Below are 57,671 nucleotides of genomic sequence, written 5' to 3' on the forward strand. Positions count from 1 at the left end.
TAGCTTGCAAAATATTGAAAATAATCTTATCATAATCTTGTGGGTGTGCTTTTCTAAGCATATTAGCAGGAGAAAGAGTGTTAAGTGGCCAAGCAAAACTGACTCTTTCTCTTTTTATATTATGATAATATACTTTTGGGATTTGGCAATAGATCAGATGGTATTTTGATGTATTTTTCAGCAGATTATTTTCTTGATTTATAGGTAAAAGTAATTTTAATTTGACGCTTTAGCAATCTAACAGGGAAAAACAATTTGTCGCTCTACATTTACCGATTAATATTCTTCTGTATTACTTAGTCAACAACAATACCTATAGGAATACGATACTCATAGTATCATCCCTTATTTTTTATGCTTGGGGAGAGCCGATATGGATTGTTGTTTTGCTTTTCAACGCATTGTTCAACTATTTTGGCGGACTACTTCTGGACAAGCATCGGGACAGTTTGAAGGGCAAAGGGATAATGGCCATATCCATTGCGGTAAACCTTCTTATTCTTGGATTTTTTAAGTACTTTGGATTTGTTGCTGAGAACCTGAATGATTTGCTAGGGGTCAATATACCAATCATAAACATAGGTCTTCCGATTGGTATATCCTTTTATACCTTCAAGACAATATCTTACTTAGTGGATATCTACCGGGGAGAGGTGGCAGCACAAAAGTCTCCCTTCAAGTTTTTATTGTATGTATCATTGTTCCATCATCTGGTAGCAGGCCCTATTGTAAGGTATAAAGATATTGAGCAGGATATTGAGAAACGGAAACTATCCATGGAATCCTTTAACAGTGGTGTAAGCCGCTTTATTATTGGCCTTGGCAAGAAAGTCATCATTGCAAACCAGGCAAGCGAATTCTCTAAAGCCTTCCTGGACATGGATTATTCAAGCCTTCCGGTAATAGGTGCATGGGCTGGAATTCTATTGTTTGCTATACAAATATACTTTGATTTTTCAGGTTATTCAGATATGGCAATCGGGCTGGGCAAAATGTACGGCTTCAATTATAAGGAAAACTTTAATTATCCCTATATTGCAAAATCCGCTACTGAGTTTTGGCGAAGATGGCATATATCATTATCCTCATTTTTTAGGGATTATGTATACATTCCTCTTGGAGGAAACAGAAAGCATCAAATAAGAAATATACTGGTGGTGTGGTTCCTTACAGGACTCTGGCATGGTGCTAGCTGGAACTTCATTGTGTGGGGATTGTATTTCTTTGTACTGCTTATACTCGAAAAGTTCTTGCTTTTCAAAATGAAAAAATACCCCAGTTTTTATGGAGAGTATATTTTATAGTTGCAATACTGATGGGCTGGGTATTCTTTTACCATACGGACATAAATGAGGCCTTTCAATTCATAGGCATCATGTTTGGCATAAACGCTTCATCCTGGTGGAGTCCTGAGATATCCATTTTCCTTAAGAACTACATGGTTTTTATTGTAATTTCATTGATTGCGTGTACACCGGTTGCAAAAGTGCTTTTTGATCGTATAAAAGAAGTCTTAAGCAAAAAACAAATAGGGGTTTATACAGTTGACCAATTGATAAAATCCACCGTAAATATTGCAATTTTGATATTGTCAATTGTTCTAATGGTCGGTCAATCATATAATCCATTCCTTTACTTTAAGTTTTAGGACGGATTTAACAAGTTTACAGTATTGGTGGGAGGTATAATCATGAAAAAGATGCAAATAGATACCATTGCATTTTTGCTCATAATCTCTATTTTGGGAATAGCAAATTTTGCGGTTATAAATAAGCCCGAGGTATCAGAATTGGAAAATAGAGCATTGAAGAAAAAGCCTGATTTCACATTGGCTGCATTGGCAGACGGAAGTTTTTTTACTGACTACAATGAGTATTATAACGATACTTTCATTTTTAGGGATAATATATTACAATTAAGTAGTAACATTCAACAATCAATGTTTTTTAGTGGCTCAGACGTAAAGATTATTGTTTCCGACAAGTCAAAAGAATATAATACCGCACCGGATAATCAAAATACTGATGAAAGCAGTAACAATCAAAAAAATCCCGAATCCACAAATGAGGGAATAAATATCGAAGAACCGCAAGAGTCCCCGCAGCCCATCCCCACACAGAAGCAGTATAATGAAAGTGATGGTGTAGGATATTGGCTTGTTATTGACGGAAAAGCTGTAGAACTCTTTAAGTTCAACAAAGAAAGCTTTAATTACTATGCTGATGTTTTGAATGAGTATTACGCCAGACTTGGAAATAAAATGCCGATATATTCACTGATTGCACCTACAAACAGTGAATTTGTACAGCTTAGACAATATAAGGGGATAACAGATTCCCAGAATAATGCAATAGGATATTTGAGCACAAAATTTACCAATGGAATAACTGCAGTAAATGCATATGATATATTAAATGAACATAAGGACGAGTATATTTATTTCAGAAGTGATCATCACTGGACGGCGCTAGGGGCATATTACGCATACAGGGCTTTTATGGAGACAAAGGGTGAAGAGCCTGTACCTTTGGAAAATTACGAAGAAGTAAAAATTGATAATTTTCTGGGCAGCACCTATGCCAAAACCCGGGACAAAAGCATTGAGAAGAACCCCGATACCATCTATGCATATAAGCCGTTTGTGAAGTACAAATACGAGATGCACCATTACAATGAATGTGACGAAGCAGAAATTATAGATATGAAATACGCTGATACAAAGCTGGACAAATATTTGGTGTTTTTAAGCAGTGGAGACTCAACATGGGCAGTTATCAGCACAGACAATAAAAATGGCAAAAAGCTTCTGGTTATAAAGGATTCCTATGGCAACAGTTTTGTGCCTTTCCTGCTTCCTCATTATGAAGAAATATACGTTATTGACCCAAGATTTTATGATTTTAATACAATAGGAATGGATGTTATTGATTTTATCCATAATAAAGGAATTAACGAGCTTTTGTTTGTCAATTACATGGAAAATGTAAATTATAAAGAATACATGCATAGTCTTGATAATCTGATGGGACAAGACTAATTGTAATCTATAAGCTGTAAAAAATCTTTGACATTCGTCAAAAAATGATATAAAATATCTTAAATTTATATGAGGAGGAAAGAGAGCATGGCTTACATCTATAATGATGTATCAAGAACTTTTAGTGAATACTTATTAATACCAAACCTTACAACGGAGAAATGTACTCCGAATAATATAGACCTGAGCACAAATTTGGCAAAGTTCAAAAAAGGTGATGACTGTAATCTAAAACTGAATATTCCGATTGTGTCTGCCATTATGCAGTCAGTGTCTAGCGATACGCTGGCAATAGCTCTTGCCAGATGCGGCGGATTATCTTTTATATATGGGTCTCAATCAATCGAAAATCAGGCTGAGATGGTTAAAAAGGTCAAAAAATATAAGTCGGGATTTGTTGTGAGTGATTCCAATCTTACAATCGATAGTACGTTAAAGGATGTTATTGATTTAAAGAGTAGAACCGGACACTCCACTATTGCAATAACAGACGACGGCACATCATCCGGCAAGCTTCTTGGAATAGTTACTACAAGGGACTATAGGATAAGCAGAGATCCTTTAGATAGAAAAGTAAAGGACTTTATGACACCTTTTTCAAAGCTTGTTGTAGGTAACTTGGGTATCAGTTTAAGTGAAGCAAATGATATAATATGGGCTCATAAACTCAATTGTCTTCCTATCGTTGATGCAGATCAAAAGCTTCACTACTTCGTTTTCAGGAAGGACTATGACGATCATAAGCAAAATCCGTATGAATTGCTTGATAACAACAAAAGGCTTATGGTTGGAGCAGGAATAAATACAAGGGATTATGAAGAAAGAGTACCGGCATTGGTAGAGGCAGGAGCTGACGTGCTGTGTATTGACTCATCTGACGGATTCTCCGTATGGCAGAAAAACACTTTAGAATTTATTAAATCAAAATACGATATAAAAGTAGGGGCAGGAAATGTGGTTGACAAAGAAGGTTTCTTGTACCTTGTAGAAGCAGGAGCTGATTTTGTAAAGATCGGAATCGGAGGCGGCTCTATCTGTATAACTCGTGAACAGAAGGGAATAGGAAGAGGACAGGCTTCGGCTGTTATTGAGGTAGCAAAAGCAAGGGATGAATATTTTGAAAAAACCGGTGTTTATATTCCTTTATGCTCTGACGGCGGTATTGTTCACGATTATCACATTGTTTTGGCACTGGCAATGGGTGCTGATTTCGTAATGATGGGAAGATATTTTGCAAGATTCGATGAAAGTCCAACAAAGAAGGTTAAGAGCGGAAACGGTTATGTTAAAGAATACTGGGGAGAAGGCTCAAACAGAGCTAGAAACTGGCAACGCTATGACCATGGAGGAGATAGCTCCAACATGAAATTTGAAGAAGGCGTGGAAAGCTACGTGCCCTATGCAGGTAAACTAAGTGATAACCTTGAAATTACACTAAATAAGATAAAAGCTACAATGTCAAGCTGCGGTGCAGCTTCCATAAGTGAGCTTCAGGAAACTGCAAGGTTAACTCTCGTGTCTTCCACAAGCATAATAGAAGGTGGAGCTCACGACGTTATATTAAAGGATAAGGATTATTAATTGGTGTTTTATTAGATAAAGGTAAATAAAATAACTTTTCTATTTGTGCCTCGCAGGTCTAAAGAGTACGACCTGTTGAGGCACAAATTTATGCAAATAAAAGCTTGGGACATCGAGTACCTTCTCTTTGGCGTCTTTCATTTCATTCCAAGAGGACAAATAAAAATCTTCCTTATCGGAGATCTTTATGTATCGGTATTTAGTTTACAGTCCTCTCAATCAATAAATTCACTGTTCTTTCCGACATGCGAAACAACTCCCTTCATTATCAGTATATTCTTCTCAAAAACTTGAGTGTTTGTCTTAAGTTACTTTATACTTTATTCTGACACAAATCTTCAGATTTTAAACATTCTTTTTTTCACATTGGGTTATAGAAATTACAACACCATCTCCGGGAAGAATCCAGTCCTTAAAACCTATTTCCAGTCCATTATCCATTGGTTCTTCAATAATTCTGTCTTTATGATTTCCCATAAATCCGAAGCTATGCCATGATATTTGATAAGAAGGGTCGTTTAATATAAAAATAACATTGTAATCTTTACAAGGCCGGGTTATCTTATTGGAAAAGCACACATCATTTAAAGGCACAATTGTTTCAATAACCATATCTATAGTACATTTCTTTTTTACTTTTATGTCCCAAAAGGTATGTACTTTAATGCAGTATGCATCGCTGTTTTCAGGGCAATTGTCCAAAATACGAATTCTCTCATTGATGTCTTTGGTGAAGTCATCGGTATTAACAACGAATCTCTTAATCTGGTACAATCTGTCGTTTTCCACTTGTTCGACCCTTTGCATTTCTGCACCAAAGGGTATTTTTATGTTGCATTCACGTTTTGACGGATTTACAATCTCAAACTTCTTTCTTATGGTCTTGGATATATAGTTTTCATAAATATGACATTCAATTTTTGTTCTGTAGCTCTTATAATAGCATTCATTTAAAAGTGAAGATAATTCTCTCTCAAAGAAATTATAGAAATTATCCTTATCGTGATTATTATCTCTAAAATACAGCTCCGTCTCAATTTTCGCTTTTAAATCCTTCATTTCATCCTTTGTCAACCTGTTTACAAAATCATACTTAACCAGTGTTTCTGTAGATTCCACCCAGAATTTTACCACGTTGATAAAAGTGGATGTAATAAGTGATACTCCCACACTTCTTATTCCTGTAAGAATAATATCACCGAATATCCCTAGATAAAACGCGTTTTTAGGGGGAAAAAACAACTCAAAATAAGAAGCAGACATTATTAATGCTGTTCCAAGTATGAATGAAATCAAAGATATAATACGAAGTCTTTTGACCATAACATATCATCTCCATTAAATTCGTATTACTATAATTTATTATGTCTAATAGAAAATTATTACAATTGTTTTGTACAAAGCTTTAATAAGCGAAGGGCTATAAATAAGCAATTCATAGAATATTTGCAGGATTTTATATTGACTCTTGCAAATTTTAATGCTACGATTATGTATATCATTCTATAAAGAGATATTTGCATATATTTGAATTCAAATCGGATTATTGATTAATATAAGTGTGGAAGGTGGAGAATATGTTCGTTTCAAAGGCGTTAAGGGTTAACAGTAAAAATCACCTTGAAATCGGCGGATGTGATTGTGTTGATCTTGTAAACAACTTCGGAACTCCTTTATATGTAATGGATGAAAGTCTTTTAAGGGAGAATTGCCGTATATATAAAAATGCGTTGGACAGCTACTACGACGGAAAAGGTCTAGTACTTTATGCCAGTAAGGCATTATGTACAATGGCAATGTGCAAGATTGCTCAGCAGGAGGGCCTTGGACTGGATGTCGTATCGGGCGGAGAACTGTACACTGCGATTAAAGCTGGATTTCCTATGGATAGGGTTTACTTTCACGGAAACAATAAAACCATTAGCGAATTGGAATTGGCGATTGACAGCAATATCAGAAGGATAGTGGTGGATAACAGGCAGGAACTTCTTCATATAAACGAAATTGCTGCAAAAAAAGGTAAGACAGTAAATATTTCCTTTAGAATAAAGCCTGGAATTGATGCTCATACTCATGACTTTGTCCAGACTGGACAGATTGACTCCAAATTTGGTGTTGCCATTGAAAACGGTGAGGCAATGGAAATAATAAGTGAAGCTGTAAAGCTTAGCAACGTCAAAGTGGTTGGAGTGCATTGCCATATAGGATCTCAAATTTTCGAACTCAGTCCCTTTGAGGAAGCCGCAAAGGTAATGCTGACCTTTATCTCGAAGATAAAGGAAGAACTGGGGGTAGAGATTGAAGAGCTCAATCTTGGAGGAGGCTTTGGTATAAAATACACCCAAGAGGATGACCCCATAGAATATGATCAGTATATAAAGTCAGTTTCAAAAGTTGTAAAAAGCGTGTGCGAAGATAAGGGAATAAAGCTTCCGTTTATAGTGATGGAGCCGGGCAGATCCATCGTTGCATCGGCAGGGATAACACTGTATAGAATCGGCACTATTAAGGATATCAAGGGTGTAAGAAAATATATCGCCGTCGATGGCGGAATGACCGACAACCCAAGATATGCCCTCTACCAGTCAAAGTATGAAGGCGTTATTGCCAATAAAGCTGACGCAATGAAAACAGATAAGGTGACAATTGCAGGCAAGTGCTGCGAATCCGGAGATTTACTCGGTAAAGATGTTATGCTTCCCGAAGCAGAAGAGGGAGATATTCTGGCAATTTTGGCCACTGGGGCATACAACTATTCCATGTCCAGCAACTACAACCGCATTCCAAGACCTCCAGTTGTTCTTGTGAAAGACGGCAAGGCGAGAGTTATTGTTAAAAGGGAAGATTATAACGATATAATACGAAACGACATTCTGCCTGAAGATCTGTAAGCTTAATAAACGTTAATAGATTAATATAAAGAAGATGGAGAGCACATTTCAAATTTTGTGCTCTTTTTCTATATATTCTGTTATAATGAATCATATAAAATCGTACAATATCTGACGAGATACATAAGAAAAGGATATTTTGTGGAGAGATGAAAATGGATATTATTACAGGCCATGTAAATAGTGATTTTGATTGTCTTGCATCCATGTTGGCGGCAAGTAAGCTTTATCCCGATGCTGTCATGGTTCTTCCCGGGATTATTGGAAAAGATGTAAGAAAGTTTCTAAACTTATACAGAGACTCATTCCATTTTTTGTCTGCAAAAGACATAGACCTAGAACAGGTTGAAAGAATAATTGTTGTAGACACAAATTCAAAATCAAGGCTTGAAAAATCTTTTGTCAAATTACTTGACAGGCCTGATATTGAGATAATTGTGTATGACCATCATCCTCTGAGCGAAAACATGATTAAGGCACAAAAAGTGACTATCGAAGACGTAGGAGCATGTATAACTCTGATTGCCGGAGAGATAGAAAAGCTCAATATTGAAATTTCTCCATTGGAAGCAACAGTTATGGCTCTGGGAATATACGCCGATACAAACTGTTTGACATTGCCGGGTACTACTTCAAAGGATGCATATACTCTAGCTTTCCTTTTATCTAAGGGAGTCAATTTGCAGGTTATAGAGGACTATATGACAAATCCTTTGAGTTTGAATCAGCAGGTTCTCTTGGAAAAGATGAGCAAAAACATCAGAGTTATTGATATAAATGGTTTTCAGGTTGCTTTTTCCGCGGTAGAGGTTGAGGACTACGTGGATAATGCGGCTTTTCTCACTAGAAAGCTGCTGGAAGAAAGAGATTATGATGCTTTCTTCTCCATTCTCAGAATGGACAATAAAACATACATAATCGGAAGAAGCCTTGAAGATGAAATTGATGTAGGTCAGGCAATGACTTTCTTCAACGGCGGAGGCCATCCGGGCGCAGGTTCGGGCAAATCCGATGAAGCGGACCTTGACAAGATCTCAAGCTCTCTTATAAAAATTCTTAAGGAAAATATTCGACCGATGGAGAGAGCTAAGGATATAATGAGCTCACCGGTTAAAACAGTTTCTTTTGATTCCAGTATAGATGAAGCCAGCAAGGTAATGCTAAGATACGGTCATTCCGGACTTCCGGTGGTAAAGGATGGCATTCTTTGCGGAATTATATCCCGTAGGGATATTGAAAAAGCACGTTTGCACGGCTTTGGAAGCTCTCCTGTCAGAGCTTATATGACAAAAAACGTGATTACAATATCTCCGGAAACCTCGATCAAAACCATTGAGGATCTGCTTGTTGAGCACAACATCGGAAGACTTCCGGTGGTATGTGGAAACAAGCTTTTAGGGATTGTTACCAGATCGGATATTATAGCCACGTTCTTTGGTGAAAACTCACCTCGGTGGTACAAAAAGAACTATATTGACAGTCAAAGTTTAAACTTGAGAAATCATAATCTCTCGGACAAGATAAATGCCCTTCCTCAAAAGGTAAAGAATCTTCTCGTTGAAGCCGGCAGAATTGCAGATGATGAGGGTTTAAGCGTATATGTTGTTGGGGGTTTTGTACGTGATATTATACTTGGAGTCGAAAATCTAGATATTGATATTGTCGTAGAAGGAGATGCCCTGCGATTTTCCGAAAAACTTGCAGACTATTATTGTGCTCACCTTACAAAGCACGATAGGTTCGGTACTGCAGTGGTGGTTTTGGAAGATGACTTTAAGATTGATGTGGTAACGGCCCGAAAGGAATACTATGAATATCCTGCGTCCCTTCCCGTTATTGAAGGGGGGACTATAAAGGATGATCTATTCCGAAGGGATTTTACCATAAACAGCATGGCAATAAAGCTTAATAAATCCGGCTTCGGCAATATAGTAGACTTTTATGGAGGCAGAAGGGATCTTCAGATGGGGCTTATAAGGATATTATATAACCTGAGCTTTGTGGAAGACCCTACAAGAGTATTCAGGGCAATAAGATTCGAACAAAGGTATGACTTTAGAATGGAGGAGAAAACCGAAGAATTTGCGATAAAGGCAATAGAATCCGGTATTCTTGGCAAGGTAAGTCATGAAAGGATAAACTTCGAGCTCTTTTCAATGCTAAAGGAAAGCAATATTCCCGCCATTTTGGAAAGAATGGAGCAATTGCACATACTAAAAAAGGTCTATCCCCAGATCATGCTTACTAATGACTTAAAAAAGGTTTTAAGAAATGCCGAAGAAGATTTTGCTTACTTTAGTGAAAAGCTAAATCACCCAGAGTCTCCAGACAGGACTCTTTTGTATTTATTAATTCTTCATTCAAACATGGATCATGAAAATGCCGCTAAGTCATCGGAGAACATGAGACTTACAAAAGAATACAAGGAAGAAATATTGAAGCTCATCGAAGTAAGAGACAGGGTGCTTTCAAATTTGTCCGGAAATGTTGATATATCTTATTATGATGTTTATAATGAGTTAAAGGGATTATCGATAGAGATTCTCCTCGTATTATGCATGATAAGCGGTGAGAAAAAAGTAATCAACAGAATAATCCTGTATATAAATAACCTCAAAAATATCAAGACATATATATCCGGTAAGGATTTAAGGGATTTGGGCGTGAAGCCCGGACCCGAGTATAAGCTACTTCTTGAAGAGGTGCTCGCAGCAAAACTCAATGGTAGCTTACAAACTTATAAAGATGAGCTGGAGTTCCTTAAGAGAATAATTAGCAAAGAAAATAATTAGTAATAATAAGGGAGAAGGAAATGTTATTCCAAGAATTTCAAAATAATCCGGAGTTGATAATTTATTGGTTCATGGTTTTCGCTTTTTCTATATCGGTTCATGAATCGGCACATGCGTATATAGCCTATCGTTTAGGGGATTCAACCGCCAAAGACAAAGGAAGAATTACTCTTGATCCATTAAAGCATCTTGATTTGTTTGGTACTTTAATGATATTAATCAGCTTTATAGGATGGGCAAAGCCTGTCCCTATAAATCCGTCTAATTTTAAAAACAAAAAGACCGGTACACTCCTTGTAAGTCTGGCAGGACCTCTTTCCAATTTGATTCTGGCAGTACTTTTTGCTATTCCCCTTACTTTTGTGACTTTAAAGTATTTTCCACTGGAGGACAACCCACTAAGTCCAGTAGTGATTATCTATAATTTTGCCTCCTATGGTTTTTTTATGAATACAATTTTGGCTGTTTTTAATTTTCTGCCTTTGCCTCCTCTAGATGGCTCTAAGGTATTTACTGCTTTTTTGCCATCAAAATATTATTTTAAGGTTATGCAATATCGCAATGCAGCTTTTATTATATTGGTAGTATTGTCCTATACCGGATGGCTTGGCAAAATAATTACGCCGGTTATTGATGTGGTGCAAAGTGCCATATTCTTTGTAATTGTACCCATAATGAAGCTGATTGTATAAAAAATATGATTAGACTTTAATATAAAAAAAAGATATAATTTATTATTGTAAGAATCGCATGACAAGATTTATTATACGGGAGAGTGAAGTTTTAGTGAAAAAAGGTACTATATTAAGCGGCATGAGACCTACTGGAGCTTTGCATCTGGGCAATTATTTCGGTGCCCTGGAAAACTGGGTAAAGCTTCAGGATGATTATGATTGTTATTTTTTTGTAGCCGATTGGCATGCCCTTACAACAGGATATGAAGATACCTCAGAAATTAAGAATAATATAAATGACCTTGTTATAGATTGGATTAGTGCGGGGCTGGACCCTGAGAAATGCGTAATATTTTTGCAGTCAAGCATAAAAGAGCATGCAGAACTGCATTTGCTGTTTTCCATGACTACGCCTCTTTCATGGTTGCTTCGTTGCCCGACATACAAGGACCAGCTCAATCAATTGAAGGATAAGAATATTACTACCTACGGATTTTTAGGATATCCGTGCCTTCAGGCTGCTGATATATTGATTTATAAGGCCGGTTTTGTGCCGGTAGGAGAAGATCAGCTTCCACATCTTGAGTTGACCAGGGAGATCGCAAGGAGATTTAATTATTTGTTCGATGAAGTATTTCCCGAGCCTCAGGCCATTTTGACAAAGGCAAAGGTATTGCCCGGAACCGATGGCAGAAAGATGAGCAAAAGCTATGGCAATACCATAGCTCTGTCTGATAGTCCCGATGAAGTGAGGAAAAAAGTAAGCACAATGATAACCGATCCTGCAAGAATTAAGAAGGATGACCCCGGCCATCCCGAGGTGTGTACGGTATTTTCCTTTCATAAGGTATTCAATGAGGCTGAAGTACCTGAAGTTGAAGAACAGTGCAGAGGCGGCAAGATAGGTTGCGTGCAATGCAAGAAGAACCTTGCAAACAAAATGGTAGAGCATCTTGGACCTATATATGAAAGAAGACAGAAAATACTGGAAAATCCCGGTATGGTCAAAGAGATTATTGCAAACGGTAATGAAAAAGCCAGAAAAATTGCTCAGCAAACTATGGAAGACGTAAGAAAAGCTATGAGAATAGATTTTATTTAGCCTTTTTCCGACAGGCCTATAAAGGGTGGTGAATTTTTTTTGGAAAGTGTGTTGTCAAAAGCATGTACTATAAAAATACAAAACTTTGAAGGACCGTTTGATCTATTGTTTCATCTTATAGAAAAGAATCAGATAGATATCTATGATATACCTATACACGAAATAACGGACCAATATATGGATTACCTCTTTGCAATGCAGGAGCTTGATCTGGAAATAGCCAGTGAATTTCTGGTAATGGCAGCAACACTTCTTCACATTAAATCAAGGCTTTTGCTCCCAAGTCCGAAACAGAACAAGGAGGAGGAGCTAGATCCTCGGGAAGAGCTGGTTCTAAAGCTCATTGAATATAAGAAGTATAAGAAATTTACGGAAATCTTAAAGATAAGGGAAAAGGATAGCGAACGATATTTCTACAAAGGTCCCGAGGATATTGACATCAAGCATGAGGATGAGCCTTTAGAACTCTCTTATGATGAGTTAAAGAGGGTCTATGTTGAGTTGATAGAGAGAAATGAAAGAAAAATGAATAAAAATACCGGAAAAATGACTCAGATACTGCAGCATGAAAAGGTTTCCCTGCGCAGCAAGATTAGGGATGTGATCAGGACACTCTTGAAAAAACCAATATTTAAGTTTTCTGAGCTTTTTTCTCCAAAAACCAGGTCCAAACTTGAAATTGTTACAGGTTTTCTCGCTATACTAGAGCTGGCAAAGCTTAAAAAAATTACCTTGATACAGCAAAAGCAGTTTGCGGATATTACGGTCTGCAAATGTGAGAATACCGATCTTGAGGATATTGACGAAGAAAATATTGCAGCTGAAAACTGATATGGGGTTGGAGTGATGTGAATGGATTTAAAGAAGCTCGAGGGAATAGTCGAAGGCATGCTTTTTGCTTCAGGCGACAGAATTTCTATTGAGAAACTTAGCAATATTATAGGTATTGACAAAAAGACAATCAAGCTTGTCTTGAACAATATGATAGTAAACTATAATAATAATCCCTCTCGAGGTATTAGCATAAGGGAAATAAATAATGGATACCAGCTTTGTTCAAAGCCTGAGTACTATGACTATATAAAACAGCTTTTTGAACCTAGGCAACGCAGCGGTTTGTCCCAAGCCGCCCTTGAGACCCTAGCAATTATTGCCTATAATAGACCTATAACTAAAACAAGGATTGAGCAGATAAGGGGTGTAAACTCAGATAGTGCGGTTGCAAGACTCCTTGAAAAAAATCTCATTAGAGAATCCGGAAGACTGGATGCTCCCGGGAAACCCGTATTGTATGAGACCACGGACGAATTTTTCAGAAGCTTTGGTTTTAAGTCGGATTCGGATTTACCCATATTTGAACTAAATGATGTTCAGGAGCCGGAAGAAGTCAATCAAAATAGTGGACAGGAAAAACAGGATACAGAATTCGAAAAACAAGAAAAGGTATAAATAACAATTTAAGGTGATTTAAATGAGAGAATATGATAGAAGAACTGACCCGCAAGGGTCTTATAGTATATTCAGTTCTCAGCCATGGGCAAGGTTTTGGGCTAGGATTATTGATATATTTATTATTGATACCATTGTAAGATTGACTCAATTGATTTTTTTCACTGGGAGTATGTTTGAACCTATCTTGCTTAGTATGGGGACCTATTTTATCTGGGCTCTTGCTGAGGCAAAATTAATGTCAACCTGGGGAACTACTCCCGGAAAATGGCTGCTAAAAATAAAGGTGCGAACCAATGATTTGGAGATACCGGACTTTAAAACTGCATTGAAAAGAAGTATCCTTGTCTGGATACTGGGTATGGGTTTGGGCATTTTTACAACAGTATCCTATATTTTCGGCTATTACGAACTAACCAGGAGAGGTAATGTTCCTTGGGACCGAACCACTGGGTGCAGTGTTGAACACGAAAAAATGAGTGAAAACAGGCGACTTGCTGTGGTTTTTATAGTGATTGGGCTTTGTATCGTGTCTTTTTCACTGGCTCTTGTCAACGGCTTTTTGTATTTAGCAGAATTTCAGGGATTTTAAAAATCTTTCGTCAAAAACTTTATATTTTAGATTATCGCACAAAAAAATACACAAATTACGTGTATTTTTTTATTTTATAGGCAAAAATAACTAAATGAGGTGTGATAATGTTTTATAGTATTATTTTTGGATTAATAGTTCTTACTCTAATTGTATTGATGCTTTTATTAAAAGTAAATATTGTGATTGAATATAGCAAAGGCGGACAGAATGACCGCTTTGTGTTGTCTTTTTTTGTGCTAAAAAGACCTATCGGGTTTACATACAAAAAACATGAGCAAAATAAAAAAAAGAAGGGGGTATCTATAGACTACAAAAAAATCATAGAAAACATAGAAAAATCCAAAGGCCAATATGAAAAAAATCAAGAAATTATAAAGAAAATCCTAAACTATTTAAAATGTAGAATATCTATTGAAAGACTGGAGCTTAAGACAGTGATTGGAACAGGAAATGCATCTTATACTGCCATACTGACAGGCATAGCATGGAGCGCTGTAGGAATTCTTGTTTCAATACTTCACAATTTCACGACTGTAAAAGACAAAAGGGTAGAAATAAAGCCGGACTTCGCAGGAAAAAAGTTTAATCTTGAACTATATTGTATATTAAAGGTTAAAATTGTTTATATTATTGTTATAGGTTTGATGATACTTAAGCACTTAATAAAAACAAAAGTTGGTTTTATTAACGTAAAAAAAAGTATTGCAGTATATAAATAAGATACAGTTTTTGCAAAAATAAAATACCAGGTGGTGATTAACATGGCAGAACATCCCATTCAAGGTTTAATGGCAACAGCGATGGAAAACATTAAAGATATGGTGGATGTAAATACCATAGTAGGAGATGCAGTTCAGGCACCGGATGGAACAGTAATTATACCTATTTCAAAAGTGACTTTTGGTTTTGCGGCAGGGGGAGGAGAATACTCTTCATGCTGTACAGTCGAGGGAGAAAGCGAAGACAATTCCGAAGATGGCAATAGCAAGCCGGAAAGCAAGTTTCCCTTTGTAGGCGGTAGCGGTGGAGGAGTCAGTATAAACCCAGTGGCATTCATGGTTGTGGGCCAGGGACAGATTAAGCTCCTGCCTGTAAACATGAATTCATCCTTGGAAAAGGTATTGGATTTGATTCCGGATCTCATTGAAAAAACAAAGGATTCTGTAAAAAAGAACCTAAAGGTAAAAAAAGAAATAAAGTCCGATGATGCAAATGCCAAATGCGCTAAGGAAGATGAATAAGTGGGAATAGCCCACTTTTTCTATATGCGGATATTGAAGAAGGCTAATTTGGATGATTTAAAAACTGCTGCATTTATGATAATATTTAAAATAAAAATAAGCAAAATAGAATTAACAAAAAGGATTGAGTTTTGTTTATGGAAGAAATAAGACTGCAAAAGTATATTGCGGAATGCGGAGTTGCATCCAGAAGAAAGTCTGAAGAACTGATAAGTCAGGGTAGAGTTCGGGTTAATGGTGAAACAGTCACCCAAATGGGTAGAAAGGTTTCCTTAAATGACGTAATAGAGGTTGACGGAAAACAGGTCAAAATGGAAGAAAGAAAGGTCTATATAGCATTAAATAAGCCAGTAGGATACATAAGCTCCGCAAGGGACCAGTTTGGAAGAAAGACGGTGCTGGATCTGGTCAAGGATATAAAGGAAAGGGTTTTCCCGGTAGGAAGACTTGATTATGATACATCAGGTCTTTTACTGCTTAGTAACGACGGCGATTTTACCTACAAGCTGACCCATCCAAAGCATGAGATAAAAAAGGTCTATGAGGCCGATTTGATGGGCATTCCTTCGAAGGATGACATAATACGCTTTGAACAGGGCCTATGGATTGATGATTACCTCACAAGCCCAGCCAATCTTCAGCTTTTAGAAAGCAATGGCAAGACCTCCAAGGTTAAGATAACCATACACGAAGGAAAGAACCGGCAGGTTAGGAAAATGTGTGATAAAATAGGCTGTCCCGTAATAAAGCTCAAAAGAATCTCTATTGGAGAGGTATCCTTAGGGAAATTAAATGAAGGCTCTTGGAGAAGCTTAACTGACTCGGAGATAAACTCATTTTTTAATTATTAACAAATAACCTATATATCACCTTTTCTATGGTATTTAACATATTAACTCATATGAAAATAATGTTTTGACAAAACACTATTTCCAATTTAAAATATTAATGGCTATAAGAAGTAAACGGCTAATTATATATGCCGCTATTTAAACACATAGAATAGGAGTTGAATTGAATGGAACTTTGGTATACAGAGTATCAGACCTCTTCAGTAGGAATTACTTGCAAAACAAAGAAGACCTATCACACAGAAAAAACAGAATATCAGGAACTGGCACTCATAGATACGGAGCAGTTCGGTAAAATGCTTGTTTTGGATGGTACAGTTCAGACCACAATTGAGGACGAATTTGTCTATCATGAAATGATAACCCACGTTCCGCTGTTTACCCATAAAAACCCCAAAAAGGCACTGGTTATCGGAGGCGGGGACGGCGGTGCAATAAGAGAGATAATAAAGCATCCCTCCATTGAAAAGGCGGTTTTATGTGAAATAGATGGGCGCGTTATTGAGGTATCCAAGCAGTATCTTCCAGAGATTAGCTGCGCTTTGGATGACAAAAAAGTTGAGGTAGTGGTTGGCGACGGTATCAAGTACGTAAATGAACACAAAAATGAATTTGATGTTATAATGGTCGATTCTACAGACCCGGTAGGGCCTGCTGTGGGGCTGTTTGCCGTTGATTTTTATAAGGCAATATACGACTCCTTAAAGGAAGACGGTATATTTGTTGCACAGACTGAATCTCCTTTCTTCCACAAAGACCTAATAACCAAAGTCTTTAATGATGTTAAGTCATTGTTCCCGATAACAAGGCTTTACACATGCGCAATTCCTACATATCCCAGCGGATATTGGAGCTTTACTATGGGTTCAAAGAAGTATGATCCTTTAGAAACCGATACAGACAGCATACCGAATATCGACACTAAGTATTACTGTCCACAAATTCACAAATCGGTATTCTCACTACCAAAGTTTGTTGCGGATTTGGTGAAATAGTTTAAAATTTCTTTTGATGAGGTATTAACATGAGTTTAAAAGATGGAAATTCTACACTGTCGACAAGATTTATGGCAAGTACCGACAGTTATGACGATGCCTCCGTAGTTATGGTGGGTGTTCCCATGGATTTTACCTGTAGTTTCAGACCGGGAACAAGGTTTGGACCACAGAAAATCAGGGAAGTATCTATAGGTATCGAAGAATATAGCATATACATGGATAGAGATTTAACCCAGTGTTCTTTCTTTGATTCCGGGGATTTGGATCTTCCTTTCGGTAATGTAGATAAAAGCCTTGAACTTATTGGAGAGTCAGCAGAGGAAATACTTTGCGACAATAAATTTCCGCTTTTTATCGGAGGCGAGCATCTTATCAGCGTTCCGGTAATAAAAAAGGTATACGATAAATATGGCTCTGACCTGATAGTGGTTCAGTTTGACGCCCACGCCGACCTAAGAGAAGGATATCTTGGATGTCCAAATTCTCATGCATCGGCTGTAAGACGCTTAGTTGACTTTATGCCCGGAAAGAACATTTATCAGTTTGGGATAAGGTCCGGAACCAGGGATGAGTTTGAATATGCAAAAAAATATACCAACATGTACACCATTGACGTTTTTGAGCCCTTAAGCCGTGTCATAGATACCATCAAGGACAAGCCCATATATATAACCCTTGATATTGACGTTGTAGACCCTGCATATGTCAATGGCACAGGCACACCGGAGCCCGGTGGAATCAGTTCCAGGGAGCTTCTTGAGTCCATCCATTTGTTTAAGGGAACCAATATCGTTGGATTTGATATTGTGGAGGTTTCGCCCCCTTATGATCAATCGGACAGGACTGCGCTCCTTGCAGCAAAAATTATTAGAGATGTCATCATGATGACTGAAATGAGATAAGCTATGCAGACTATTAAGAATTCATTAGGACAGTCCCATGAGTACATTAAGATGTTTGTCAAAGAAGGAGACACGGTTGTAGATGCAACTTGCGGAAACGGAAACGATACAGCTTTTCTTGCAAGTATTGTAGGCGAAAACGGTAGGGTTTTCGGCTTTGATATACAAGAAAGGGCAATATTCAATACAACAAAGAAACTAAAGGACTTAAATCTTAGTGGCAGGGTCACGCTTATAAAAGACGGGCATCAAAATATGGACAAATATGTTGATTCTCCAGTAAAGGCAGTGATGTTCAATTTGGGTTACCTTCCGTCAGGAGATCACGACCTTGGCACTAGACCCGAGACAACTATAGATGCTCTATCAAAGTCTATGGAGCTTCTTATTACAGGCGGTATTATAACTGTTGTCATTTATTATGGAGGAGACAGCGGCTTTGAAGAAAAAGAAAAGGTTCTTGAATTCTTAAAAAGTATTGACCAAAAGAGATTTATTGTTCAGCGTACCGATTTTATAAATCAGGCGAACTGTCCGCCCATATTGGTGTGCATTGAAAAGATATCATAAGAAGCTTAGAATTGCATAATAGGTGTGCAATCTAAATATTTAAAGGGGCTTAATGCCCCTTTAAAGTGCTTTTGAAGCAAAAACCACAAAAATCAACACAAAAATTCCCAGAATGGATATTGTGTAGAGGGAATATTTCAGCTTGTTGAATATGTCCCACTCCTTGGTAATGTGCTTTTTTTGGGTTTGAAGATATTCGATCAGATCAAATAAAAGACTATAATTCTCATCATCTATATCGATAAGCTGCACGCCATAGCTATAACCTCCGTTTTTATTTGCAATTCTTCTAATAATTCTGCCGGTAAAAGATATTGATATTTTCGACGTTACAAAAACATCAATATCAACTTCCTTTCCTTCCTCAAATAAATCATCGGAATATATCAAGCCCCCTCCAAGGCTTATGTCCGAGATTGATGCAATATATGATATATTTTCTTCGTACCTTATTCGGCATGAGTAGTCTACACCAAACCTCTCATACTTTCTTTGATTGTTATAGCCTAAGACTTTATTTATTTGTATGGTAATGGCCTGCTTTCTTATTGAGATTACTTTTCTTGAAACACTTCCGGTAAATAGTGTTTCACTATTTTCATCAAGGGATTTAATAACGATTTTACTTCCTTCGTTAAAATAGTTTTTAAAATACTTCGCAGAAAGGAATACCTCGGCCATATTTTTATCGAAGCTAATATATGTAATTATTCCGTGAACCCATTTCTCATCATTATTTATTGACACTCTGCAGAAGATTGGAGAGTCATTTTGAGGAAGCAAATCGTTTGACAATTTAACCACCCTGCCTTTTAACAAATATTAGTCTCATAAATCTTATCGACAAAAACGTTAAAATTCTAGACACAAAACCGACATATATTTTATTGATTCTGCAAAGAATCTATAAAGGTATTAAAGTATTTCAACTATTTCTATTTTTTATATAAACATTTGAGGAAATTATTGCAATATGAAATAAAGTAGGATATAATTTATAATAATTATAACCAGGTAATAATATCATATAATAAACAAAGAGGTAGCAAATATGCAAACTTAAAGCTATAATTATATTGCATGAAGTGTGTGTAAACTGCATTTTGGAAGCTACTGGATACAAAATTAATAATAAATGACAAGAGGTGGGAGATTGATGGACAAAGTAGACAAGATTAGCCTTCTCCATGAAAAATTAGCCCAAGTAGAGCAGGGCGGAGGAGCTGAAAGAATTGCAAAGCAACATAATTCCGGTAAAATGACAGCAAGGGAAAGAATCGAAGCCTTATTTGATGAAAACAGCTTTGTTGAGACCGACACATTTGTTGAAACGAGAAGTATTGACTTTGATATGCAAAAAAAGAAGGTTGCTGGAGACGGTGTCGTAACCGGATATGGCTCCATCGATGGACGTCTGGTCTTTGTTTCATCCCAGGACTTCACTGTAATTGGAGGATCTTTGGGCGAAATGCATGCCGCTAAGATTACAAAAGTAATGGATATGGCGATGAAAATGGGTGCTCCGTTTATTAGCATTAATGACTCGGGCGGTGCTAGAATTGAAGAAGGCATTGACGCTCTTAAGGGATTTGGAGACATATTCTACAGAAACACTTTGGCATCGGGTGTAATACCTCAGATTTCAGTTATCATGGGACCATGCGCCGGTGGAGCAGTATATTCTCCTGCAATCACCGACTTTATATTCATGGTTGACAAGACCAGTCAGATGTTTATAACAGGTCCCCAGGTAATAAAGTCCGTAACCGGTGAAGATGTGACCTTTGAAAAGCTTGGCGGAGCAGAAACTCACAACTCCATAAGCGGTGTTGCTCACTTTAGAAGCTCCAACGAAAAGGAATGCATTGAGCAAATCAAAAAGCTCATTAGCTATCTTCCGGATAATAATCTTTCTGACGTTCCTGTCTTTGCAAGCCAAGATGACATGAACAGAATCAATGACAATCTGGCTAATATCATTCCTGAAGGATCCAACAAACCTTATGACATGATGGATATAATCACTTCAGTAGTTGATAATGGTGATTTTTTTGAAATCCAAAAGCATTTTGCCCAAAACATTATCGTAGGTTTCGGCAGAATGAACGGAGCTACCGTTGGTATAGTAGCAAATCAGCCGAAATTCTCTGCAGGGGTATTGGATGTTAATTCCTCTGACAAAGCAGCAAGGTTTGTTCGTTTTTGTGACTCATTCAATATTCCGGTCATAACCTTTACCGACGTACCGGGATATCTGCCCGGTGTAGGTCAGGAGCACAGCGGAGTAATAAGACATGGTGCAAAACTTCTCTATGCTTTCTCTGAAGCTACTGTGCCGAAAATCAATGTTATTGTTAGAAAGGCCTACGGTGGAGCATATATTGCTATGAACAGCAAGCACCTTGGAGCAGACATGGTATTTGCATGGCCTTCAGCGGAAATTGCAGTTATGGGACCTGATGGTGCAGCAAACATCATTTTCAAAAAGGATATAGCAGCTGCCGATGACCCGGTAGAAGCAAGAAGCAGGCTAATTGAAGAGTATCGTGATAAATTCTCCAATCCGTATGTTGCGGCTTCAAGAGGTTATGTTGATGATGTAATTGATCCTGCAACAACAAGGATAAGACTGATAAGTGCCCTTGAAATGCTCGCAAGCAAGAGAGAAAACAGACCTGCCAAAAAGCATGGAAATATTCCTTTATAAAGTTGGGAGGATTTTATGAAAGAGCAAATAAATGAAGAGATAATCCTGGCGATATCAGCAGCTATTGCTGCCCTTGAGTCCAGGCCAGGATACAAACTTGTAGTAAAATCATTCAGAAGAATACCTCAAACATCTCCTGTATGGTCAGCCACAGGAAAAATCGAAAGAATTAAAAGAAGTATGTAAAATCTAATTTATAAGGAGGATTATACATGAAAAAGTTTTTGATAAAAGTAAACGGAAATCAATATGAAGTTGAAGTTGAAGAAGTTAGGGACGGAGCTTCTGCACCACAGGTTACGTTCAGTGCACCTGCACCGGCAGCAGCTGCGCCTGCACCGGCACCAGCTCCCGCACCAAAAGCTGCAGCACCAAAGAAGGATACCGCAGTACCTGCAGGTGCTGTAATAATTAAAGCTCCTATGCCCGGTACCATACTGAATATTCATGTAAACCAGGGCGATACAGTAAAGAAAGGCCAAGTTCTTTTAATACTTGAAGCTATGAAGATGGAAAATGAGATACTTGCTCCAAATGACGGCACAGTTGCATCGGTTAATGTATCAAAAGGTTCATCAGTAAATGTTGGAGAGGTTCTTCTTTCATTAAACTAATTGGCTTATGAAACTTTTGGCATTGGACAGTAATGATTCAGAATGCTTAAATTGTGGTAGTTATAATTAAATAGTTTAAATTATTTTTGCGGTTAATTCCCAAAAAGGAGGTAAGAACTAAATGGCTAAGGTAAAAATTACCGAAACAGTGCTAAGGGATGCCCATCAATCTCTTATTGCGACAAGAATGAAAATTGAAGAAATGCTTCCTGTTATAGATAAATTGGATAATATCGGATATAATTCGTTAGAGGTCTGGGGCGGTGCAACTTTTGATGCCTGCCTGAGATTTTTAAATGAAGATCCATGGGAAAGACTTAGGACTATAAAAAGTCATTGTAAAAAAACCCCTCTGCAAATGCTTTTAAGAGGCCAGAATCTCTTAGGTTACAAGCATTATGCGGATGACGTTGTGGAGTACTTTGTACAAAAAAGTATTGCAAACGGCATGGATATTATAAGAATTTTTGACGCTTTAAATGACCCAAGAAATATTGAAACTGCAATCAAAGCTTGCAAAAAGGAAGGCGGTCACGCGCAGGGTACGGTTTGTTATACAATAAGTCCTGTGCACAATCTCGATCTTTTTGTTAAGGATGCAAAGACCCTTGTAGAAATGGGTGCTGACTCTATTTGCGTAAAGGACATGGCAGGACTTTTGGTTCCTTATGCTGCATATGACCTTATCAAAGCATTAAAGGAAAACGTAAAAGTACCTATCCAGCTTCATACTCACTATACCAGTGGTGTTGCTTCAATGACTTACTTAAAGGCAATAGAAGCAGGTTGCGATATTGTAGACTGCGCTATTTCCCCAATGGCGATGGGAACATCCCAGCCTCCAACTGAGCCTCTTGTTGCAACGCTCAAGGATACTCCATACGATACCGGACTTGACTTGGATAAATTAAGTGAAATTGCCGACCACTTTAGACCTCTCAAAGAAGAGTATATTTCAAAAGGACTTCTTGATGTAAAGGTTATGGGAGTTGATGTAAATACTCTTAAATACCAAGTACCGGGAGGAATGCTTTCAAACCTGGTATCTCAGTTAAAGCAATCCAATGCAGTTGATAAATTTGAAGAGGTTCTAAAAGAAGTGCCAAGAGTTAGAGAAGACTTTGGATATCCTCCGTTGGTTACACCTTCAAGCCAGATTGTAGGTACTCAGGCAGTTTTGAATGTTGTAACAGGTGAAAGGTACAAAATGGTGCCTAAGGAGTCTAAAGCGCTGGTTAAGGGTGAATACGGCAAAACACCGGCACCTGTAAATCCTGAAGTTCAGAAGAAAATTCTAAAGGATGAGAAGCCAATTACGGCAAGACCTGCAGACTTTATTGAGCCTGAGCTTGATAAAATCAGAAATGAAATGAAAGAATACTTAGAACAAGATGAGGATGTTTTATCCTACGCTCTGTTCCCACAGGTAGCAGACAAATTCTTCCAATACAGAAAAGCTCAAAAATATAAAATAGAGCCTGACATGGTTGATTACGAAAACCGCGTTCATCCGGTTTAAAAAAGATCATTGAGCCTATAATAAAAAACTCAGGAGTTCATATGGCCCCTGAGTTTTTTTGTTGCATTTTACAGTCATAAAAAATAATATCGGAAAAATTCTCAAACACCTTGAAAACTAAAATTATTTTTGATATTATTTTCAAAGTGAAGCTGTTATTTTAAGACTCATTAGGAGGACTAATAAATGGATGAGAAATCCTTTGAATTACTCGCGCAGATGTACAATGAAATAAAAGAACAACTTATTCAAATAAATACTAAGTTGGATGAAAAGGCAGATAAAAGCGATATTATAAGGTTGGAAAATGAACTTAACCCAAAAGTTGAAGCTCTATTTGACGGGTATAAACAGCATACAGATATTTTAGAACGTATTGAAAATGAAGTAATAAAGCAGGATGAAATCATTATGAAGCGAGTTAAGTAGAATATCCGATCACACCAATCCTTCTAACATTCACTATGAAGATAAATAAAATGCTCTTTATTGCTGATAAATCGCAAAGTCTTTATTTTACTACCTTTCTTTATATGCTTTCCGCACTTTAAGCAAAATATATGCGAATAATTCATTACATCATCATAAACCTCACGATTGATTCCTTCATATTTTGTCCAACTTTGCCATCCGGTCTTGCACAAAGATATTCTTTTATCATAGTCTGCAAAAACCCACCGTAGAAGCTTATGAAAATGAAAAGGATACTTTGTATATTTTATGTATGGTTCAGGTACCCCAAGCTTTATTGTATAGAGCAGAAAGTTTTGCTCTACAACTTCCTGAATACGGCCACTTATTTGGGTTCTATACCAGCAGTAACCATTGGCATCAAGCCAGAGCCTTAATTTTTCAAACATATACCCCCGGCATATTTCAACCGTTTCGTTCTTATGTACATTTAAGGCTTTAAATGCTTCTTCAACTATATTTACCACTTCATCAAGATAGAGCTTTTTCTTGAAGTTCTCCTTGTTATAAAGCTCAACAGGAATAATTTCAAAGAAATACTCATTTGTTTCCGGTCTATAGATTCCAATACATGTTCCGCCAACAAAGCTTCCGCTTCCAGCATCGTCAATTTGTATCATTTGCGCCACCCCGATGTAGTATTTACTAAAAATCAAAAATTATTATCCGGATTACGTAGTCATGTACTAGCTAAGATTTGGTAAACATCTTGTAAATGCAAGCGCTTGATTTTTATACTGCAAAATTGTAATATTAATATAAATAAAGCATTTATGGAGGATAAATATGCATATTGAAGATAAATTGGAGCTTAAAGCTACAGTAGAAATAGCTCCAAATCTGGAGCTGTATAAAGTAGTCGACTTCTTAAATAAAAATCTTAAAGATAAAAATTTGATTTTTGGTTTGTCTAAGAAGGATAGCAAAATGATAATTTCAATCTATGAGACATAAGGGGAAAAGACAATGGATAAAAATCAGGACTTGATAAAAAGGATTCAATCCGGCATGGAAGATTTCAGTAAGGGCCAAAAACTTATAGCCAATTTCATTATAAATCATTATGACAAAGCCGCATATATGACTGCGGCCAGACTTGGTGAAGAAGTGGGTGTGAGCGAGTCAACTGTTGTAAGATTTGCCAATGAGATAGGATATGACGGTTATCCTAAACTTCAGAGTGTCTTAAGAGAGATGAACAAAAGCAAACTTACAGCCGTTCAGCGAATTGAAGTAACCTCCAACAGGATTAATGAAGGAAATATATTAAAAAGTGTTCTTCAATCGGATATGGAGAAAATCAAGGCAACTCTTGAGGATATTGATCAAGAAAGCTTTAATAATATCGTTCAGAGCATTCTCAATGCAAAAAGGATATATATCCTTGGGGTAAGAAGTTCTGCGCCCCTTGCTAGTTTTCTGGGCTTTTATTTCAACCTGATATTTGATAATGTAAGGCTTGTACATACTACAAGTGTCAGTGAAATGTTTGAGCAAATAATTCATGCTTCCCGTGAAGATGTGGTTATAGGAATAAGCTTCCCGAGGTACTCCAAGAGGACTATAAATGCGATGCGTTTTGCCCAACATCAGGGAGCTACCGTTGTGGCAATTACAGATAGTCTGAATTCCCCTTTGGCTCAGAATTCAGACCATGTCATTACAGCAAGAAGCGATATGGCTTCCTTTGTTGACTCATTGGTTGCACCTCTAAGTGTAATAAATGCATTGATTGTAGCCATCGGAATGAGCAGAAAGCCGCATGTACATGATACCTTTGAACGTCTTGAGAAAATTTGGGATGAGTATAAAGTGTATGAAAAACACGATCACGAATCGGATTATGGAGAGGAAGATTAGGAAAGTGACAGTATTGTATCTGGTTCGCCACGGCGAAACCGATTGGAACAGGGAAAATCGATGTCAAGGCCATATAGATACAGAGCTAAACAGCGAGGGAATCCTTCAAGCTGAAGCTATAGCCCAAAGACTTGCCAGTGAAAGCATAGACGTTATTTATTCCAGTGCCTTAAAAAGGGCTTACACCACAGCTAAGATAATAAACGATCAGTTATCCGCAAAGCTCATCAAGAGTGAATCATTAAATGAGATTAATTTTGGTGAATGGGAAGGGCTAACCCTTGAAGAAATGAAAGAGCGCTCTGACTATAATTATGACCACTGGAGGCTGACTCCCCATCTGGCCACTTTTCCCGGTGAGAAAAGCCTCAAAAACGTCCAGGACAGAGCTATAAAGTTTGTTAATGAAATAATTAAAAAGCATAATGGAAAGAATATTCTTATAGTATCCCATGGTGGTGTCGTGAAATTAATTATATTAGGGATTTTAGGCATAAGCCTTGAGGCTTACAACAAATTCTTCATTGGAAATGCATCCTTAAGCATTGTTGTTGTTGATAACGAAAGGACATATATAAGAACGCTTAATGACACATGTCATATAAATAAGCCGTTTATGACCAAATTTTGATATGATGGAGTAATAATAAATGAAAAAAGTTGTTGTGATAGGGGCAGGGCCCGGCGGTATCATGGCTGCCGGCAAAGCCTCAGAACGCGGACATGATGTAATACTACTAGATAAAAATGATAGGATCGGAAAGAAAATTCTCATATCCGGTAAGGGTAGGTGCAATATCACTAATGATACCGATATTGAAGGCCTGATTGAGAATATTCCTGGAAACGGGAATTTTTTATATTCTGCTTTCTATACCTTTTCAAATCATGATCTGATTGAATTTTTTGAACAGCACGGTCTAAAAACCAAGGTAGAAAGAGGAGGAAGGGTATTTCCTGTTTCAGATAATGCAAAAGATGTGAATGAGGCACTATTAAAGTTTTTGAAGAAGACCAATGTTCGTCTGCAATTAAACTCAGCGGTTCAGGAGATAAAGACAAAGGACAATGCTGTAATCGGCGTAGTTCTAAAAGACGGAACTGAGATTTCCTGCGATTCTGTGGTGCTTGCCACAGGTGGCGCTTCCTATCCCGGTACCGGTTCAACCGGTGATGGCTATGTCATGTCAAGGAAACTGGGACACACTATTGTAGACTTAAAACCCTCGTTGGTTCCTCTTCTTGCACAGGAAGAATGGGTTAAAGAGCTTCAAGGGCTTTCTTTGAAGAATATTTCCATATCAATACTAAATAATGCAGGCAAAAAGATATACTCAGACTTCGGCGAAATGCTTTTCACACACTTCGGGGTCTCAGGTCCGGTTATCTTAAGTGCCAGCAGGCACATTCTTGACTATGATTATAAAAATGTGAAGTTGGTTATTGATCTAAAGCCTGCTCTTACAGAGGAAAAACTTAACGAAAGAATACTTAGGGATTTTGAAAAGTATTCAAGAAAACAGTATAAGAATTCACTGGATGAACTTCTTCCGCAAAAAATGATTCCGGTAATAATAAACCTTTCCGGTATTGAGCCTGAAAGGTTTGTAAACCAAATTAAAAAGGATGAAAGAAAAGCTTTGGTTCGGCTTCTTAAGAATCTTACAATTAATATAAATGGTTCAAGACCTATTAAGGATGCCATTGTTACAGCCGGAGGAGTATCAACCAATGAAATTAATCCGTCAACAATGGAGTCAAAGCTTATAAAGGGTCTGTACTTTGCCGGTGAAGTCATTGATGTTGATGGTTATACAGGAGGCTTTAATCTTACCATTGCTTTTTCTACAGGCTTTCTTGCAGGTATAAACTGTTGATTTGGACAAGTTATAAATAAATTGATGCATAACATGCCGAGGTAAAAAAAGCCGCTGGTTAAAAGTGTATTTTTCGATGGATTTGAGCATATTATTCTATAGTAATATCCATTAAAAAATACGGAGTGATTGCAATGAAGGTTGTAGTTTTTAAAACAGGAAAAGGTAAGGGTAGAAAGACTACCGAAAAAGCCATAAACCCCAGATTCGGATTTGAGAGATTTTTATTCTTCTCGTTTATAATTTTATTTGCAGCCTTGGTTCTGGTACAGGCAGCTTTAATGAATCCTACAGCCCGAACCTTTTTGGTAAACGATACGGGGCTTGAAGGTTCTCCTCTTCAGTTTGAAGAATATCTTTACAGTGAGGGGGAGATTTCAATAGCCTTATGCAGCGCCGATGTTAATGAAGACTTGAAGCTTCTTATAAACGGAGACGAAGTTGCAGCATTTTCAGAAAATATAATAAATCTGAAGGTAAAAGAAGGGGATGTTGTTTCTGTAGATGGAAGCGTTACAGAAGAAGTAGAGGTTGCAATAGTTTCTGCAAGTGACAATATAAAGCTGGATAATATAGGAAAGAGGATAAGGGTAAATTCCGAAGTTAAACAGCTTGCAAGAATAATTATTGAATAATTCGTCAATTTTTTTTATTGTCTAAAATCTATTATTAAAGTATAATATAATAGTGTTTGTTCTTGAAAATAATGAATAATTACTAAAACCGAAAGATAATATCTATATACTTGTATTTGACTATAATTAATTTGGATATCTTGAGAGGTAAATATGACAAACGATACTATTGACGCAGGAAAATTTGGAAGCAAGGAGATTGCATCTGCCGCAATAGAAATAGCACTAACAAAGGATAGGGCTTCTGAAAAACAGCTGCAATCTGAGTATAATAAAATTGGAATACGCACTGCAGCAGTAGACTATGGGGGAGAGTTCATTACCTCTGTGATGAAGATAATAGAAAGGGCTGTGGTATCGTCTAAAAGAGAAGGCGTTATTATTGACAATCATGTAGAAGAAGGAGCAGTTGCCGGCGCGACAAGGGAAGCGTTGTCGCAAATTATGCCCAAGGCACTAGGGCTTAATGTCGGCGGTAAAATCGGCGTTGCACGATACAAAAATCACATCTCTGTAGCGGTCTTTTTTGGAATCGGTCTGCTTCATTTAAATGAGGTGTCCATAGGTCTAGGCCACAGGGTTGTGTAGGTTTGGAAAGTATATAATACATAATTGCTAAAAGTATTGGAAGGTAGTATGGTAGAATGGTAAATAGGAGGATCTGATTATAATGGTAAGGGCTGTAAGAGGTGCAACTACCGTTGCAAACAACAATGCAGATGAAATATTATCCGAAACTCAAAGGCTACTTTGTGAAATGGCTCAAAGAAACGAGCTTAAGGAAGATGATATAATAAGTATTATTTTTACCCTTACAAAGGATTTGGATGCGGTATTCCCGGCGATTGCCGCAAGAAATATAGGTTGGACAAGTACAGCACTTATGTGCATGAATGAAATAGATGTTCCGGGAAGCTTAGAGAAATGTATCAGGATAATGATGCATGTAAATACCGATAAAGATAAGAAGGATATAAAGCACGTGTACCTTAATGGTGCAAAGGTCTTACGACCGGATTTGACTTAAGGATTGGGATAAAATTTGTACTCTTCGGGAGATATATTATGAGTGAAAAAGCCAGAATTTCAATTGCTATTGACGGACCTGCAGGTGCTGGAAAAAGCACAATTGCAAAGATTCTTTCAAAAACTTTGAATATACTGTACTTAGACACCGGGGCAATGTATAGGACTGTTGCCTTAAAAGCTATTAGAGAAGGTATTGATACATCAAACCGCGAGCAAATGTCAAAGCTCGTCGAAGACATAGACATAAAAGTTGTTTACTCAGGAGATATACAACATATTTTGTTAGACGGTGAAGATGTAACTGACCTTATTAGGACTCCCGAGGTTTCTATCGGTGCATCCAATGTAGCCACTGTTCCGGCAGTCAGGTTGAAGATGGTAGAGCTTCAACGGGAAATAGCCAAAGAGAATAGTGTTGTGATGGATGGAAGAGATATAGGTACATACGTATTGCCCGATGCAAAGCTCAAGTTTTTCCTTACAGCTTCTATTGAAGCGAGGGCTATTAGAAGATACAATGAGCTTTTGTCAAAAGGAATGACTCAAACGACATTAGAAGATGTCAAAAAAGATATAGCATACAGGGATAAAAACGACAGCAGCAGGGAATTTGCTCCTTTGTCGAAAGCTTCCGATGCTATTGAGATTGATACCACAGATATGAATATAGATCAAGTTGTAGACAAAATAATGGAGTATGTAAAGGCATATGTTTATTAATTTTATTAGGGCGATTTTTAATATATTTTTTACTCTGTTTTATAGGGTGAGAATTATCGGTATAGAGAACGTTCCTGCAAAGGGTTCTGTTCTATTGTGTTCAAATCATATCGCAGAATTGGATATGTTTTTTATCGGATATAAGCTAAAAAGATTGGTTCGATATATGGCTAAGAAAGAACTCTTTAATATTCCCTTATTGTCCATATTTTTCAGAAAACTTGGCGCTTTTCCTGTAAGCAGGGGTAAAGGTGATGTCGGAGCAATTAAAACCGCTTTAAATCTTCTCGAAGAAGGTCACATTGTCGGTATTTTCCCCGAGGGCACAAGATTGAAAAATAGAAAAGATACAAATATAAAAGTAAAACCGGGGGCGGCCCTTTTGGCACAGAAATCAGGTGCTGCAATTTTGCCTGTAGCCATTTCCGGAAGCTATCGCCCTTTCAGTAAAATAAAAATTGTATTTGGAAAACCATTTACTCTTGATTTAGATAAAGATAAGAAATATACTAATAGTGAATTGGTTGAAATCAGTGAGGGAATAATGAAAAAGGTTTACTCTCTTTTGGAGGAATAATAATTGGAAATAATTGTTGCTAAGTCTGCTGGATTTTGTTTTGGAGTTAATAACGCAGTTAAGACTGTCAATAACCTTTTGGAAAAGCAAAAGGATCCCATATATACATATGGTCCTATTATTCACAATGCACAAGTGGTGGATTTTCTTACTTCCAGAGGTGTTGTTAAGGTTGATGACATTGATGAAGCAGACTCAAACGGTCATATTGTGATTAGAGCCCACGGTGTTACACCAGAAATTTATAAAAAGATTTTAGATAAGGGGTTGATTTTGGAAGATGCTACATGTCCATACGTAAAAAAAATTCATAATCTTGTAAAGGAAAAATGTGAAGAAGGCTACAAGATAATAATTGTAGGCGACAAGAATCACCCTGAAGTCATAGGGATAAATGGATGGTGTAACAATAAAGCATATATAGCCGACACTGTTGAAGACTTAGAAATACTCGACGAAAGCGATGAAAAAATTTGTGTTGTTGCACAGACAACAATAACGAAGGAAAAGTGGGTCGAGATAACAACAGCATTAAAAAAGAAATTTGAAAATATTTTAGAATTTGATACAATATGTAGTGCAACTAGTAAAAGACAAAATGAAGCAGAAGAAATATCCAAGCATGTTGACATGATGGTTATTATTGGGGGAAAAAGCAGTTCTAATACCCAAAAGCTTTATGATATTTGCAAAAAACATTGTAATTTGACGTATAAAATTGAGACTTCCGGTGATTTGCCACCGGTAGATATAAAAAAAATAAAAAAAATAGGTATTTCTGCCGGAGCTTCTACGCCGGACTGGGTAATTGAGGAGGTTATTAAAACAATGAGTGAATTAAACAAGCAAGGAAAGGTCGATATTGTAGAGAAAGATGGTGAAATAGATTTCGCCAATGCATTTGAAAATTCGTTTGTTAGAATACAAACAGGAGATACTGTGAAGGGAAAAATAATTGGCTTTAACAGCAACGAAGTTTTTGTTGACTTAGGTTATAAGGCAGATGGCATAATCCCTCTCGAAGAGTATACCGATGATCCTAACTTCAAGATTGAAAAGGAAGTAAAGGTAGGAGATGAGATTGAAGTCCTCGTTGAAACTATCAACGACGGCGAGGGTAATGTAAGGCTCTCAAAGAGAAAGGTAGATGCCATAAAGTCTTGGGATGATATTGTTAAGGCTTATGAAAACAAGACTCCTGTTAATGCTTTTGTTGTTGAAGTTGTAAAGGGCGGTGTAATTGCCAGCTCTAAAGGCGTAAGAATATTCGTTCCTGCTTCACAGGTAAGCGATAGATATGTAAAGGACTTAAATGAGTTCCTTAAGAGAAACATCACTCTCAGAATTGTAGAGTTCAATGAAAAGAAACGTAAACTGGTAGGTTCTGCAAGAGTTATTATCGAAGAAGAAAAGACAGCCCTTGCAAGCAATACATGGAACAGCATTGAAGTAGGAAAAGTATTTAAAGGTTCTGTTAAGAGTCTTACAGATTTCGGTGCTTTTGTTGATATAGGCGGAGTTGATGGACTCATTCATATTTCTGAGCTTTCATGGACAAGAGTTAAACACCCATCTGAAGTATTAAAGGTTGGAGATAACGTAGAGGTAACAGTTATTGAATTTGATAAGAACAAGAAAAAGGTGTCCTTGGGATATAGAAAAATCGAGGATAATCCATGGTATAAAGCAGAAGAAAAATACAAAGTAGGCGATATCGTAAACGTAACTGTTCTTCGTTTTGCTTCCTTTGGTGCTTTTGTTGAGCTTGAAAAAGGTGTGGACGGGCTGGTTCACATATCACAAATATCCTCAAAGCATCTGGCAAAAGTTGAAGATGCACTTGAGATTGGTATGAAAGTTGATGCTAAAATAGTGGAAGTGGATATTGAGAACAAGAAAATTAGCCTTAGCATTAAAGAGGTTAAGCCAATAGACCCTCCTTCTAAGGATGACTCCGAAGCAAAAGACGCTTCCGGCAATTCTGCTGATGATGTTGAACCTTCAGAGCATAAAGAAGATATGTCCGTAACATTAGGTGACATAGTATCAAAGACAACAGAGTCCTAATTATATATTGATATTTAATATAATTTAAATATAGGTTCGTTTATAATGATTAACTTTAAGCCTGTTGCTAAATGTAACAGGCTTTTTACTTTGCCTCCTAGAATGAAATGAAAGAGACAAAAGCGAAGGGTCTCGATGTCCCGAGCTTTTACTTGTTCACAGAACGAACCCTAATATGTTGAATTACAGCGTAAATGGGATAAAAATATGCATAAAACAGAGGAAATCGAAGAAGATTTTTAATAATTCAGAATAAACAAGATATATTTAAAATTTTAGAAAAATCTATTGACTTTTAGTGCAGACGTGCTAAAATAAATTTTGTTGAAATTGACTAATTTCAAAATTGAAGAAAGGTTGTTGATATTTTTTTAAATCTGAAGGAGGAAAAAGAAATGAATGCTTTGGGCCGTCATATTCTGGCAGAAATATATGGATGCGATGCCTCTATACTTAATAATCGGAGTTTGATTGAAAAAATCATGGTTGAATCTGCTCTTGAAGCTGGTGCTGAAGTTAGAGAAGTGGCATTTCACAAATTCAGTCCCCAAGGAGTAAGTGGTGTAGTAGTAATTTCTGAATCCCATTTGGCAATCCATACATGGCCGGAGTTGGGATATGCCGCAGTAGATGTATTTACTTGCGGAGAAAAGGTAAACCCATGGGATGCTTGCAATTACCTAACAGAAAGGTTTAAAGCCAAGCATATGACTGCAACCGAGGTGAAACGAGGCGTATTCGAAGAACCTGTTAAAGTTGCAAATTTATAATTGTTAAAATAGATGTCTAAAAGCGTGCATATTAGCACGCTTTTATGTTTGTATAGCTCGTATGCTGCATTCATTTATTCCGGTTTTTCCAGCACAATATATTTATTTTTGATTATGTCTATGATAAAATAAATGTATTAATATAATCATATCATTTATATAGTGCTGTTCTTTTAAAGTTTTTTTATTGTATTCAAGGCTTCAAATAATTATTTAATCCATTTAAATTAAGAGAGGAGTAGTTATGGAGAGGACGCTGGTTTTATTAAAGCCTGATTCTGTAAAAAGAAAAATTGTCGGCGATATCATATCCCGTTTCGAGAAGAGGAATTTTACAATCTTTCACTTGAAAATGATGAATATCAGTAAGGATTTGGCCTGCGAGCATTATTTTCATGTTAAGGAAAAGCCGTTTTTTAACGATATGATTAACTATATAACATCTGGTCCTGTAATTGTAATGATTCTTTCCGGCAACAGGGTGATCGAGGCAGTAAGGAGCATGATTGGGGCAACAAGCAACTTTGATTCCCACCCCGGTACCATTAGAGGTGATTATGGATATCATTCTTTTGAAAATCTGATCCATGCATCAGATTCCCCTGAGAGTGCCGAAATTGAAATAAAAAGGTTTTTCCCTGAACTGGACATATAAACTGTACATAAAACTGAAATAAAAAGGTTAATGTTCATATTTATAGCCGATTCAAGATTGCTGGTGCTTGTCATTTAAGAATAGAAATGGAGAGATGGCAAAATGGTTATGGATTATGAAGGTTTTAAGAAAGAAATACTCATACTAACTGGAATTGACCTAAGCTCTTACAAAGAAAAACAAATGAAAAGAAGACTGGATTCTTTGATAAGTAAAAATAATTTTAACGGCTATAAACCATATGTTGAAGCTATCAAAACAGATAATAAGCTTTATAATGAGTTTATCAACTATATGACCATCAATGTATCCGAGTTCTACAGAAATCCGGAACAGTGGGAAAAACTAAAAAAAATAATACTTCCGTCGCTTCTTGAAAAAAATAATAGCCTCAAAATTTGGAGTGCTGCTTGTTCGAGCGGAGATGAACCTTATACTCTTGTTATGATATTAAATGAATTTCTTCCGCTCAGCAAGATTAAGATTATTGCTACGGATATAGATAATGAAATCCTTTTGAAGGCAAAAAATGGTCTCTACACCGATAAGAGCATTGCCAATTTGCCCAAGAACTACATTGAGAAATACTTTAAAACCGATGGCGACATATTTGCCATAAATCAGGAAGTAAAAAACTGCGTTGAGTTTATTAAGCATAATTTATTGGCAGATGCCTATCCAAAGAACTGTGACCTTATTGTATGCAGAAATGTACTGATTTATTTTACAGAGGAAGCAAAAACAGAGATTTATAAAAAATTCAATAGATCCCTCAAAACGGGTGGAGTACTTTTTGTTGGAAGCACAGAACAGATAATACTTTATAATCTTTATAACTTCAAACCTATACAGACGTTCTTCTATCAAAAAGAAAAGGATATTTAGCGGAAGGAGAGTTACATGTTTAAAAGAGTTATGGCCTGGATACTTCTGGCCGGTTTTTTACTACTATTGTTGAACATTGCCGTATTCGGAATCTATCGGGAGTTGAGCGCAGCTATTTATCTTGTTATAATGCTAGTGTTTGTCTTTTACATCGTTTCAAATAAGAAATAGCTAAGAGAAAACTAAAATCAAGAAGTATATATAAACCACTTCTGGCGAATACTCTAATATAGAGTGTTTTATTATTCCGGAGGTGGTTTTTATAGTAGTAGCGGTACAAAGTGGATTAGACATCCTAAAGCAAGAATTAAAAAGGAGAGGTTTTGAGGTTGTTGATTTAGAAACCTATAACTATCCTATAGATGCTATTGTTTATGAAGGAAATTCCTTTCAGATATCCCATATTTCCAGAAATAATATGCCTGAAATGACCACAGGGCAAAGGGCAAACTATGGAGTATTTATTGTCAATGCATTCGGTAAAAGCATCGGCGAAATAGAAGATATGCTTCGTACAAGATATTATAGTCCTCTCTTCGATCTAAATTAAATCACATAACGGTTATATACGAAAACAATGCAATATGTATTTTTTATAAATATATTGACAAGCATTTCACAAAGTGCTAATCTAATGATGTGAATACCGAGTAATACAGTTGGAATTGGAGGACTGGATTTAATGAAATTATCTACCAAGGGAAGATATGGTTTAAAAGCCATGCTTGATCTTGCTATTCACAACGATCAAGGACCTGTTGCACTAAAAAGCATTGCCGAGAGGCAGTCTTTGTCAGAAAATTATTTAGAGCAGCTTTTTGCCGCCCTTAGAAAAGCAGGCCATGTCAGAAGCGTAAGAGGAGCACAAGGCGGATATTTACTGTCAAAGAATCCCGATAGCATTACAATAGGCTCGATTCTAAGGTCATTGGAGGGTTCTCTTGCACCGGTTGATTGTGTTTTGGAAAATGAGCCTCATAAATGTGACCGCTTTGACGACTGTGTTACAAAAATAGTCTGGGAAAAAATAAGGGACAGTGTCAATGAAGCCGTAGATTCCATTACTTTGGGTGATCTTGTTAAAAAATCCAACAAAGACTCTGTACTTTATTGATGCACAACTTTATTAGTAAGACATTTGTTTTAGATAATCGTTTTTGGGAATAAATAAATTATATAATATATTCTAAATTATAGTAAGGAGTAATCTTTATGAATGACAACAAGATTATTTATCTGGATCATGCTGCTACAACACCAGTTAATCCACAGGTACTTGAAGCTATGCTTCCGTACTTTTCAGATAAGTTTGGGAATGCTTCTTCAATTTATTCGATAGGAAGAGAAAGCAAAAAGGCAATTGAAGAATCAAGAGAAAAGGTTGCCAAGGCAATCGGTGCACTTCCTAGAGAAGTGTTCTTTACGGGTTCTGGTACCGAAGCAGATAATTGGGCTATAAAAGGTGTTGCATATGCCAACAGAGACAAAGGCAGGCATATAATAACCACGGCAATCGAGCATCATGCAGTGCTCCACGCATGTCAGTACCTGGAGAGTGATGGCTTTGAAGTAACATATCTTCCGGTAGACGAAAATGGTCTGGTATCGCCGCAACAGGTGCAAGATGCAATAAGACCTGATACAATACTGATTACAATCATGTTTGCAAACAATGAAATCGGTACTATTCAGCCCATAGGCGAAATAGGGAAAATTGCAAGGGAAAAAGGAATAATATTCCACACGGATGCCGTACAGGCAGTTGGGAATATACCTATAAATGTTGTTGATTTGAATGTTGATCTTTTATCTCTGTCAGGCCACAAGTTTTATGGCCCGAAGGGTGTAGGAGCATTGTACATTAGAAAAGGCGTTAAAATTACATCATTTATGCATGGAGGTGCTCAGGAAAGAGGCCGCAGGGCAAGCACCGAGAATATTGCAGGCATAGTAGGCGTGGGTAAAGCTATTGAGCTTGCCACACAAAATATTGAAGAAAATAATAAAAAGCTACTTGAATTAAGGGATAGGACAATTGAAGAGATATCAAAAAAGATACCTTTTGTTAAGCTAAATGGAGACAGGTATAAGAGACTTCCGGGCAACGTAAATTTCTCTTTTGAGTTTATTGAAGGCGAATCCCTTCTTCTGATGCTTGATATGAAAGGAATTGCTGCATCAAGCGGATCTGCATGTACCTCAGGTTCTCTTGATCCATCCCATGTACTGCTTGCAATAGGTCTTCCTCATGAAATAGCTCACGGCTCGCTGAGGATTACCTTTGGTACTGAAAATACCCATGAAGATATAGATTATCTTATGGACGTACTGCCTATGATTGTTGACAGACTAAGAGAGATGTCTCCATTATATGAAAAAGTGAAAAGAGGGAATTAATATGTATAGTGAAAAGGTTATGGACCATTTTATGAATCCCAGGAATGTGGGTGAAATTGAAAACGCAGATGGTGTTGGCGAGGTTGGCAACGCAAAATGCGGAGATATAATGAAAATGTATCTCAAAATAGAAAACGACGTAATAGTGGATGCAAAGTTTAAAACCTTTGGTTGTGGAGCGGCAGTAGCAACAAGCAGTATGGCAACTGAGCTTGTTGTCGGAAAAACCGTTGAAGAAGCTCTTGGAATAACAAACAAGGCTGTAGCAGAAGCTTTAGACGGGCTTCCTCCTGTTAAAATGCACTGCTCAAACCTGGCAGAAGAAGCTATCCGTGCTGCAATTGATGATTATAAGCGTAAAAATGGACTTCTGCCCGAAGGCGGCGATTGTAATGCGTGCGGAAGAAGATGTGATGACATACATCATGGCATTGATGATGATGAAGATTAAAGGTGGATTATAATTACAATGAGTAAGAAAAAGGTTATGGTAGGTATGAGCGGCGGCGTTGACAGTTCTGTAGCTGCCGCCATACTTTTGGAACAGGGATATGAAGTAATTGGTGCCACAATGCAAATCTGGCCTGATATGAATGAAGATGTAAAACTTACTGAAGGTGGCTGCTGTTCGCTTTCTGCTGTTGACGATGCCAGAAGTGTTGCAAATATGCTGGGCATTCCCTATTATGTTTTGAATTTTAAAGACATTTTTGAGAAGAGTGTTATAGACTACTTTAAAGACGAATATCTCAAGGGCAGGACCCCAAATCCTTGCATTGCGTGTAACAGGTATGTAAAGTTTGAGTCAATGCTAAACAAAGCCTTGTCCATGGGTATTGACTATATTGCCACAGGACATTATGCAATTATAACCTATGATGAGGATAGGAAAAGACATTTGCTGAAGAAATCGGTTACTCAACAGAAGGATCAGACCTATGCCCTTTACAATGTTACCCAAGAACAACTTAGCCATATTCTTATGCCCATCGGTGAATTCTCCAAGGACGATGTCAGGGCAAAGGCAAAGGAATTGGGGCTCTATGTTGCATCGAAGCCTGACAGTCAGGAAATTTGCTTTGTAAGCGATAATGATTATGGAAAGTTTATAGAAGAGAATACCGACAAGAAAATTGTCCCCGGTTATTTTGTTGATACAAAGGGAAATATATTAGGGAAGCACAAAGGTATAATTCATTATACCGTAGGGCAAAGAAAAGGCCTTGGCATTGCCTTGGGCAAGCCAATGTACGTTGTAAGGCTCGATATGGAAAACAATAACGTGGTGCTGGGCGAAGAAGATGAAGTTTTTTCAAAAGAGCTCACGGCCCACGACCTGAATTTTATTTCAATAGATACACTGGACCAGCCAATTCGGGTTAAGGCAAAGATAAGATATTCTGCCAAAGAAGCAGATGCGGTCGTTTACCCTATAGAAGATGATAAGGTTAAGGTTGTGTTTGATGCCCCTCAGAGAGCTATTACTCCAGGGCAGTCAGTGGTTTTTTATGATGGTGATATAGTTGTTGGCGGCGGAACAATCCTATAGTCAAATATTGAAATTATTAATTAAATCTCTTGTAAACGCTGAACTAATATGTTAAAATATTCGAAAAGCAAAAGACGATGATGGAGAGACAGTAGTCGTTCATGGTTACAATTAGAGAGAAGCCCGGCTGGTGAAAGGGCTTTAGCACATGAATGGATGAATTACCCTCTGGAGTTTCATACTTGAAGCCTATTCATGTATGACGGAAGCCAATCGTTATATCGGCAGTAATTAATGAGGTATATTAAACATATACAAATTAAGGTGGTACCACGGGAGCTTTCTCGTCCTTAAGCAGGGCGACGAAGCTTTTTTTATTAGCTTGAAAAATAAAAAAGGCATTTGAGAAATAGAATTTCGAGCCTTACAACTTTTAAAAGAAATAATTTTTAGGAGGTATTTATATGTCCAGTGTGTTTGACACATTGAAAGAAAGGGGATTTATTGCGCAGCTCACCCACGAAGAAACTATAAAAGAGCTTCTTGAAAAGGAAAAAGTTACGTTTTATATCGGGTTTGACCCAACTGCTGACAGTCTTCATGTAGGACATTTCTTGCAAATGATGGTTATGGCTCATATGCAAAAAGCCGGACACAGACCTATAGCTCTGATCGGAGGCGGCACCGCAATGGTTGGGGACCCCACAGGGAAAACCGATATGAGAAGAATGATGACTAGGGAAGAAATCAAGCATAATGCCGATAGCTTTAAAAAGCAGCTTTCCAAATTCATTGAATTTGGTGAAGGGAAGGCAATAATGGTCGATAACGCTGATTGGCTGCTTGATTTGAATTATGTTAACTTTTTAAGGGATATAGGAGTCCACTTTTCCGTCAACCGAATGCTGACGGCAGAATGCTTTAAGTCCAGGCTTGAAAAAGGTCTTTCCTTTATCGAGTTTAACTACATGCTCATGCAAAGCTACGATTTTCTGAAATTGCACAAGGAGTATGGCTGTATTATACAGCTTGGTGGTGATGACCAGTGGTCAAATATTCTGGGAGGAATAGATCTTATAAGAAGGAAGGAAGGAAAAGAAGCCTATGGTATGACCTTTACGCTCCTTACTACCAGCGAAGGAAATAAGATGGGCAAAACGGAAAAAGGTGCATTATGGCTTGATGCCAACAAGACTTCTCCTTACGAATTCTACCAGTACTGGAGAAATATACACGACAATGATGTAATAAAATGCTTAAAGCTTTTAACCTTCGTTCCTATGGAAGAAATTGAGGAATTGGCAAAGCTGAAAGACCAGGAAATAAATATTGCTAAAAAACGTCTGGCCTTTGAAGTTACAAAGCTTATTCACGGTGAGGAAGAGGCCTTAAATGCTCAAAAAACAGCTGAGGCTCTTTTTGTAAAGGGTGCAAGTACTGACAATATGCCTACCACTGAAATCGCATCAAATGAGCTCTCAGACGGTATAAACATAATTGACCTTCTTGTAAGGACAAAGCTAATTCCTTCAAAGGGTGAGGGCCGTAGGCTAATAGAGCAGGGCGGAATTACTATAAACGACAACAAAGTTGAAGGCTTTGACAAAGTAGTAACTATGGATGATTTCAACAACGGTGAGTTGATCATTAAAAAAGGCAAAAAGACATATCACAGGGTAAAACTTGTATAAAACACAGGTAATTGTTAGGAACAAGCTTAGGGAAAAACACCCCTAAGCTTGTTTAAATTGGTGTAAACACCGGTTTTCTATTTTCAAAATGTGCCGTATACCTAAAGCCGGCCTTAAGAAGCAGCTCTTTTACATAGTCAAATTTGTAACCTATATATTCGGGGGTATGGGCATCAGAGCTTGTGCAAATTATTTCTCCGTTTAATTCTCTGTATCTTTTTATGATCTCATAGTCCGGCATTGGCGAATTAAGATTGTATCGAAAGCCGGAGGTGTTTACCTCAATACCTTTGCCATTGGAAATAAGGGCTTTGAGTATGGCATCAATCCAATCTCCAAAATCGCTTAATTTTAATGTCCTGTCATCATAACATCCATACCTCCTGATGAGATCAATATGACCGAGAATATCGAAATTGTCAAACAGATTAATACACTCAAGAACGGTTTCCAGATACCTCAAATAGGCTTCGTTCTTTGTTTTATTCCTGCAAAAGTCCCCATTATGGAGATCCGTTTTATCCACAATATGAATCGAGCCGATTACAATATCAAAATCATATTTTTTAACAATATCATTGGACTCCTCTATCACGTGGGGTTGTATACCTACTTCAATACCTTTGAAAACTCTGATTTTAGCAGAATAATCACGCTTGAGCCTATCCATAACTTCAGAATATTTGTCAAAATCAATCGTGAAAACATCATCATAATCCGGATAATCTATATCTAGATGATCTGTAAAGGAAATACCTTCAAGCCCAAATTTTTCGGCAGTATTAATTGCGATTTCTGCATCCATGTTGCTGTCTCCTGAAAAACTGCTGTGAACATGACAATCATACATTATGTTTACCTCCAATTAATTTCCCAGTTAAGTTTTGACTGTTACTATTATTTATAGAATAAATACAGTAATTAGTCAAGAAAGAGGAAATGAAAAATAAGCAAAGGAATTGCATATATCACATAGTCCTAATCAAATGGGACTATAAAACTACTACTTAAATATTGCAAAAATAAAAAAAATAAAGTAAAATAATTATATAATGAAATTTTATGTCCTTTTAATTTAAATGCATCCGGTTATTATGTAATTGTTACTTTTCGATAAATTGCATAATTCAATAAAGATTTTAATAGATTCTTTTATAACATTTCAGTAATAAAATGATATATTGCTATTTGCCCGTACTCTATTGAGGAGGATTTTCATATGAGAAAAAGATTAATTGAAGTATCGACGGACTACAAAATCCTTATTGTTGATGATGAAGAAGGTATAATAAATTCGATGAAAGTCATGCTTACAAGGAGCGGCTATTTTTGCAAGGGTATCTCAAATCCTTTAGAGGCAATAGAAACTCTCAAGAAAGAGCATTTCGACATGCTTATCTTAGACTATATCATGTCACCTATTCATGGAGATGAGGTCGTTGCAAAAATACGAGAGTTCAATAAGGATATTTATATTCTTCTTTTAACGGGACACAAAGACTTAGCTCCTCCACTTGAGACTATCAAGGCTCTCGACATTCAAGGATATTGCGAGAAGGGAGACAAGTTTGACCAGCTTCTTCTTTTGATTGAATCGGGAATAAAGTCAATATCTCAAATGCGTACCATAAGCCAGTTTAAGGATGGGTTAAACAGAATACTCCAGGCTGTGCCAAAAATTTATCAACTCCAGCCAATAGGAGTTATTTTGGAAGAAATATTGCAAGGATTGATGCCTCTGGTAAATAGTAAAGATGCTTTTATCCTGATAGATGATTGTAACAGTATTGAGGGTGAAATCATCTTTAAAGGAGTAGGTGAATATGACATCCGTGTAGAATCTCTGGTTACCATGTTAAGTCCTGAACTTATGGAGAATATAGGGCGTGCCCGGGACAGCAAGAAAGTGCTTCGTTTAGATCACGGAATAATACTTCCGCTTATGAATGAAGAGAGCAAATCCATTGGAGTTATTTATATAGAAAGCAGTAATTTAGGTGATGGGATAAAGCTTCTTGAAATCTATTCCTCTCAGGCGGCTTCATCCATTAACAATGCCTTTTTGCATTCGCTGATAAACATGAAGAAAGACGAGCTGGACAAGACCTATCAGGAGCTTAGAAAAAGATATATTGATACAATAGAAGCTTTACGTCTAACAGTTGATGCAAAGGATATCTATACAAGAGGACATTCGGACCGTGTTTCATACTATGCAGCAAAACTGGGGGAAGGCTTTGGACTGACGGAAGAGCAGATTGAGCTTCTGAAGGTAGGAGGCATCTTCCATGACATAGGTAAAATAGGCACAGCTGATGATATTCTTTTTAAAACCGAAAAGCTGGACTATAATGAATATGCAGAAATTAAGAAGCACCCGTTAAAAGGTGCATATATACTATCCGCCATTTCAATGTTCAAGGATGTTGTCCCACTGGTAAAATACCACCACGAGAGAATTGACGGCAAAGGCTACCCGGAAGGATTGAAGGGCGATGAAATCCCATTTCTGGCGAGAATATTAACTGTTGCCGATGCTTTTGATGCAATGATGTCAGACAGGAAATACCGTTCGAAGCTAAGCCTTGAAGAAACAAAAGAGCAGTTTAGAATTTACTCCGGTACGCAATTTGACCCTCGTGTAGTCGATATGCTGTTTAAGATTCTCGACAACTATGACTTAATGATGGAAGAGCTTTCAGAAACATTCACATAATGCACAAAATAAGATAATATTGGTATTAAAAAGAAGAGCTGATACTCTTCTTTTTTTTGACATTTATAAATTCTAAAATTATGTTTGATTTAATGTTTATTGTGGAAGTATTTAGAGATATAATAATAAATATAAAATTACTGCAGGAGGTAATAAAATATGCCAGATAATAAAACACCGGGTCAGAAGCTGTCGGAAAAGTTATCTTACAACAATCCCAATGTTTGGAACAAAATAGGCGATGATGAAGTAAAGAACACATTTGCTTTTTGTGAAGAATACAAGTCTTTTTTAGACAAATCCAAGACAGAACGGGAATTTGTGAAAGAAGCTAAAAAACTGGCTGAAGATAAAGGGTTTGTTTCAATAGAAGATATAATAGAATCCGGAAAACCGCTTAAGCCCGGAATGAAAGTCTACAGAGCATTCAAGAACAAGACTATAGCTTTGGCAGTTATCGGCTCACAACCGCCGGAAAAAGGCTTAAACCTTGTGGGGGCACATATAGACTCTCCAAGAATTGATCTCAAGCCAAACCCAGTATATGAGTCAAACGACATGGTATTTCTGAAGACTCACTATTATGGCGGAATAAAAAAGTATCAGTGGGTAACTATACCGCTTTCCATGCATGGAGTCGTTATAAAAAAGGACGGAAGCAGTGTTGAAATTGTAATTGGCGAAGATGATAAAGATACGGTGTTTACAATAACGGATTTGCTACCGCACCTTGCAGCAGAGCAAATGCAAAAGAAAATGAGCGATGGAATAACTGGGGAGAGTTTAAATATTCTTTTCGGTTCCATTCCATATAACGATGAAAAGATTAAGGATAAAGTGAAGCTCAACATACTTAAGCTCCTTAATGAGAAATATGACATTGTTGAAGAGGATCTTCTGTCTGCCGAGCTCGAACTGGTTCCTTGTTTCAAGGCAAAGGATGTGGGCTTGGATAAAAGCATGGTCGGTGCTTACGGGCAAGATGACAGAGTTTGTGCATATACAGCCTTAAGAGCTGTCTTGGATCTCGAAAATATTGACAAAACATCTATTTGCGTGCTTACGGACAAAGAGGAGATAGGAAGTATGGGCAATACCGGAGCCCAATCAAGCTTTTTGGAAAACTTCATAGCTGATATATGTGCTTTGAGTTCCGAAAAATATACAGACATAATTTTGAGAAGATGCATGACCAACTCTAAAATGCTTTCGGCAGATGTCAATGCAGCAATAGACCCAACCTATGAGGGAGTATATGATAAGCTTAACTCTTCCTTTATCGGAAAAGGAATTGTACTACTAAAGTATACCGGTGCTCGTGGAAAATCCGGTGCAAGTGATGCCAACGCCGAATTCATGGCAGAGGTGAGAAATCTATTCAACGATAAGGAAATATACTGGCAAACTGCCGAATTAGGCAAGGTTGATCAGGGCGGAGGAGGCACAATTGCGCAATTTGTAGCCAATATGGGAATGGATGTAATAGACTGTGGAGTGGCCGTTCTTTCAATGCATTCACCCTTTGAAGTAACCAGCAAGGTTGATATTTATATGGCGTATAAGGCTTACAGAGAGTTTTTAAAGTATATGAAATAAAACTTGAAATGAAACTCCATTAATATGTATTGACTCACAACACAAACCTTCCAATGCATTGAAAGGGCTATGTTGTGAGTCTTGTTTTTCTTAGTTCTTTGACCTAAAATGCTCGTTAATAATCTTGTCTGTTTCTTGGGAATCCATGATATAGTACCATGCTCCATCCAATACCGATTCTCCCGGAACCTTTAGCATGTTTATGGTGTCGGCCTGAACCTTTGAAGCGCTTCCAGTTAATTTTAGAACCTCACTCATATTAAGATTGGTATCAATATTGCTGAAAACCGTATTAACAATATCATTTACTTTAGTTAGATAAATAATATTAAGCTTCTGGCGAACCACTTCCCGGATAAAGTTCTGCTGAGCATCAATTCTTTTCAAATCACTTCCATCATAATACTCATTAATACGGCCGTTGTTATTTTGCCTAAACCTCATAAACTTTTCAGCCTTTTCACCGTCGAAGTGATGTTGTCCTTTCTTTATATGAATACTAAGGCCTTGCAAAGGGTCATCATAGTCCATATCCACCGGAACGTAATAATCAACTCCACCTAAAATATCAATTATTTTTTTGAAAGCAGAGGTATCAATAAAAACATAGTATTTTACATCTATACCAAAGAGTTCGCTCACTGTCTGAGTAGCAAGTTCTCCTCCTCCTACAGGATAAGCAGCGTTTATCTTTGCTCTTTTGCCGTTTATGGTAACCTTTGTGTCCCTTGGTATGGAAAGAATGCTTACTTTAGAGGTTGAAGGCTTAAAATTCACCAGCATCATTGTGTCAGTATTGTTATTAACCTTATCACCGCCTAATAATAGCACATTCAAATCCTCATTAGCAGCTTTGAAAGGACTTAAAATATCATGAATTAATGCCCCCGAATTGTCGACAGGCTTTTCGATATCTGTATTGAAATTGATATACAAGAGGGTTAGTGCCCCAATAAAAAACATAAAAACCGATAGTATTGAAGATACAATTAAATAAAATTTTCTAAAATTCATGTCGCAACTCCATTTTTCTAACTAAATTTAATACCAAAAATAAAGTATAATCTATTTTTGCTAATATTTCAATTATGTCCAGAAGCCATAGCCTCAGTATTTTACCGCAAAAATTCTAATTAGAAGCAATATTACTCAAGGGTATTCGTTTCATTTTCAATATTATAGCTTAGCTCTCATTTTCATCATTGGGTTCATCAACATAACTCGACAAAGGATTGCTTTCCACTGCATTTTTTAACCTCTGGTTGTCAACATGGGTATAAATCTCAGTTGTTGCTATACTTTCATGTCCCAGTATTTCCTGAAGTGCTCGTATATCAACATTGCCATGCTTATACATCAGTGTTGCCGCCGTATGTCTTAGTTTATGGGTGGAGTATCTTTCAGGGTCAAGTCCTGCAGCCTTTATATACTTTTTGACAATATGCTGAACGGTCTTATTGCTTATTCTTTGCTTTCTAGCACTTAAAAACAGAGCATTTTTATCTTTCACACCATCTACAGGTCGAACTTCCAGATATGCCTTAATAGCTTTTATACATGCTGCATTAAGGTAAATGGTACGCTCTTTGTCACCTTTACCTACTACGGTCAAAACATCATTTTTTATATTTTTTAGATTGATATTCACAAGCTCGGAAAGCCGCAGACCGCAGTTTAAAAACAAAGTTATAATCGCAAAATCCCTTTCTTTATGCTCTCCGTCAATAGAACCCAACAGTTTTTTGCTTTCCTCGATGTTAAGATATTTAGGAAGCCTTTTCATTATTTTGGGAGATTCCAGCTCAGCAGCAGGGTTTTGCTCCAAAAGCTTTGCTTTGTTTGTAAGATAATTAAAAAACGACCTTATGCTTGCAACCTTTCTTGCCCTTGAGCTTGAGCTATTGTCTCTCTCCCGGCTTAGAAAAGACATAAACGAATATATATCACTCAGAGTTATTTCCTTAATGATCTCAATATCTATATCCTTAATATCTATTGAATCAAAATCCTTTTTTCCATCCTCCAAACCCATGTGAATTTTCATGAACCTGAAAAAAAGCCGCAAATCATAATAGTATTCATGGATTGTATTCTTTGACTTACCTCTTATAGTCTCCATGTAGCTTAAAAAGTCCTTTATTACAATAGGTGCCTCATCATAATATGCCTCGTTCATTTTGACATCTCCCTAAATTAATAGTATTTTTATTTTGACGAAAATAGCCACAATTTTGTTCAGATTAATTTCGTACTTCAATTAAAACAAATGCCCCTACAAATATTATAATATAAATTTTGAAAAAATTAAAATATACCGAAATAATTGCAAAGTTCATTGCGAATAAATATATAAATATAATTCATAAAATTGCCAAAGGGGAGATGATTTAATGAGGAAAAGGTACTTGGGTATTTTTTTGGTGTTGCTTACATTTATTGTGAACATGATATCTGTAAGTGCTTTGGAGCCACCATATATATATGGTGATCTAAATTCAGACGGCAAAGTAACCTCAACTGATATGACATTAATGAATAGGTATATTTTACGCACCATTCCCACTATCCCCAACATAGTAGTTGCTGATTTGAATGGAGACGGTAAAGTCAATTCAACGGATCTTACTCTGTTAAAAAGATATCTTTTACGCATTATTTCTGTTTTTCCGGTAGAAAACCAGACTTGGCCAACGCCTACGCTCTCACCGGCAACACCGGAGCCAACACAAGAACCAACACCTACTCCAACAGCTCCAACTGATGAAGAAGCATGGAAAAACAACACTGGTACGATTGAGTTGGGAGATTCAATAAAAGTCAGCGGGGAAGGTATCTCGGTAAATGGCTCGGTTGTTACCATTACATCCGGAGGAGATCATACGGTTACAGGTACTTTAAATAATGGTATGATTTATGTCGACACAACTGAAAGAGTCAAGCTTAGACTAAACGGCGTAAATATAAAGAATCAGAACGGACCTGCCATCTACTTTTACAATGTCGACAAAGGCTTTATTACAATAGAAAAGGGAACTGTCAACTATCTTTCCGACGGAGCAAAATACAGTGATGAAGGGGCAAAAGGAGCCTTGTTCAGCAATGATGATTTGGAGTTAAAGGGAAAAGGTACTCTCTACGTTACAGGCAATTACAAGCACGGTATTGCAAGTGATGACGATATCATTATCGAAAACGGAGATATCTATGTAACAGCTGTTACCGATGGATTACACGCAAATGACGGTGTGAAGATTAAGGGTGGAAACATCACCATTACAGCCAAATCCGACGCTATTGAAAGTGAAGGAGATTTTGTAATGACCGACGGTACTCTCAATTTGACTGCCGATGACGATGGAATACACTCTGAACTCGACCTTGTAATTGATGGTGGAGAAATAAATGTATTAAAATGCTATGAGGGTATTGAAAGCAAGACTACTCTTACAATTAATGGCGGCAAAATTAATGTAAATTCAAACGAAGATGGTCTGAATGCATCAAAAGGCATTATAATTAACGGAGGTAATCTTTACATAACTTCAGGATATGATGCAATTGACTCTAATGGAACAATAAATATTACTGGAGGATATACTGTTGCATTTGGAGGCAATATTCCTGAGGGCGGTATTGATTGTGACTGGAATCCACTCATAATCACAGGAGGAACTCTTATTGCTGCAGGAGGTTCCAATAGTTCTCCTTCAACTACAAGCACTCAATGCTCAGTTCTTTTAGGCAGTGGAACAGCAAATTCCGTCGTCAGTATTCAAAAGGAAGGAACTGAAATAATCAACTGTACAGCTCCGAAGAATTATCAAAACATGATAATCAGCTCTCCAGATCTTGTATTGAATGCGACTTATGTAGTATATAAAAACGGAACCCAGTCAGTTACCTTTACCACAAATTCAATCATAACAAATGCAGGAGGCAATTCCGGAGGATTCCCAGGATGGGGAGGAGGATTCCCAGGATGGGGAGGAGAATTCCCAGGTGGTGGTGGATTCCCGGGCGGTGGTGGATTCCCAGGATGGTAATAAGCTGCTAGATAAAGATAATACATGGGGATTCTTCTATACTGAAACGATATGAGGCAACAGCCTGTTTATACAGTCTGTTGTCTCTTGTATAATGATTGATAAATACAATAATTATATAAGAAAGGAAAGATTGATAATGCCTGACATAGATTTAAATACTACTGTCAATACAACGTTAACTCTTTGGAGCTCATTGTTGACAATTATAGTTTCATTTGCTTTGGGAATAATGATTAGCGTTACCTATATTAAAACCCATGTAAGGGGTTATTATTCGCAAAATTTCTCTCTGACACTGATTTTGATACCTTCGGTAATTGCAGTAATAATTCTTTTGGTAGGAAGTAATGTAGCAAGGGCGTTCAGTCTGGCGGGAGCATTTTCCATCGCCCGATTCAGAAGTACTGCCGGAGATCCCAAAGATATTTCTTATGTGTTCTTTTCAATGGCAGCCGGACTTGCCTGTGGCGTAGGATTATTTGGATATGCCGCACTGTTTACCATATTACTTTGCGCGTTTATTGTTATTCTATGTAAAATTGATTTTGGCGCAAAAAAAACCTGCAGTAAAATACTAAAGATCATAATTCCTGAGAATATGAATTATCAGGGTGCATTCGATGATATTCTAAAGAAGTATACAACAAACTATCAGTTATATAAGATTAAGACAACAGATTTGGGAACTCTTTTCGAACTCGTATATACAATAACTATGAATAGCGATAAAAATGAAAAGGAATTTATTGATGAGCTACGCTGTAGAAATGGTAATTTAAGTATAGTATTGTCAATGGATGCTAATACATCGGATTCATAACAATTTATATACTTTTAATAATATAAATTTTTATTTTTTTGTTGGAGCTTCATAATTTTATGTGTATAATACTATTATATATATAGTGTTATGTCCTTGGAGTAAAGGCAAAGTAGTTTCATAATAATATTGTGAGGTTGTACAAATGAAAAAAGGAAACATAGTCTTAATTGGTATGCCTAGTTCCGGCAAAACTACAATTGGTGAACCGCTTGCAAAAACTCTGGGTATGGGCTTCGTAGATACCGATAAGATAATAATGGACAAAGAAAAAAGGCAGCTTAGAGATATTGTAAATCAAGACGGTCTGGAAAAGTTTCTTGAAATACAGCAATCGGCTTTAATGAGCCTTGATGTGAATAATCATGTCATATCAACCGGTGGCAGTGTTGTTTACAATGAATCTGCAATGGAATATCTTAAAAAAAACAGTATTGTGGTTTATCTTAAGCTGGAGTTTGATGAAATCAAAAAAAGACTTTCTTCAGGGAGAAGGCTTGCAAGAGACAACAATAAGAGCTTTGAGGATACTTACAGGGAGAGAGTGCCTCTTTACGAAAAGTATGCCGATATTACAATCGACTGCTCTTCAAAGAGTGTTTTATCAATTGTAGAGGAAATTAAAGACGTTTATGAAAGCAAGTATATGGGAATATAGATGCAAAAGTAAGAATTTTTAGGACATCTATTGCCTAGTTTATTAGTTTATATAAGGGAGATGATGCAGGATGGTAGGAAATTCATTTGGTAGAATATTCAGGATTACAACCTGTGGAGAATCTTATGCGGGTGGTTTCCGCAAAAATCTCCAAATACCAAAAGAATTGTATGGGGGACTAATGACAATCGTAGACGGCGTTCCGCCTGGAATAAAGCTTACTGCGGATTTTGTGCAAGAAGAGCTTGATAAAAGGAGACCTGGAAGAACTCCTCTGGATACCCCAAGGAATGAAAGGGACAAGGTATACATTTTCTCTGGCGTAATGGAAGATGACATTACAACCGGTGCTCCTGTTGGTATGATTATACCCAATGATGTTATTGAGGATGAACACATTAATAAGCATAAGAGCTATAAAGAGGTTGTAAGGCCGGGTCAGGCAGGGTATACTTTCTTTAAGAAGTATGGACAATTTGCTGACAATATTGGTGCCGGACGTGCTTCAGGAAGGGAAACAGCTGCCCGTGTTGCTGGCGGAGCTGTAGCAAAGGCAGTTTTAGATACCATGGGTATAGACGTAATTGCCTTTATAAGTGAAATACACGGGATTAAAGCTCAAAACAATATTACCTATGAGATGGCCAAAGCTAATTATCGTAAAAATGATATAAATTGCCCCGATCTTGAAAAAGCAAAAGAAATGATGGAAGACCTCCTAAAAATAAAAGAACAGGGTGATTCCGTCGGCGGGGTAGTAGAGATAATTGCAAGGGGTGTACCGGCAGGTTTGGGCGAACCTGTATTTGATAAACTTCAGGCTACACTTTCCCATGCTTTAATGTCCATTGCAGCCATAAAAGGCATAGAGTTCGGCGAAGGATTCGGACATACAAAGCTTAGGGGCTCTGAGTCGAATGATACCCCTTATTACGATGAATCTTCAGGCCAGGTAAAGTTTAAGACCAATAGAGCCGGAGGTATATTGGGCGGAATATCCAACGGTGAAGATATCAGAATAAGGGTTGCAGTAAAACCTACACCTACAATTTCAATACCGCAGGATACAGTCAATATGTATACTCTTGAGAATGTTGAAGTGGAGTTTAATACAAGAAATGATCCTTCAATATGTCCAAGAATTTATCCTGTTTGTGAAGCAATGGTCAGAATTGCTCTTTTAGATGCCTTATATGTTGCAAAAGGCTATAGAGCAATTAGTAGCAACATAGATCCTCGTTGGGACCGACTATAAACTTAAAGAAAGCCTCAAAAGCAGATATGCTTAAAGAGGCTTTCTTTAAATTCAATTTTTTAAATTCAATTCATTTTAATTTTTTATTACAATTGATTTTTTAATTCATTACAACCTTTTTTTGATTTATTCTTCTAAGCGGTTCAAACTCATATTTAAGGCGGCTTATTGAAATCTCCTGATCCATTGTTAAAAACTCCAGACATCTTTCAATAGTTTTGCTAAATTCGGCCTTCGGCATGTAATATGCAAGGCCATACTCAAAACCAAGCTCACTCATCTTTTTCCACATAACTTGAGCCTCAAAAGTAAGTTCAATATTTTCAATTTTTGTATTGACAGTAAATATGTCTCCTTTCTTAAACTCTTGTTTTGAGCATAACGATAAACCATCCAGACTAATATTTCTTATGTAGGAAAAAACCCTAGCATTATGATTGATAATATATGCGCACAAAGAAACAGGAAACCTTTGTGTAAGCCTTTTGTTTGTAATTGATTGAATATTATTAATAGTAAGATTAAAGGTATTTTGATTGTAGTCTACATGTTTTACAGTACTTTCGCAGAGGTTTACAACATTTTCACTTTCAAATCCTATTACAACGGGGTCACTGTCAAAAAAGCTGTAAATAAGAAAATCTCGTTCCGGTTTAATAACGACACTGTTATCAAACAAGTTGCTAATTATCCCTCGATTGCTTTTTTTAGCGGAATAATGCTTTAGTGTTACGATTTCACCAACTTTTAACTTCATAAAATCATTCCCATCTAATTATTTTGACTTCAACTGTATAGTTTTGTAAAATACTGAGTCGGATAAACCCGCAAAAACAGGGCAGCTTCAGGAAAGGAGTGTGATTTTGAATGAGTATTTTTAGCGACTATTATTATTATAGCATATTTTACTAGAATTTTTAAGCTTTTTTATAATTAATTTTACATCCTAAAAAAAAGAAAGAAACTACCGTACAGAAATACCTCAAGCTGTCGGTAGTTTGGTATGAAGGTTGGTATAACTTATTGACAAATTAATTGTCATAAGCGTACTATAGTATTTCGAACGTTTTAGAATTTTGAGGGGGCAAAATTAAAAAGTTTTTTAGAATTTCATAGTAAGTAATGGTACTTGACTTATTTTTTCTCAAAAACCCCTTCCCGATTATACAAAATTTTTATTTTGTCTAATTAGGTATATTTTTTTTTACCCCTACCTAAAGGCCTTAGTGTGATGTCCCTTCGCTTTTGTCTCTTTCATTTCACTCTAAGAGACTAAAATAAAAATAAGATGCTATAAGACAATTTATTTTAGCATCTTATTTTTAGTCATTATTGATTATACGAATTCAATTACCGATAGTTTTATGAACGGTGCTTTCATTATTTAATATAGTCTAATGGATTGGTCACATTTCCGTCTATTCGCACTTCAAAATGCAGATGTGTTCCGGTAGACGTTCCGGTACTGCCGGCTTGGGCTATCGTTTGACCTTTTCTAACTTTGTCACCGTTATTGACAAGAAGTTTGCTGCAATGAGCATATAGCGTAGTTATTCCGCCACCGTGATCGACAATGACGGTATAGCCATATCCATCCTGCCAGCCTGAAAAAATAACGATCCCGTTATTTGCAGCCACTATTGAAGCTCCATAAGACGCATCAATGTCCACACCGGTATGCATCTTGTACTTTTTAAATACCGGATGAAGTCTCATTCCATAACCAGAATCTATTGTTTTAGAACTTGGTACCGGCCACACCATTGTACCGCCGGCATAGTTTTTACCGCCCTTGGCGCTTCTTCTAATTTGATCTGCAATTTGACAGGATTGTTCAATCAGCTTATCTTCCTGCTCTTCTAAACGTTTGATCTCTTCATTCCGCTCCTTAATGCGGTTCTCCAGACCGTTTCTGGATGCAATCAATGAATCAATGCTATTTTTCTTTTTAATTAATTCAGTTTGCTTAACATTCTTTACATATTGAACTAACTGCTGTTTGTATGTAAGATCTTTCTTAATATCTTGAACTTCTTTTACAATTTCCTTATCCTTTTTAGCAACTGACGAAATTATCTCAAGTCTTTCAAAAAAATTAATCAAATTCTCCGAATCGGCTAGTACATCTAAATATGAAACATATGAATTTTTGTACATCGCCACGAGGCGCTCTTCAAAGGCTTCTATGTGTTTGCCATACCTTTCTTCCGTATCCTTTAATGAATCCTCATAGCTTGCTATTTCCCTGTCTAACGCTTCTAATTCTGAGACTAAGTCTTGATACTCTGCGTTTACAGTATTCTCGGCATTTATTAATTCTTTCTTTTCACTTTCAAGTTTATCTTTTTCTTTGCGTATCTCACTTTTTTGTTTACTAATATTGTCTAATTTGTCGTCAATTTCACTCATTTTATCTTTAATAGAATCATTATCTGCCATAACAGGAAAAATCAAAGCTGCCGTCAACGCCGTTATCAATGCAATTACAAAAAGCCTTTTCACTTCTACTCCTCCTGAAGAAACAAAAAATTACGTATTTAATACTCTCTAATATATTATATAGTCTATTGACCTCATTCTTTTCCTATTATATTCTTATACTATTATTTAAATTTTGTCAACACATTATTAGGAAAATTACTAAAAATTTGCCAGATGTAAAATTATTGATTCTAATTGAGCCTTGCACCCTCACCTACCGAATAATTAGTCAACACCTCGAAATTCCAATCATAAAAGAATGTTCCCGATAAGGCATTGGGCATCGTCGGTGTATCTTCAAAAGCAACAGTTGTGCTATCCTCCTTCAACACCTTAAAGCCTATTAAAGCAAGTACACCACTGCTCTCCGGTTTGTTGCTCTCCCTATATTTATCTACATCAATATATGCCTTACCGAAATTAATCAGACCTTTTTCATCGTCGTTTGCAACTAATGGGAGTACATTATAATCTGAATTTACTAAAATATTGCCATCACTGGGCATCTGTTTATTTTCAAGGGGTTCCCCCGAATCAAGATCTACTGCTTGCAATATGTTGGGGTCATACTTTATATTTACCTGATAACCCGCAATGTTTGCTATATTGTTCAATATAATCTTTGCTGTGATTATCTCTCCTTTTTTTGCCGTGTTCCTGTCTAGCACAATTCGAATATCAGCGGCATTTAGATTGCCAGTTAATTCCTCATTATTTGTGGGCTCTGATGTCTGATTTAAAACATCTGTATTATTATCCGGAGATGGATCTGGTTTTGCAGTCTCCATTATATCTGGCGATTCCGAATAAACAGGCTCTTTGCTTGCGTCATTGTCTTTGTTTGCCTCTATAGATGCTGTTGGATCAGCAGTTTTAGACTCTCTTCCGGTTGTACTGCAACTACACAGAATTGACACTAGCAAAACAGTAATAATCCCTATCTTTATCAAACTTGATTTTATCATTAATATCTTCCTCCAGTATGAGAGTATTCCTTTGCAAATAATTTAAGTAAACGTACTTGATTAATTTTATAACACATTTGATAAATAAATTCAATTACACATTTTTTGATTTCGTTATATATTAAAAAACTGCAGGCAGCAATTAGCCACCTGCAGCATTATATTTTTTATTATTCAATAAGCGTTTAGTTGATGCTATTAGGCTGTATTATTGAATAATCGTTTACTTGATTGCCATACCAGTCAAACAAATATGTTCCTGAGAGACTACCCGGCATTGCAACTGATTCTTTAAAGCTTATTTTTGTAGCTTCAGCCTTTAATACCTTAAAGTATATTTCTCCTAAAACTCCAGTATCTTCGGGAACACCATTTATCCTATAGTCATTCATAAACGCATATGCCCTTGAGAAGTTCAATACTCCCTTTGTCAGATCATGCGAAGTAATATTTGTAGGGCTATATTCGCTGTTCTGGAGCAATTTGCTGTTCTCAAAAGCAGTCCTCTTAGAATACTCAACTCCAGTCTTAGAATTAACAGGCTGCAATACATTTGGATCATAAACTATATTTACCTGATAACCAGATAGATTTTTTACATTGTTTACTCTTACTGTAGCCTTTATTAATTCTCCAACTGCTGCTTTATTCTTATCTAAATCCAGTGCAATATAGCTATTTGCTACAACACCGCTGTCATTGATAGGTTCAGGCTGAATAACCTCATAGTCTGACTTCAACTCGCCATACCAATCAAACAAATATGTTCCTGAAATGCTTCCCGGCATTGAAATTTCATCTTTACTAAAGCTGATAGATGTCTTCTCGTTTTTCAATACCTTAAAGCCGATTTCACCCAAAATACCTGTTTCTTCTGCCTTACCGCTCATTCTATAATCATTCATAAATGCGTATCCCTGAGCAAAAACCAATATACCCTGTGACAGTTTATGTGAAGCTATGGATGTTGCACCATATTCACTGTTTACAATCAGCTGGCCATTTGCAAACGGAGTTCTTGCAGTATATGCTGCTCCGGTATTTGGGTTAACCGGTTGCAATACCTTAGGGTCATACTTGATATTTAACTGATAACCGGAGAAGTTCTTTATATCATTTATTTTTACTGTTGCCTTTATGATATCACCAACTGAAGCATTATTCTTATCAAGCTCCAATTTAATATAGCTGTTTGTCGATACCGGTGAAGTTGGTTTCGGTGTTATCGGTGTTGCTGTAGGAGTCGCTGAAGGTGTAGGTTGCTCAGATTGAGATATTTTTATCACACCTGGATTCACCACTTTGTAGCCTGATACCAATTCTCCATTCCAGTCAAACAAGAACGTTCCCAATATACTTGATGGCATTGCAACGGAGTTTTCAAATCCAATATAAGTATCCTGCTGTTTAAGAACCTTAAAGCCAATTACAGCTAATGTACCGGTCTCTTCCGGATTATTTGCGAGTTTATATGCATCTAAATAAGCATAGGACTTACCAAAGTTTAATATACCCTCAGAGGTATTGTTTGCGACTGCTGATACAACACCATATTCAGTGTTTATAAGAATTGTTCCGTCAGCAGGCATTGTCCTAGCCGATATTGCTTCTCCAGTAACAGGATTTATAGCTTGAAGCACTGAAGGATCATATTTTATATTTACCTGATAAGCTGCAAAATTATTGATATTACTAATGTTAACTGTAGCATTGATTATATCCCCAACTTTTGCTTGGTTTTTGTCCAACTTAAGCTCTATTTGTCCTCCAGAAATCGGTGTTTGGGTTGGAGCAACCGTTGGTTTTGGACTAACAGGTGTTGCTGTTGGTTTAGCAGTCGGCGAAGCTATAGCCGAACCTGTTATCTTAACTAATTCAGGCTGAACAACCATATACTCTGGTATTCTTTCCAAATTCCAATCAAACAGCATTGTACCGGAAAGGCTGCTTGGCATAGCTATTGAATCTTCAAATCTGATGGCTGCATCACCTGCTTTGAGAGCCTTGAATCCAATAACCCCAAGTGTTCCTGTTTTCTCAGGTTTACCGCTGTTTTTATATTCATTAATATAGGTATAAGTTTTTGAGAAATTCAATATACCTTCTGAAGGTTTGTTAACTGCAATAGAGATTACTCCGTAATCAGAGTTTGCAATCAAAGTACCATCTTTGGGCATAGTATTATCTTTTAAGGGTTCCCCAGTGTCGGGATTTACAGCCTGCAATAAATCAGGGTTGTATTTAATATTTACCTGAAAAGCGGATAAGCTATCAAAATTGTCAACCTTCACAACTGCTTTGATAATCTCCCCAACTTTAACTGTGTTCTTATCCAAGTCAATCTCTATTGAACCGTTGGAAACCGGTGAATTTGTAGGTGTAGGTGACACTACCGGTGTTGAAGTAGGCTTTGGTGAAACCGGTGTATATGAAGGGGTTACCGACTGTTTTGAAATACTGATAGCACCAGCTGGAATTACCTGATAAC

Annotated in this window: 57 protein-coding genes and 1 other annotated feature (1 of these 58 running past the window's edge); of the genes, 47 read left to right on the forward strand and 10 right to left on the reverse strand. The window is 37.0% G+C overall.

Features of this window, described 5'->3' with window-relative positions; all coding sequences use genetic code 11:
- The first annotated feature begins 386 nt into the window (after window positions 1–386).
- The 4 genes from EFD62_RS12700 to EFD62_RS12710 all read left to right on the forward strand — a co-directional run bounded on the left by EFD62_RS12700 (window position 387) and on the right by EFD62_RS12710 (window position 4,618).
- The gene (locus tag EFD62_RS12700; RefSeq protein WP_235832650.1) at window positions 387–1,304 is read left to right on the forward strand and encodes an MBOAT family O-acyltransferase; all 918 of its coding nucleotides are present in this window, start codon (window positions 387–389) and stop codon (window positions 1,302–1,304) included.
- Window positions 1,305–1,315: 11 nt separating this feature from the next.
- Complete coding sequence (locus EFD62_RS18080) at window positions 1,316–1,648, forward strand: MBOAT family O-acyltransferase (RefSeq protein WP_235832651.1); 333 nt, start codon at window positions 1,316–1,318, stop codon at window positions 1,646–1,648.
- Window positions 1,649–1,690: 42 nt separating this feature from the next.
- On the forward strand, window positions 1,691–3,037 hold the full coding sequence (locus EFD62_RS12705; protein WP_069193798.1) for a DHHW family protein: 1,347 nt from the start codon (window positions 1,691–1,693) through the stop codon (window positions 3,035–3,037).
- Window positions 3,038–3,124: 87 nt separating this feature from the next.
- On the forward strand, window positions 3,125–4,618 hold the full coding sequence (locus EFD62_RS12710; RefSeq protein WP_069193797.1) for an IMP dehydrogenase: 1,494 nt from the start codon (window positions 3,125–3,127) through the stop codon (window positions 4,616–4,618).
- 345 nt (window positions 4,619–4,963) lie between these two features.
- Here EFD62_RS12710 and EFD62_RS12715 read toward each other — a convergent pair whose 3' ends face one another.
- A complete protein-coding gene (locus tag EFD62_RS12715; protein WP_069193796.1) occupies window positions 4,964–5,941 on the reverse strand; it encodes a hypothetical protein in 978 nt (325 codons plus the stop codon).
- 254 nt (window positions 5,942–6,195) lie between these two features.
- Between EFD62_RS12715 and lysA the strand changes: the two genes are divergently transcribed.
- The 13 genes from lysA (at window position 6,196) to EFD62_RS12780 (ending at window position 18,683) form a co-directional block, all read left to right on the forward strand.
- Entirely contained in the window at window positions 6,196–7,509 is a 1,314-nt protein-coding gene (gene lysA / locus EFD62_RS12720) for a diaminopimelate decarboxylase (protein ID WP_069193795.1), read from the forward strand.
- A gap of 155 nt (window positions 7,510–7,664) precedes the next feature.
- Entirely contained in the window at window positions 7,665–10,301 is a 2,637-nt protein-coding gene (locus EFD62_RS12725) for a CBS domain-containing protein (RefSeq protein ID WP_069193794.1), read from the forward strand.
- A 20-nt stretch (window positions 10,302–10,321) separates the two neighbouring features.
- Complete coding sequence (locus tag EFD62_RS12730) at window positions 10,322–10,993, forward strand: site-2 protease family protein (protein WP_069193793.1); 672 nt, start codon at window positions 10,322–10,324, stop codon at window positions 10,991–10,993.
- 58 nt (window positions 10,994–11,051) lie between these two features.
- Window positions 11,052–12,077 (forward strand): tryptophan--tRNA ligase, encoded by a 1,026-nt coding sequence (gene trpS / locus EFD62_RS12735; protein ID WP_069193792.1) that lies wholly within the window; start codon window positions 11,052–11,054, stop codon window positions 12,075–12,077.
- A gap of 39 nt (window positions 12,078–12,116) precedes the next feature.
- Complete coding sequence (locus EFD62_RS12740; RefSeq protein WP_069193791.1) at window positions 12,117–12,908, forward strand: segregation and condensation protein A; 792 nt, start codon at window positions 12,117–12,119, stop codon at window positions 12,906–12,908.
- 21 nt (window positions 12,909–12,929) lie between these two features.
- Window positions 12,930–13,526, forward strand: a complete 597-nt coding sequence (scpB, locus tag EFD62_RS12745; protein ID WP_069193790.1) for an SMC-Scp complex subunit ScpB — start codon at window positions 12,930–12,932, stop codon at window positions 13,524–13,526.
- Between the two features lie 22 nt (window positions 13,527–13,548).
- Complete coding sequence (locus EFD62_RS12750) at window positions 13,549–14,118, forward strand: RDD family protein (RefSeq protein WP_069193789.1); 570 nt, start codon at window positions 13,549–13,551, stop codon at window positions 14,116–14,118.
- 107 nt (window positions 14,119–14,225) lie between these two features.
- Entirely contained in the window at window positions 14,226–14,840 is a 615-nt protein-coding gene (locus EFD62_RS12755; protein ID WP_069193788.1) for a DUF2953 domain-containing protein, read from the forward strand.
- A 42-nt stretch (window positions 14,841–14,882) separates the two neighbouring features.
- Window positions 14,883–15,362 carry a GerW family sporulation protein gene (ytfJ, locus tag EFD62_RS12760; RefSeq protein WP_069193787.1) on the forward strand — a complete coding sequence of 160 codons (480 nt, stop codon included), beginning with the start codon at window positions 14,883–14,885 and terminating at the stop codon, window positions 15,360–15,362.
- A gap of 137 nt (window positions 15,363–15,499) precedes the next feature.
- Window positions 15,500–16,213, forward strand: coding sequence for a pseudouridine synthase (locus EFD62_RS12765; protein ID WP_069193786.1), 714 nt, complete (start codon window positions 15,500–15,502; stop codon window positions 16,211–16,213).
- Between the two features lie 167 nt (window positions 16,214–16,380).
- The gene (gene speE / locus EFD62_RS12770) at window positions 16,381–17,208 is read left to right on the forward strand and encodes a polyamine aminopropyltransferase (RefSeq protein ID WP_069193785.1); all 828 of its coding nucleotides are present in this window, start codon (window positions 16,381–16,383) and stop codon (window positions 17,206–17,208) included.
- A 29-nt stretch (window positions 17,209–17,237) separates the two neighbouring features.
- The gene (speB, locus tag EFD62_RS12775) at window positions 17,238–18,113 is read left to right on the forward strand and encodes an agmatinase (RefSeq protein WP_128706234.1); all 876 of its coding nucleotides are present in this window, start codon (window positions 17,238–17,240) and stop codon (window positions 18,111–18,113) included.
- A gap of 3 nt (window positions 18,114–18,116) precedes the next feature.
- Window positions 18,117–18,683, forward strand: a complete 567-nt coding sequence (locus EFD62_RS12780; protein ID WP_069193783.1) for a class I SAM-dependent methyltransferase — start codon at window positions 18,117–18,119, stop codon at window positions 18,681–18,683.
- Between the two features lie 60 nt (window positions 18,684–18,743).
- Here EFD62_RS12780 and EFD62_RS12785 read toward each other — a convergent pair whose 3' ends face one another.
- Window positions 18,744–19,478, reverse strand: coding sequence for a PilZ domain-containing protein (locus EFD62_RS12785; RefSeq protein ID WP_128706235.1), 735 nt, complete (start codon window positions 19,476–19,478; stop codon window positions 18,744–18,746).
- A gap of 361 nt (window positions 19,479–19,839) precedes the next feature.
- Between EFD62_RS12785 and EFD62_RS12790 the strand changes: the two genes are divergently transcribed.
- The 5 genes from EFD62_RS12790 to EFD62_RS12810 all read left to right on the forward strand — a co-directional run bounded on the left by EFD62_RS12790 (window position 19,840) and on the right by EFD62_RS12810 (window position 23,952).
- Window positions 19,840–21,390, forward strand: a complete 1,551-nt coding sequence (locus EFD62_RS12790; RefSeq protein WP_128706236.1) for an acyl-CoA carboxylase subunit beta — start codon at window positions 19,840–19,842, stop codon at window positions 21,388–21,390.
- 15 nt (window positions 21,391–21,405) lie between these two features.
- Window positions 21,406–21,576 carry a sodium pump decarboxylase subunit gamma gene (locus tag EFD62_RS12795; RefSeq protein ID WP_069193781.1) on the forward strand — a complete coding sequence of 57 codons (171 nt, stop codon included), beginning with the start codon at window positions 21,406–21,408 and terminating at the stop codon, window positions 21,574–21,576.
- Window positions 21,577–21,602: 26 nt separating this feature from the next.
- On the forward strand, window positions 21,603–22,004 hold the full coding sequence (locus tag EFD62_RS12800) for a biotin/lipoyl-containing protein (protein ID WP_128706237.1): 402 nt from the start codon (window positions 21,603–21,605) through the stop codon (window positions 22,002–22,004).
- A 121-nt stretch (window positions 22,005–22,125) separates the two neighbouring features.
- Window positions 22,126–23,523 carry an oxaloacetate decarboxylase subunit alpha gene (locus EFD62_RS12805; protein ID WP_069193779.1) on the forward strand — a complete coding sequence of 466 codons (1,398 nt, stop codon included), beginning with the start codon at window positions 22,126–22,128 and terminating at the stop codon, window positions 23,521–23,523.
- Between the two features lie 186 nt (window positions 23,524–23,709).
- Window positions 23,710–23,952, forward strand: coding sequence for a hypothetical protein (locus EFD62_RS12810; protein ID WP_069193778.1), 243 nt, complete (start codon window positions 23,710–23,712; stop codon window positions 23,950–23,952).
- 23 nt (window positions 23,953–23,975) lie between these two features.
- Here EFD62_RS12810 and EFD62_RS12815 read toward each other — a convergent pair whose 3' ends face one another.
- Window positions 23,976–24,614, reverse strand: coding sequence for a hypothetical protein (locus tag EFD62_RS12815; protein WP_128706238.1), 639 nt, complete (start codon window positions 24,612–24,614; stop codon window positions 23,976–23,978).
- Between the two features lie 166 nt (window positions 24,615–24,780).
- On the opposite strand from EFD62_RS12815, the gene EFD62_RS12820 reads away from it, so the two are divergent.
- The 19 genes from EFD62_RS12820 to tyrS all read left to right on the forward strand — a co-directional run bounded on the left by EFD62_RS12820 (window position 24,781) and on the right by tyrS (window position 40,646).
- The gene (locus EFD62_RS12820; RefSeq protein WP_083225103.1) at window positions 24,781–24,948 is read left to right on the forward strand and encodes a YpmA family protein; all 168 of its coding nucleotides are present in this window, start codon (window positions 24,781–24,783) and stop codon (window positions 24,946–24,948) included.
- Between the two features lie 12 nt (window positions 24,949–24,960).
- Complete coding sequence (locus EFD62_RS12825) at window positions 24,961–25,854, forward strand: MurR/RpiR family transcriptional regulator (protein ID WP_069193776.1); 894 nt, start codon at window positions 24,961–24,963, stop codon at window positions 25,852–25,854.
- Complete coding sequence (locus tag EFD62_RS12830; RefSeq protein WP_128706239.1) at window positions 25,811–26,485, forward strand: histidine phosphatase family protein; 675 nt, start codon at window positions 25,811–25,813, stop codon at window positions 26,483–26,485. Before EFD62_RS12825 ends, EFD62_RS12830 begins: the two co-directional genes overlap by 44 nt.
- Before the next feature lie 19 nt (window positions 26,486–26,504).
- Complete coding sequence (locus tag EFD62_RS12835; RefSeq protein WP_069193774.1) at window positions 26,505–27,731, forward strand: BaiN/RdsA family NAD(P)/FAD-dependent oxidoreductase; 1,227 nt, start codon at window positions 26,505–26,507, stop codon at window positions 27,729–27,731.
- Window positions 27,732–27,865: 134 nt separating this feature from the next.
- Window positions 27,866–28,366: a hypothetical protein gene (locus EFD62_RS12840; RefSeq protein WP_069193773.1), complete on the forward strand. Its 501-nt coding sequence runs from the start codon at window positions 27,866–27,868 to the stop codon at window positions 28,364–28,366.
- 153 nt (window positions 28,367–28,519) lie between these two features.
- Window positions 28,520–28,954 carry a HutP family protein gene (locus EFD62_RS12845; RefSeq protein ID WP_069193772.1) on the forward strand — a complete coding sequence of 145 codons (435 nt, stop codon included), beginning with the start codon at window positions 28,520–28,522 and terminating at the stop codon, window positions 28,952–28,954.
- Between the two features lie 82 nt (window positions 28,955–29,036).
- The gene (gene aroH, locus EFD62_RS12850) at window positions 29,037–29,393 is read left to right on the forward strand and encodes a chorismate mutase (protein ID WP_069193771.1); all 357 of its coding nucleotides are present in this window, start codon (window positions 29,037–29,039) and stop codon (window positions 29,391–29,393) included.
- A 38-nt stretch (window positions 29,394–29,431) separates the two neighbouring features.
- Window positions 29,432–30,115, forward strand: a complete 684-nt coding sequence (cmk, locus tag EFD62_RS12855; protein ID WP_128706240.1) for a (d)CMP kinase — start codon at window positions 29,432–29,434, stop codon at window positions 30,113–30,115.
- A complete protein-coding gene (locus EFD62_RS12860) occupies window positions 30,105–30,692 on the forward strand; it encodes a lysophospholipid acyltransferase family protein (RefSeq protein WP_069193769.1) in 588 nt (195 codons plus the stop codon). Before cmk ends, EFD62_RS12860 begins: the two co-directional genes overlap by 11 nt.
- Before the next feature lie 3 nt (window positions 30,693–30,695).
- Window positions 30,696–32,759 (forward strand): bifunctional 4-hydroxy-3-methylbut-2-enyl diphosphate reductase/30S ribosomal protein S1, encoded by a 2,064-nt coding sequence (locus tag EFD62_RS12865; protein ID WP_069193768.1) that lies wholly within the window; start codon window positions 30,696–30,698, stop codon window positions 32,757–32,759.
- A gap of 395 nt (window positions 32,760–33,154) precedes the next feature.
- Window positions 33,155–33,529, forward strand: a complete 375-nt coding sequence (gene speD / locus EFD62_RS12870; protein WP_069193767.1) for an adenosylmethionine decarboxylase — start codon at window positions 33,155–33,157, stop codon at window positions 33,527–33,529.
- A 244-nt stretch (window positions 33,530–33,773) separates the two neighbouring features.
- Window positions 33,774–34,184 (forward strand): nucleoside-diphosphate kinase, encoded by a 411-nt coding sequence (gene ndk / locus EFD62_RS12875; protein WP_128706241.1) that lies wholly within the window; start codon window positions 33,774–33,776, stop codon window positions 34,182–34,184.
- Window positions 34,185–34,286: 102 nt separating this feature from the next.
- Window positions 34,287–35,069, forward strand: a complete 783-nt coding sequence (locus tag EFD62_RS12880; protein ID WP_069193765.1) for a CheR family methyltransferase — start codon at window positions 34,287–34,289, stop codon at window positions 35,067–35,069.
- A 253-nt stretch (window positions 35,070–35,322) separates the two neighbouring features.
- Window positions 35,323–35,619: a YkuS family protein gene (locus EFD62_RS12885; RefSeq protein ID WP_069193764.1), complete on the forward strand. Its 297-nt coding sequence runs from the start codon at window positions 35,323–35,325 to the stop codon at window positions 35,617–35,619.
- Between the two features lie 132 nt (window positions 35,620–35,751).
- The gene (locus EFD62_RS12890) at window positions 35,752–36,183 is read left to right on the forward strand and encodes an RrF2 family transcriptional regulator (protein ID WP_128706242.1); all 432 of its coding nucleotides are present in this window, start codon (window positions 35,752–35,754) and stop codon (window positions 36,181–36,183) included.
- 98 nt (window positions 36,184–36,281) lie between these two features.
- Window positions 36,282–37,466 carry a cysteine desulfurase NifS gene (gene nifS / locus EFD62_RS12895; RefSeq protein ID WP_069193762.1) on the forward strand — a complete coding sequence of 395 codons (1,185 nt, stop codon included), beginning with the start codon at window positions 36,282–36,284 and terminating at the stop codon, window positions 37,464–37,466.
- A gap of 1 nt (window position 37,467) precedes the next feature.
- On the forward strand, window positions 37,468–37,917 hold the full coding sequence (nifU, locus tag EFD62_RS12900; RefSeq protein WP_069193761.1) for a Fe-S cluster assembly scaffold protein NifU: 450 nt from the start codon (window positions 37,468–37,470) through the stop codon (window positions 37,915–37,917).
- A gap of 18 nt (window positions 37,918–37,935) precedes the next feature.
- Window positions 37,936–39,015, forward strand: coding sequence for a tRNA 2-thiouridine(34) synthase MnmA (mnmA, locus tag EFD62_RS12905; RefSeq protein ID WP_128706243.1), 1,080 nt, complete (start codon window positions 37,936–37,938; stop codon window positions 39,013–39,015).
- 68 nt (window positions 39,016–39,083) lie between these two features.
- Window positions 39,084–39,310, forward strand: a binding site (T-box leader).
- A 109-nt stretch (window positions 39,311–39,419) separates the two neighbouring features.
- On the forward strand, window positions 39,420–40,646 hold the full coding sequence (tyrS, locus tag EFD62_RS12910) for a tyrosine--tRNA ligase (protein ID WP_069193759.1): 1,227 nt from the start codon (window positions 39,420–39,422) through the stop codon (window positions 40,644–40,646).
- A gap of 52 nt (window positions 40,647–40,698) precedes the next feature.
- On the opposite strand, the gene EFD62_RS12915 is transcribed toward tyrS, so the two are convergent.
- Entirely contained in the window at window positions 40,699–41,496 is a 798-nt protein-coding gene (locus tag EFD62_RS12915) for a histidinol-phosphatase HisJ family protein (protein WP_069193758.1), read from the reverse strand.
- Between the two features lie 369 nt (window positions 41,497–41,865).
- On the opposite strand from EFD62_RS12915, the gene EFD62_RS12920 reads away from it, so the two are divergent.
- On the forward strand, window positions 41,866–43,362 hold the full coding sequence (locus EFD62_RS12920) for a DUF3369 domain-containing protein (protein WP_128706244.1): 1,497 nt from the start codon (window positions 41,866–41,868) through the stop codon (window positions 43,360–43,362).
- A 159-nt stretch (window positions 43,363–43,521) separates the two neighbouring features.
- A complete protein-coding gene (locus EFD62_RS12925; RefSeq protein WP_128706245.1) occupies window positions 43,522–44,958 on the forward strand; it encodes an aminopeptidase in 1,437 nt (478 codons plus the stop codon).
- A gap of 90 nt (window positions 44,959–45,048) precedes the next feature.
- Here EFD62_RS12925 and EFD62_RS12930 read toward each other — a convergent pair whose 3' ends face one another.
- Both EFD62_RS12930 and EFD62_RS12935 read right to left on the reverse strand, forming a co-directional pair.
- Window positions 45,049–45,972, reverse strand: coding sequence for an LCP family protein (locus EFD62_RS12930; RefSeq protein ID WP_069193755.1), 924 nt, complete (start codon window positions 45,970–45,972; stop codon window positions 45,049–45,051).
- A gap of 169 nt (window positions 45,973–46,141) precedes the next feature.
- On the reverse strand, window positions 46,142–47,134 hold the full coding sequence (locus EFD62_RS12935) for a tyrosine recombinase XerC (protein ID WP_128706246.1): 993 nt from the start codon (window positions 47,132–47,134) through the stop codon (window positions 46,142–46,144).
- Between the two features lie 214 nt (window positions 47,135–47,348).
- Between EFD62_RS12935 and EFD62_RS12940 the strand changes: the two genes are divergently transcribed.
- The 4 genes from EFD62_RS12940 to aroC all read left to right on the forward strand — a co-directional run bounded on the left by EFD62_RS12940 (window position 47,349) and on the right by aroC (window position 51,737).
- Window positions 47,349–49,001: a carbohydrate-binding domain-containing protein gene (locus EFD62_RS12940; protein WP_128706247.1), complete on the forward strand. Its 1,653-nt coding sequence runs from the start codon at window positions 47,349–47,351 to the stop codon at window positions 48,999–49,001.
- 139 nt (window positions 49,002–49,140) lie between these two features.
- Complete coding sequence (locus EFD62_RS12945) at window positions 49,141–49,824, forward strand: DUF4956 domain-containing protein (RefSeq protein ID WP_069193752.1); 684 nt, start codon at window positions 49,141–49,143, stop codon at window positions 49,822–49,824.
- A gap of 145 nt (window positions 49,825–49,969) precedes the next feature.
- Entirely contained in the window at window positions 49,970–50,482 is a 513-nt protein-coding gene (locus tag EFD62_RS12950) for a shikimate kinase (protein ID WP_069193751.1), read from the forward strand.
- Between the two features lie 70 nt (window positions 50,483–50,552).
- Complete coding sequence (gene aroC / locus EFD62_RS12955; protein ID WP_128706248.1) at window positions 50,553–51,737, forward strand: chorismate synthase; 1,185 nt, start codon at window positions 50,553–50,555, stop codon at window positions 51,735–51,737.
- A 100-nt stretch (window positions 51,738–51,837) separates the two neighbouring features.
- Here the strand turns inward: aroC and EFD62_RS12960 are convergent, their stop codons facing one another.
- From EFD62_RS12960 to EFD62_RS12975, 4 genes are all read right to left on the reverse strand, one after another.
- A complete protein-coding gene (locus EFD62_RS12960) occupies window positions 51,838–52,494 on the reverse strand; it encodes a PilZ domain-containing protein (RefSeq protein ID WP_069193749.1) in 657 nt (218 codons plus the stop codon).
- 623 nt (window positions 52,495–53,117) lie between these two features.
- The gene (locus EFD62_RS12965; protein ID WP_069193748.1) at window positions 53,118–54,239 is read right to left on the reverse strand and encodes a murein hydrolase activator EnvC family protein; all 1,122 of its coding nucleotides are present in this window, start codon (window positions 54,237–54,239) and stop codon (window positions 53,118–53,120) included.
- Window positions 54,240–54,409: 170 nt separating this feature from the next.
- Window positions 54,410–55,183 (reverse strand): cohesin domain-containing protein, encoded by a 774-nt coding sequence (locus EFD62_RS12970; RefSeq protein WP_069193747.1) that lies wholly within the window; start codon window positions 55,181–55,183, stop codon window positions 54,410–54,412.
- A 185-nt stretch (window positions 55,184–55,368) separates the two neighbouring features.
- A protein-coding gene (locus EFD62_RS12975; protein WP_128706249.1) for a cohesin domain-containing protein crosses the window boundary here: on the reverse strand, window positions 55,369–57,671 show its 3' portion. 1,099 nt of this gene lie beyond the right edge of the window; the window shows 2,303 of its 3,402 coding nt (coding positions 1,100–3,402); the start codon falls outside the window, past its right edge; its stop codon occupies window positions 55,369–55,371.

Origin of the sequence: Acetivibrio mesophilus, from assembly GCF_004102745.1 — a bacterium.
GTDB lineage: Bacteria > Bacillota > Clostridia > Acetivibrionales > Acetivibrionaceae > Hungateiclostridium > Hungateiclostridium mesophilum.

What these genes read in the sequence shown, in the direction of transcription:
- EFD62_RS18080 (WP_235832651.1), top strand. Translation starts at nt 1,316, where the DNA reads ATGGGCTGGGTATTCTTTTACCATACGGACATAAATGAGGCCTTTCAA.
- EFD62_RS12705 (WP_069193798.1), top strand. Translation starts at nt 1,691, where the DNA reads ATGAAAAAGATGCAAATAGATACCATTGCATTTTTGCTCATAATCTCT.
- EFD62_RS12710 (WP_069193797.1), top strand. Translation starts at nt 3,125, where the DNA reads ATGGCTTACATCTATAATGATGTATCAAGAACTTTTAGTGAATACTTA.
- EFD62_RS12715 (WP_069193796.1), bottom strand. Translation starts at nt 5,941, where the DNA reads ATGGTCAAAAGACTTCGTATTATATCTTTGATTTCATTCATACTTGGA.
- lysA (WP_069193795.1), top strand. Translation starts at nt 6,196, where the DNA reads ATGTTCGTTTCAAAGGCGTTAAGGGTTAACAGTAAAAATCACCTTGAA.
- EFD62_RS12725 (WP_069193794.1), top strand. Translation starts at nt 7,665, where the DNA reads ATGGATATTATTACAGGCCATGTAAATAGTGATTTTGATTGTCTTGCA.
- EFD62_RS12730 (WP_069193793.1), top strand. Translation starts at nt 10,322, where the DNA reads ATGTTATTCCAAGAATTTCAAAATAATCCGGAGTTGATAATTTATTGG.
- trpS (WP_069193792.1), top strand. Translation starts at nt 11,052, where the DNA reads ATGACAAGATTTATTATACGGGAGAGTGAAGTTTTAGTGAAAAAAGGT.
- scpB (WP_069193790.1), top strand. Translation starts at nt 12,930, where the DNA reads ATGGATTTAAAGAAGCTCGAGGGAATAGTCGAAGGCATGCTTTTTGCT.
- EFD62_RS12750 (WP_069193789.1), top strand. Translation starts at nt 13,549, where the DNA reads ATGAGAGAATATGATAGAAGAACTGACCCGCAAGGGTCTTATAGTATA.
- EFD62_RS12755 (WP_069193788.1), top strand. Translation starts at nt 14,226, where the DNA reads ATGTTTTATAGTATTATTTTTGGATTAATAGTTCTTACTCTAATTGTA.
- ytfJ (WP_069193787.1), top strand. Translation starts at nt 14,883, where the DNA reads ATGGCAGAACATCCCATTCAAGGTTTAATGGCAACAGCGATGGAAAAC.
- EFD62_RS12765 (WP_069193786.1), top strand. Translation starts at nt 15,500, where the DNA reads ATGGAAGAAATAAGACTGCAAAAGTATATTGCGGAATGCGGAGTTGCA.
- speE (WP_069193785.1), top strand. Translation starts at nt 16,381, where the DNA reads ATGGAACTTTGGTATACAGAGTATCAGACCTCTTCAGTAGGAATTACT.
- speB (WP_128706234.1), top strand. Translation starts at nt 17,238, where the DNA reads ATGAGTTTAAAAGATGGAAATTCTACACTGTCGACAAGATTTATGGCA.
- EFD62_RS12780 (WP_069193783.1), top strand. Translation starts at nt 18,117, where the DNA reads ATGCAGACTATTAAGAATTCATTAGGACAGTCCCATGAGTACATTAAG.
- EFD62_RS12790 (WP_128706236.1), top strand. Translation starts at nt 19,840, where the DNA reads ATGGACAAAGTAGACAAGATTAGCCTTCTCCATGAAAAATTAGCCCAA.
- EFD62_RS12795 (WP_069193781.1), top strand. Translation starts at nt 21,406, where the DNA reads ATGAAAGAGCAAATAAATGAAGAGATAATCCTGGCGATATCAGCAGCT.
- EFD62_RS12800 (WP_128706237.1), top strand. Translation starts at nt 21,603, where the DNA reads ATGAAAAAGTTTTTGATAAAAGTAAACGGAAATCAATATGAAGTTGAA.
- EFD62_RS12805 (WP_069193779.1), top strand. Translation starts at nt 22,126, where the DNA reads ATGGCTAAGGTAAAAATTACCGAAACAGTGCTAAGGGATGCCCATCAA.
- EFD62_RS12810 (WP_069193778.1), top strand. Translation starts at nt 23,710, where the DNA reads ATGGATGAGAAATCCTTTGAATTACTCGCGCAGATGTACAATGAAATA.
- EFD62_RS12815 (WP_128706238.1), bottom strand. Translation starts at nt 24,614, where the DNA reads ATGATACAAATTGACGATGCTGGAAGCGGAAGCTTTGTTGGCGGAACA.
- EFD62_RS12820 (WP_083225103.1), top strand. Translation starts at nt 24,781, where the DNA reads ATGCATATTGAAGATAAATTGGAGCTTAAAGCTACAGTAGAAATAGCT.
- EFD62_RS12825 (WP_069193776.1), top strand. Translation starts at nt 24,961, where the DNA reads ATGGATAAAAATCAGGACTTGATAAAAAGGATTCAATCCGGCATGGAA.
- EFD62_RS12830 (WP_128706239.1), top strand. Translation starts at nt 25,811, where the DNA reads ATGAAAAACACGATCACGAATCGGATTATGGAGAGGAAGATTAGGAAA.
- EFD62_RS12835 (WP_069193774.1), top strand. Translation starts at nt 26,505, where the DNA reads ATGAAAAAAGTTGTTGTGATAGGGGCAGGGCCCGGCGGTATCATGGCT.
- EFD62_RS12840 (WP_069193773.1), top strand. Translation starts at nt 27,866, where the DNA reads ATGAAGGTTGTAGTTTTTAAAACAGGAAAAGGTAAGGGTAGAAAGACT.
- EFD62_RS12845 (WP_069193772.1), top strand. Translation starts at nt 28,520, where the DNA reads ATGACAAACGATACTATTGACGCAGGAAAATTTGGAAGCAAGGAGATT.
- aroH (WP_069193771.1), top strand. Translation starts at nt 29,037, where the DNA reads ATGGTAAGGGCTGTAAGAGGTGCAACTACCGTTGCAAACAACAATGCA.
- cmk (WP_128706240.1), top strand. Translation starts at nt 29,432, where the DNA reads ATGAGTGAAAAAGCCAGAATTTCAATTGCTATTGACGGACCTGCAGGT.
- EFD62_RS12860 (WP_069193769.1), top strand. Translation starts at nt 30,105, where the DNA reads ATGTTTATTAATTTTATTAGGGCGATTTTTAATATATTTTTTACTCTG.
- speD (WP_069193767.1), top strand. Translation starts at nt 33,155, where the DNA reads ATGAATGCTTTGGGCCGTCATATTCTGGCAGAAATATATGGATGCGAT.
- ndk (WP_128706241.1), top strand. Translation starts at nt 33,774, where the DNA reads ATGGAGAGGACGCTGGTTTTATTAAAGCCTGATTCTGTAAAAAGAAAA.
- EFD62_RS12880 (WP_069193765.1), top strand. Translation starts at nt 34,287, where the DNA reads ATGGTTATGGATTATGAAGGTTTTAAGAAAGAAATACTCATACTAACT.
- EFD62_RS12890 (WP_128706242.1), top strand. Translation starts at nt 35,752, where the DNA reads ATGAAATTATCTACCAAGGGAAGATATGGTTTAAAAGCCATGCTTGAT.
- nifS (WP_069193762.1), top strand. Translation starts at nt 36,282, where the DNA reads ATGAATGACAACAAGATTATTTATCTGGATCATGCTGCTACAACACCA.
- nifU (WP_069193761.1), top strand. Translation starts at nt 37,468, where the DNA reads ATGTATAGTGAAAAGGTTATGGACCATTTTATGAATCCCAGGAATGTG.
- mnmA (WP_128706243.1), top strand. Translation starts at nt 37,936, where the DNA reads ATGAGTAAGAAAAAGGTTATGGTAGGTATGAGCGGCGGCGTTGACAGT.
- tyrS (WP_069193759.1), top strand. Translation starts at nt 39,420, where the DNA reads ATGTCCAGTGTGTTTGACACATTGAAAGAAAGGGGATTTATTGCGCAG.
- EFD62_RS12915 (WP_069193758.1), bottom strand. Translation starts at nt 41,496, where the DNA reads ATGTATGATTGTCATGTTCACAGCAGTTTTTCAGGAGACAGCAACATG.
- EFD62_RS12920 (WP_128706244.1), top strand. Translation starts at nt 41,866, where the DNA reads ATGAGAAAAAGATTAATTGAAGTATCGACGGACTACAAAATCCTTATT.
- EFD62_RS12925 (WP_128706245.1), top strand. Translation starts at nt 43,522, where the DNA reads ATGCCAGATAATAAAACACCGGGTCAGAAGCTGTCGGAAAAGTTATCT.
- EFD62_RS12930 (WP_069193755.1), bottom strand. Translation starts at nt 45,972, where the DNA reads ATGAATTTTAGAAAATTTTATTTAATTGTATCTTCAATACTATCGGTT.
- EFD62_RS12935 (WP_128706246.1), bottom strand. Translation starts at nt 47,134, where the DNA reads ATGAACGAGGCATATTATGATGAGGCACCTATTGTAATAAAGGACTTT.
- EFD62_RS12940 (WP_128706247.1), top strand. Translation starts at nt 47,349, where the DNA reads ATGAGGAAAAGGTACTTGGGTATTTTTTTGGTGTTGCTTACATTTATT.
- EFD62_RS12945 (WP_069193752.1), top strand. Translation starts at nt 49,141, where the DNA reads ATGCCTGACATAGATTTAAATACTACTGTCAATACAACGTTAACTCTT.
- EFD62_RS12950 (WP_069193751.1), top strand. Translation starts at nt 49,970, where the DNA reads ATGAAAAAAGGAAACATAGTCTTAATTGGTATGCCTAGTTCCGGCAAA.
- aroC (WP_128706248.1), top strand. Translation starts at nt 50,553, where the DNA reads ATGGTAGGAAATTCATTTGGTAGAATATTCAGGATTACAACCTGTGGA.
- EFD62_RS12960 (WP_069193749.1), bottom strand. Translation starts at nt 52,494, where the DNA reads ATGAAGTTAAAAGTTGGTGAAATCGTAACACTAAAGCATTATTCCGCT.
- EFD62_RS12970 (WP_069193747.1), bottom strand. Translation starts at nt 55,183, where the DNA reads ATGATAAAATCAAGTTTGATAAAGATAGGGATTATTACTGTTTTGCTA.